Raw genomic sequence first — 57,191 nt, 5'->3', positions numbered from 1 at the left:
GTACCAAGCGATACCAGTCCGGGCCAGCGGAGCCCTCCACCGCCCCGGCACGACGCGCCCGCTTCCCGGACGCGGTGCCGCCCGGCCGGGCCCGGCGGTCTCCTCCCCGCGGGCCCCTCGACCCGGGAGCGCGGCGCTGTCCGAGAGAGCTGAGTGCACGCCCGCCCCGGCACGGAAGGTTCCCCGATGGCCCCGCACACGCCCGAGACGATCGCGCCGCCAGGAGGCGACACGTCCGTCCCCGCCGCCGTGAGCGGCGCACCGCTCACCCCCCAGGACCTCGTGCCGCACCTGCGCGGCCTGGCCCGCGCCCTGCGCGACCGGGGCGCGGACCGGGCCGGGCGGGAGCGCGCCCCCTCACCGTGAGAGCACGCCGCCGGCTCCCGTCCCCGTCCACGGGATGGGAGCCGACGGCCGGGCCGGACACCGGTGCGGCACCGGCCCCGGTCAGCGGAATCAGTCGAACAGGGCGCCCCCGAACTCCTCGGTCTCGGCGACGGCGTGCGCCCGGGTCTCACCCACGCGCTGCGGGGCGCGCCGGGGCACCCGGTGCGGAGTCCGCCGGGGGCGCTGGGCGGGCACCTGGGCGGACAGCTGGCCGCTGGTCACCGTGTCCACCCGCACGGAGCCGAAGCCCTGGGCGGTGTACTTGCCCACACCGGTCAGCTCCAGCAGTTCCAGGAGGGTGGCGAAGGCGTCGGTGTGGCGGCGCTCGCCCCCGGCCAGGACCAGCCTCAGCCCGCCGCGCCAGCCGAGCACGGTGCGGTTGTCGGCGTGCTGGTGCTCGGCCAGCCGCACCTCCTCGCCGGGCAGGGGTTCGCGGCGCACCAGGGCCAGCCCGCCGAACACCAGCTCCAGCCAGGACTCGGCCAGGTCGGGCCGCGCGAACCGGGCCACCGCGCCCACGGCCCCGCTGCCGCCGACGATCCCGCCGCCCGAACGGTGCACGGCGCCGAAGAGGCGCCGCGGGGTGGGCCAGATGTGCGGAATGCGCTCACCGGCGGCGTCGCGGGTGGTCATGACGATGGGGGTCCGGCTGCGCACCGCGGCCGAGCGCACCGCGGACGGGCCGCGCGGCTCGGTGAGCATCTGGGTGTAGGTGCGGTCGAAGGTCCGGGTGGCCGAGAGGGGCACCAGCAGGTGGTCGCCGATCCTCTGGGGGTCGCCGACCAGTTCCTCCGGTACCAGTGGGGGCGGGGCGTCGTCGTCCAGCCAGGTGAGCGTCCAGTGGTGCAGCCGGTCGCCCAGGGGCGAGGGCCACCCGTTCATGGCCCACCGCTTGGCGGCCGTGTGCTCCTCCTGGGACTGGGGCCACCAGCGGTTGAGCAGTCCGTGGCAGTCCTCGGGCCGGATCGGCCGCGCCGTGTCCACCAGATCCCGCAGGATCACGGTCCACCGCATCGGCACGGGCACCACCCCTTCACTCGGTCACCGCGGCGGCGGGTGCGCGCCGCCGAGGACTCCTCTCGGACAGTGCCGAGCCCCCGGGACACGCGCGGCCCCGGTCCCGTGGCTCAGGCCTCGGCCATCTCCAGCAGGCGCAGTACGGTGCGCCAGTTGCGGCCCGTCACCGTCCCGTCGACGCGTCGGGCCACGAGGTCGGGGAGTCTGGCGTGTCTGAGCCCGAGTTCGTGGTGGGTGTAGACCTGGTCGCCCACCACCGCCATGCGCTCGCGCGGGTGGGCGGACAGGTCGAGCCCGGCCAGTCCCGCGGCGTCCACGGCGCCGGAGCAGAACAGGACGAGGAACCTGGCCGGGTCGGGGACGGGGAGGGGATTGGCCTCCACCGCGGCGCGCAACTGCCCGGCGGTGCGCACCACGGTCGGCACGTCGAGCCCGAGTCCGGAGCCGACGGCGCCGCGCACCCGCCGGGCCACGGCGTCGGGACTGGTCCCCTCGGCGGTGAACACCGCGTTGCCGCTCTGGAGGTGGGTGGCCACGTCGCCGTAGCCGAGCCCGGCGAGCAGGGCGCGCAGGTCGGCCATGGCGACGCGGCGGTGCGCGCCGAGATTGATTCCGCGCAGCAGCGCGACGTACCTGGTCATGCCCGCCATTGTGCCGAGGCGGCGATGAGCGCACAAGTGTTCGATCCCGGCTGTGGACAATCCGCCGCGGCGCTGCCGACGGCGGGCACGTCCGCGCCCGACCGCAGCGGGCACGTCGGCCCTCCGGACCGTCACCGCGGACACGTCGGCCCTCCGGTTCCCGGCGCGTCCCCGCGGATCCCGGCGGGCGCCGCGGGTGCGTACGCTGGCACCCGTAGGCGCGGCTCCCTGGCCGCCGCGCAGACGTGAACCGCACCACGACCCCGGAGACGCCGTGCCGCGCCTGAGCCACACCTTCGACATCACCGCAGTGGACAGGGAGGTGGTCGAGCGGATCGTCGCCGCCCTGCACGAGGTCGCCCGGAGCTGCCGTTTCGACGGCCGCGGCTGGCTGCTGACTCCTGACGCGCAGGCCCGGGCCCGCCTCGAACAGCGGGCCGACGAACTCGGGCTGCTCGACGGCGAGGAGGCCCGACGGCTGCGCGAGGAGCAGCGCCGCGCCGCCGAGGATCTGCGCGAGGGCGGCGCCGACACACCCGCCGAGGCCGACGAACTGGCCGTGGCGGCCAGCCAGCCCGCCCTCCAACTGCAACGGGGGCGCCACCTCGCGCCCCGCAGCCACTACCTCATCGCCGAGCTGTCCCCCGAGGGCGTCCCTCTCGACCCCGCCGACGACGAGGAGAAGGGCTGGAGCGGCACGGGCCTGACCCTCGTCTCCTGGGACGAGGCGGGCACCACCTCCGCCGAGTTCGCCATGCCCGACACCGTCGGCACGCAGGAGGCCCCCGTGACGTGGGGAACCGTCACCCACGACGCCCCCGCCGGGCTGCTCACCTGGAACGCACGGGTGCGGCTGCCCGGGCGCGGCGCCTGGCTGCGGTCGGCCGAGGGCACCCTGGAGGTGGACACGGGCGCCTGGTACGAGGCCGCCGCGCGGGGCCGGGACACTCCCCCCGCCCGGATACGGGCCACGCACTCCCTGGCCGAGATCACCGCCTGGCTGTCCCCCTCCGTCTCCGCCGACGGCCGCTGGGCGGTGGAGGCCGTGCTCGACGTGCGCGGCCGCGGCGTGTTCCGCCCGGTGGTGGCGGCGGCCTTCTGGGCGTTCACCGCCTCCTTCCGCAGGGAGGACAGGCGCAAAGTCCGGCAGGGGGGCGGTGAACCGACCACGCGGGAGCTCCTGGACCAGGCCGCCCGTGACTGGGACCGCGTCGCCCGCAACGCGCCCCGGATCCCGGAGCTGCTGCACGAGGCGGCCCGGGCCATGGCCGAGGCGCCCGACAGGGACTGACTCCCCGCCCGCCCCCTCATCCGGTGTCCTTCGCCCCGGCCCGTCCGCCCCGGACCCCTCTCCCCGGAACCGCCGCTCAGTCCCGCTCGGCGCCCCACCCGGTCAGGGAGCGCACCCGCAGCTCGGTGAAGCGCGCGGTGTCGCGCTCCGGCGAGAGCAGGCTGCCCACGACCGCGCACGCGAAGCCGAACGGCACCGCCAGCATCGCCGGGTTCTCCATCGGGAAGAGCTGGATGTCGATCCAGGCGGGCAGCACCGACAGGTTCTCCCCCGTGACGGGGTCGGTCCTGCCCGACATCACCGGGGACAGCAGCATGAGCAGCAGGGTGGCGGACAGTCCGCCGTAGACGCCCCACTCCACGCCCCTGGTGTTGAAGCGGCGCCAGAACATGGTGAGCACGATGACCGGCAGGTTGGCCGCGGCCGCGATGGCGAAGGCCAGCCCCACGAGGAAGGCCACGTTCATGTCCTGGGCCCGCACGGCCAGCGCGATGGCCACGACGCCGATCAGGCAGGCGGAGAGACGCGCCACACCCACCTCCTGCGACTCCCGGGGCCTGCCCCACATGAGGACGTGGCCGAACAGGTCGTGCGCGATCGAGGATGACGAGGCCAGGGTGAGACTGGCGATGACGGCGAGGATGGTGGCCAGCGCGACCGCAGAGATCAGCGCGAGCAGCACGGCCGCGCCCGCCGGTCCGGCGGTCAGCCGCCCCACCTCCTCGGCGAGCATCGGCACAGCGGTGTTCCCCGAGGGGTCCATGGCGGCGATGCGTTCGGAGCCGACCAGCGCCGCGGCGCCGAAGCCCAGGGCCAGCGTCATGAGGTAGAAGGCCCCGACCATGACGATCGTTCGGTTGACCGACGAGCGCGCCGCCCGGCCGTCGGGCACGGTGTAGAAGCGGATGAGGATGTGCGGCAGCGCTACCGTGCCCAGCACCAGGGCCAGTCCGAGACTGATGAGGTCGAGCTTGTTGAACAGGGTCCGGGCGGGGTCGCCCGGTACCTCCACCCCGAAGCGCAGCCCCGGTTCCAGGAAGGCCTGTCCGTGCCCGCTGGCCTCGGCGGCCCCGCCGAGCAGTGCGCGCGGGTCGAAGGAGAACAGGGCCAGCACCAGGGCGGTGAGCAGCCCGGTGGCGGCCAGCAGCGCGACCGCCTTGATGATCTGGAGCCAGGTGGCCGCCTTCATTCCGCCGTACATGACGTAGACGATCATGAGCACGCCCACGAGCACGATCGCGCCGGTGCGGGCCTGCTCTGCGCCCATCCCCAGGAAGGTCCCGCCGTCGTGCAGGCCGAGCAGGACCGCGACCAGGGCTCCGGCGCCGACCATCTGCGCGACCAGGTAGAACACGCACACGGTGACGGTGGAGACGGTGCAGGCCAGGCGCACCCGCATCCGGCGCATGCGGAAGGCGGGCAGGTCGGCCATGGTGAAGCGTCCGGTGTTGCGCACCAGCTGGGCCATCGGCAGCACCAGCAGCCAGGCCACCAGGAAGCCGATGGAGTAGAGGAAGCCGTCGTAACCCTGGAGGGAGATCATCCCGGCGATGCCCAGGAAGGAGGCCGCGGACAGGTAGTCGCCGGTCAGGGCGAGTCCGTTCTGGACGCTGGAGAAGCCGCGCCCGCCCGCGTAGAAGTCGACCGCTCCCCGGGTGGTGCGCCTGGCGCGGACCGTGATGGCGAGGGTGACCAGGACGAACAGGGCGCACAGGCCCACCGTCCAGGCGTGCGCGACGCCGAACTGGCCCCCCAGCGCACCGCCCAGGGCGTCCAGGGGGTCGGCGACCGCGGCCGGTCCGGCCGCCGGGGTCGGGCCGGCCCCGTGCGGTTCCGTGACCGCTGCCACCCCGGCGAGCACCGGGGCGGTGCCGTCCCCCGTGACGGCACCGCCCGCGGCCGCTGCGGCGGCGCTCATCGGTCCGCCGCCGTCCCGTCGGCGGCCTCCTCACCGCGGGCCTCCTCGCGGATCTCCCGCGCGAGGGGGTCCAGGGAGCGCTCGGAGAAACGGCCGAACGCCCAGGCGAGGGCGAACACCCACAGGAACTGCCCGATTCCCATGGCCAGAGCCACGTTCACCGAATCCGTGAGCGGCCTGCTCATGAAATCGCGGGCGTAGGCGGAGAGCAGAAGATAGGACAGGTAACTGACCAGGAATGCCGATACCAGCAGCCCCGACTGGAGCGCGAACCGCCTTCGGAGTTTCACGAAACGCGGGTCGACCGACACGCGCTCGCAGGCGCGCGTGCGTTCGGCCCGCGCCCGCCGGCGCTCCGCCGCGGACCGGGTTCCCCCCGGTCGCGGGCCCTCCCCCCGGTCGCCGACACGCCCTCTGTGGACACCCTCCATGTACTCGACCACGGTCCTCCCCCTGATCCCTCTCTCCGGACGCCGCTCCCCCACGGCGTCCGCCGTTCCCCGTGTGCGCGGCGCGGGCGCCGCCACGGGTCCGTCCGGATGGAACGGCCGAACGCGGCGCTTTCCCCCGGATGGGGCAATACCCTAGCGATGCGCCCGGCGCCGTGTTCGCCAAACGCACAAATCGGTTTTCGACAATGGCGCGGAAGCGATTCGGAAAACCGACAAAGAGCCGGAAGGCAAACACGCGGTGCCATAACGGCCACTCGGTCGCGGACCCCGCCCCGCCGCGCGCGCGGCGGGACGCACGCGCACCGACGCCCGCGGACGCGGACACCGCACCCGCGCGGACCCCCTGGTCACCCCGGGCACACCCGCCGGAGGCGGGCGCACGCGCCCCCGAATCTTCGCTAGGCTTCGGGGCGACCCCGAACCCGTGACGGCACATCCGGCATGCAGCCGGTTTGCGCTTTCGTACAGGTGTATGATTAATGGGTCCGCTCTGTTCACGCGATACCGAAGGGAAATCCCCGCCGTGGTCACCGAGGTCTTCACGCTCAAGTACTGCGATCCCCACGCCGTCAGCGAGGAGAAGGTCGAGGCGACTGAGGTCATCCAGTTCGCCTGGGAGGGTGTCGTCCGCGAGGTCGACGCGTGCGCCGACTGCTTCAAGGAGCACGAGGCCCGCCTGGAGCCCCTCGTCGACTACTCGCGTCCGGTGAAGAAGCGCCGCGTCACCAAGAAGGCCGCGCCCTCTTCGTCCTCCGCGCCCGCTGAGGGCTCCGACGACTCCGACGACTCCGCGGACGGCGAGTCGAACTAGCCCGCGTTCCCGGGAGCGGCCCCGCTCCCGGGAACGGCCTCATCGCGTCAACCGCGAGCGGGGGCCGACGACACCCCCCAGTGATCGTCGGCCCCCGCGTCTGTGTGCGGCTCCGGGCGGGAGCCGCGTGCTCAGTCCTGGCCCGTGAGCCGCGCGAGTCGGCCGCCGCGCCGGGCTCGGGCGCACCGGAGCGCCCCGGCCACCGGCAGCCGGGCGCGCACGTACGGCCCGCCCTGCCCCTGTAGGCGCACCGACGCCCCCATGCGCCCCATGACGCGCATCATTCCCGTGTTGGCCAGCGTGGTCTCCGCCCGTACCTCGGCCAGACCCCAGTCGACGGCCACGTCCGTCAGCACGCGGGCCAGGGCGGTGCCCACCCCGCGCCGCTGCCAGGCGTCCTCCACCAGGAAGGCGATCTCGCCCACACCCGGGTCGGGGGTGTACATCAGGTGCCCGAGGGCGACGGGGTCCTGCTCTCCCAGCGGGCGCACCGCCAGGGTCAGGCCGCGCCCGGGGTCGCAGAACACCCGGAGCACGCGCGGGCTCGGTTCGCTCATGCCGGTGAGGTAGCGGTTGCGCACGGTCTCGGCGGAGCAGCGCCGGTGCAGCTCGCCCAGCGCGGGCGCGTCGGCCTCGCGCACCTGGCGCAGGGAGAGGTCCGCTCCCCCGGCGGTGCGCACGGTCCGGTCCTCGACCGCCGTCCTGACACGCCGCAGGCTCACCGCGGACCTCCTCGGGGGAGTGGGAGTGGTGCCCCCGCCGCCGCGGAACGACGCTGTACCGCGGCGGCGGACACGCACCGACGTGACTCCAGGTTCGGTGCCGCGGGTTTCGGGGAGGTTAGCCGCTCGTTGAGTTCGCGAGGACATTGGTTGACCCGCTCCTCACACCGGGCCGTCCGCGCTCAGGGATGCCCCGAGACCAGCTCCCCGTCCTTCCAGACCGCCGCGACCTGGGGGACCCCGGGCCGGTAGGCGAGGTAGAGGTGGTTGGGCGCGTCCAGCAGGACCAGGTCGGCGCGCGCACCGGGGGCCAGGTGGCCGACGTCGGTGCGTCGCAGGGCCCGCGCTCCCCCCGCGGTGGCCGCCCACACCGCCTCGTCGGGGGTCATGCCCATGTCGCGGACCGCGACCGCGACGCAGAAGGCCAGGCTGGAGGTGAAGCAGGAACCCGGGTTGCAGTCGCTGGCCAGGGCGACCAGGGCCCCGGCGTCGATGAGCGCGCGGGCGTCCGGGTAGGGCTGGCGGGTGGAGAAGTCCACCCCGGGCAGCAGGGTGGCGACCGTGGGCTCGGGACGCGCGGCCGCCTGGGCCAGGGCGTCCACGTCCCCGGACTCCAGGTGCGTGCAGTGGTCGACCGAGGCGGCGCCCAGTTCGACCGCCAGTCGCACGCCCGGCCCCGGGCCCAGCTGGTTGCCGTGCACGCGGGGCAGCAGGCCGCGCGCCGCCCCGGCGGCCAGGATCCGGCGGGAGGCGTCCTCGTCGAAGGCGCCGCGCTCGCAGAAGACGTCGATCCACCGGGCGTGCGGCGCGCAGGCGTCCAGCATGGGGCCCGTGACCAGGTCGACGTAGCCCTGGGGGTCGTCGGCGTACTCGGGGGCGACCACGTGCGCGCCCAGGAAGGTGACCTCGTCGGTGACGCGGGCGGCCACGGCGAGGCAGCGCTCCTCGTCGGCGACGGTGAGCCCGTAACCGGACTTGACCTCCAGGGTGGTGGTGCCCTGGGCGCGGGCCTCGCGCGCCAGGCGCCGGGCGCCCGCGAGCAGGTCGGCGTCGGAGGCCTCGCGCGTGGCGGCCACGGTGGTGCGGATCCCGCCCGCCGAGTAGGGCTGTCCGCTCATCCGGGCGGCGAACTCGCGGCTGCGGTCGCCCGCGAAGACGATGTGGGAGTGGCTGTCGACGAACCCGGGCAGGACGCAGCGCCCGGCGGCGTCGATCCGGGCGTCGGCGGCGGGAGCCTGGGACCGCGGCCCCGACCAGGCCACCCGGCCGTCCTCGACGACCAGGGCGGCGTCGAGGACCTCCCCCACGGCCCCCCTGCCGCGGGAGGGGTCGTTGGTGACCAGGGCGGCGATGTCGTCGATGACGATGCTCCGGGGCACGTCGCTCACGTGAGGACCTCCTTGATGGCCGTGTCGAGTTCGCGCGCGGTGTCGGGAACCAGGGTGTGGACGCCGTCGCGGACGATCCAGCGCCCGTCGGCCATCACGTGCCGCACGTCGGCGGCGGTGGCGGCGAAGACGACGGCGTCGGCGGCCCGGGCGGGGTCGGCCCCGGCCAGGCGGATTCCGTCCAGGGGGACGTTGACCAGGTCGGCCCGTGCGCCGGGAACCAGGACACCGGCGTCGGGCGCCTCGCGCGGGGGTTCCTGTGGTCGGCCCCCGCGGGGTACGGGATCCTCGGAAACGCCGGGGGGCACCGAACCGGGAATCATGGACGGGACGACGGCCCCGAGTTCCCGGGTCCAGCCCAGGCTGGCGTGCCCGTGCGCGGTGGCGGCGCGCAGCAGCTCCCCGGAGCCCAGGGTACCGCGCCGGTGGGTGCGCAGGCGCTCGTGGAGTTCGACCGCCCTGGCCTCCTCGAACATGTCGGTCTGGGCGTGCTGGTCGGTGCCCAGGCTGAGCGGGGCGGGCAGCAGGTCGCCGGTGCGCGGCAGGCCGTCCGCCAGGTCGCGCTCGGTCGTGGGGCACAGGCACACGGTCGCGCCGGACGAGCGCACGGCCGCGACGTCGGCGTCGCTCAGGTGGGTGGCGTGCACCAGGCTCGTGCGCGCGGTGAGCGCGCCCGCGTCGGCGAGCACGGCCGCGGGGGTGCGGCCGTACGCGGCCAGGCAGGCGGCGTTCTCGGCGGGCTGTTCGGAGACGTGCACGTGCAGCACGGCGTCGCGTCCGGCGGCGAACGCGGCGACCTCGGGCAGCTGCGCGGCGGGGACGGCGCGCACCGAGTGGGCGGCCGCTCCCGTGCGCGCGTGGCCGCCGTCGGGGGTGAAGGTGGCGGCGCGCTCGGCCCAGGCGGCCGCGTCCCCGTCACCGAAGCGCAGTTGGGGGCCGGTGAGCGGCTGGTGGACGCCGCGGGCGTCCAGTCCGCCGGACAGGTAGCACACGTCCAGCAGGGTGATCCGGATCCCCGCGTCGGCCGCCGCGGCCGCCAGGGCGTGGCCCATGGCGTTGGGGTCGTCGTAGCGGGCTCCGCCGGGGGCGTGGTGCAGGTAGTGGAACTCGCCCACGCAGGTGATCCCGGCCAGGGCCATCTCGGCGTAGACCGCCCTGGCGAGGCGGTGGTAGGTGTCGGGGTCCAGGTGTGCGGCCACCCGGTACATCGTCTCGCGCCAGGTCCAGAAGGATCCGCCGCCGCTGTGGGTACGCCCCCGCAGCGCCCGGTGGAAGGCGTGCGAGTGGGCGTTGGCGAGCCCGGGCAGGGTGAGTCCGGGCAGGGTCTCGGCGTCCGCGGGCGCCCGCGTGTCCGGCGTCACCGACGTGATCCGGCCGTCGGCCACCTCCACGAGCACGCCGTGCCCGGGGGTGCCGCCCCCGGTGCCGGTCCACGCCCACTCGCACCACAGGCGGCGCACGTCCGGCGGCGCCGCGCGCCCGCGCGCCCGGACCTGCGAGCGTGGCGGGGCGCCCTCCGCGCGCGTGCCGGAGGCGGGCCCGCCCGAGGCGGACCCGGCGGGAACGGACCCGGCGGAGGCGGACCCGGCGGGAGCGTCGCCGCCCGTGCGCGGGCCGCTCACCTCGGATGCGGCGGTCACCGGCCCCCCTCCCGGACGGGGCGGGCGAGCAGGTCCTGGAGCACGTCGGCCAGGGCGAGCACCCCGGCGTGGCAGTCCTCGGGGCGGGCCCACTCCTCGGGGGAGTGCGACACCCCGGTCGGGTTGCGCACGTACAGCATCGCGGTGGGCACGTGCGCGGCGAGCACCCCGGCGTCGTGTCCGGCCCCGGTCGGCAGCACCGGTACCCGGGGGTCGGGGGCGCGGTCGGCGACCACGGCGGCCAGGCGGTCGCGCAGACCGTGCGCGAACGACACGAGCGGGGTCAGGGACTCGTTGGCCGTCGCGCAGTCCACCCCGTGCTCGCGCGAGGCCCTCTCGGCGGCCTCGCGCACCCCGGCCACGACCGCGCCGAGCACGGCCTCGTCAGCGGCGCGGGCGTCCAGCCAGGCACTGACCAGGGAGGGGATCGCGTTCGTGCCGTTGGGGCTGACCAGGGCCCTGGCGACGGTGGCGCGGGCACCGTGCTCCTCGGCCAGCGCGCGGGCCGCCAGGATCGTGTGCGCGAACGGCAGCATGGGGTCGCTGCGGTCGTCAAGGCGGGTGGTCCCCGCGTGGTCGGCGCGGCCGGTGAAGTCCATCCGCCAGCGCCCGTGCGGCCAGATCGCGCTGGCCGCGCCCACCGGATGGGCCGTCTCCTCCAGGGCGCGTCCCTGCTCCACGTGCAGTTCCACGAACACGTCCAGGTCCGCCAGCGCCGCGGGGTCGGCGCCGATCGCGTCGGGGTCGTGCCCGGCGGCCTCCATGGCCCGGGCCCAGGTGGTTCCAGAGGCGTCGGTGAGGCCGCGCGCCCGCTCGGGGGAGATCTCCCCGGCGCTCAGGCGGCTGCCCAGGCAGGGGACGCCGAACCGGCCGCCCTCCTCCTCGGCGAACACCGTGACGGCCAGCGGCCGGGCGGGGGTCAGCCCGCGCCGCCGCAGCTCGTCCACGGCGGCCAGGGCGCTGGCCACGCCGAGGGGTCCGTCGAAGGCCCCGCCGTCGGGGACCGAGTCCAGGTGGGATCCGGTGGCCACCGCGCCCGGCCCGGGAGCGCCCCACCAGGCCCACAGGTTGCCGTTGCGGTCGGCGCGCACGTCCAGGCCCCGGGCGGCGGCGGCCTCGGTGAACCAGGCGCGGGCGTCGGTGTCGGCGCCGTTCCAGGCGTGGCGGCGGTAGCCGCCGCTGCCCGGATCGCGGCCCACGGGTGCCAGGTCGGCCCACAGGCGGTCGAAGGCCCCGGAGTCGGGGACGGTGCGGTGGTCGCTCACAGAGTGCTTCCCCACGTCGGAACGGATGGTCGTGCGCGCTGCCGGGGTCCGCCGGGGCGCCCTCGGCGGGCGCCCCGGCGCGGTTCAGTCCCCCTCGCGCATCGGGACGCGGATACCGTGCTCGCGCGCGACGCGCTCGGCCTCGTCGTACCCGGCGTCCACGTGGCGGATGACGCCCGTGGCGGGGTCGTTGGTGAGCACCCGCTCCAGCTTGGCGGCGGCCAGTTCGGTGCCGTCGGCGACGCTGACCTGCCCGGCGTGCAGCGAGCGGCCCATGCCCACTCCCCCGCCGTGGTGGATGGACACCCACGAGGCACCGGAGGAGGTGTTGACCAGGGCGTTGAGCAGCGGCCAGTCGGCGATGGCGTCGGAGCCGTCCCTCATCCCCTCGGTCTCGCGGTAGGGGGAGGCCACCGAGCCGGTGTCCAGGTGGTCGCGGCCGATGGCCAGCGGCGCGGAGACCTCGCCGGAGGCCACCAGTTCGTTGAAGCGCGCCCCGGCCGCGGCCCGCTCGCCCTGGCCGAGCCAGCAGATGCGGGCGGGCAGTCCCTGAAAGGCGACCCGCTCCCCCGCCATGCGGATCCACCGGGCCAGGTGCTCGTTGTCGGGGAACAGGTCCAGGACCGCCCGGTCGGTGCGGGCGATGTCGGCGGGGTCGCCGGACAGCGCCGCCCACCGGAACGGCCCCTTCCCCTCGCAGAACAGGGGCCGGATGTAGGCGGGGACGAACCCGGGGAAGTCGAAGGCGCGGGCGAAGCCCCCGCTGCGGGCCTCGTCGCGGATGGAGTTGCCGTAGTCGAAGACCTCGGCGCCCGCGTCCTGGAAGCCCACCATGGCCTCCACGTGCGCGGCCATGGACTCCCGGGCCCGGTCGGTGAACTCCTCGGGCCTGGCCGCGGCCAGGTCCCGCCACTCCTCGAAGGCCACCCCCGCGGGCAGGTAGGAGAGGGGGTCGTGGGCGGAGGTCTGGTCGGTGACCACGTCGATCGGTGCGCCGCGCGAGAGCAGCTCGGGCAGGACCTCGGCGGCGTTGCCGAGCACACCGACCGACAGCGGCCGGCGCTCGTCGCGCGCCCGCACGGCCAGTTCCAGGGCGTGGTCGAGGCTGTCGGCGCGCACGTCCAGGTAGCGGTGCTCGATGCGGCGTTCGATGCGGCTGGGGTCGCACTCGACCACGATCGCGACGCCGTCGTTCATGGTCACGGCCAGCGGCTGGGCGCCGCCCATGCCGCCGAGCCCGGCGGTGAGGGTGATGGTCCCGGCCAGGGTCCCGCCGCCGTGCCCGCCTGAACCGCTCAGTTTCTCCGCCACGGCGGCGAAGGTCTCGTAGGTGCCCTGGAGGATGCCCTGGGTGCCGATGTAGATCCACGAACCGGCGGTCATCTGCCCGTACATGGTCAGGCCCCGGGCCTCCAGGCGGCGGAACTCGGGCCAGTTCGCCCAGTCCCCCACCAGGTTGCTGTTGGCGATGAGCACGCGGGGCGCCCACTCGTGGGTGCGCATGACGCCGACCGGGCGGCCCGACTGCACGAGCAGGGTCTCGTCGCCCTCCAGCCCGCGCAGGGCCGCGGTGATGCGGTCGAAGCTGCGCCAGTCGCGCGCCGCCTTGCCCGTGCCGCCGTAGACCACCAGCTCCTCGGGGCGTTCGGCGACCTCGGGGTCGAGGTTGTTGTGGAACATGCGCAAGGCGGCCTCCTGCTGCCACCCCTTCGCGGACAGGGTGGTGCCGCGCGCGGCGCGGACGGTACGTGGACTGCTCACACGGTCTCCTCGCGGTGTTCGGGTCGGTTCAGGCCAGGGGAACGACGGACTCGGCGGCCCCGACCACGGAGCCGTCGGTGATCAGGTCGGCGACGGCGGCGATCTCGGGGGCCAGGTGGCGGTCGGGGCCGGGGCCGGAGACCCTCTCCCGGACGGTGCGCAGCACGGCGCCGGTGGCGGGGCCGGGCTCCAGGGGCGAGCGCAGGTCCAGGGCACGGGCGGCGGTGAGCAGCTCCACCGCCAGCACGCTGGTCAGCCCGTCCACGGCGCGGCGCAGCTTGCGGGCGGCCGACCAGCCCATGGACACGTGGTCCTCCTGCATGGCGGAGCTGGGGATGGAGTCGACGCTGGCGGGCACGGCCAGGCGCTTGAGCTCGGAGACGACGGCGGCCTGCGTGTACTGGGCGATCATGTGCCCGGAGTCCACGCCGGGGTCGTCGGCCAGGAAGGCGGGCAGGCCGTGGGAGCGGGACACGTCGAGCATGCGGTCGGTGCGCCGCTCGGCGATGGAGGCGGTGTCGGCGACGGCGATGGCCAGGAAGTCGAGCACGTAGGCCACGGGCGCGCCGTGGAAGTTGCCGTTGGACTCCACCCGGCCGTCGTCCAGGACCACGGGGTTGTCGATGACGCTGTCGAGTTCGCGCCCGGCCACCAGCAGCGCGTGGGCGAGGGTGTCGCGGGCGGCGCCGGCCACCTGCGGGGCGCAGCGCAGCGAGTAGGCGTCCTGGACACGGTTGCAGTCGGGGCCGCGGTGGGAGGCGACGATGGGCGAGGAGTCGAGCAGGGCGCGCAGGTTGGCCGCGGAGGCGGCCTGGCCGGGGTGGGGGCGCAGTCGCTGGAGTTCCTCGGCGAAGACGCGGTCGGTGCCCAGCAGCGCCTCGACGCTCATGGCGGCGGTGATGTCGGCGACCTTGAGCAGGCGTTCCAGGTCCATGCAGGCCAGCACGAGCATGCCGAGCATGCCGTCGGTGCCGTTGATCAGCGCCAGGCCCTCCTTGGCGCCCAGCTCCACCGGTCGGATCCCGGCCTCGTGCAGGGCGGTGTAGGCGGGCACGTCCCGCCCCGCGGCGTCGCGGACCCGGCCCTCGCCCATCAGGGCCAGCGCCACGTGCGACAGCGGCGCCAGGTCACCGGAGCAGCCCAGGCTGCCGTACTCGTGCACGACCGGGGTGATCCGGGCGTTGAGCAGCGCGGCGAGGGTCTCGGCGGTGGCGACCTCCACGCCGGTGTTGCCCGAGGCCAGGGTGCGCAGGCGCAGCAGCATCAGGGCGCGGACGACCTCGTCCTCCACCTCGGGTCCGGTCCCGGCGGCGTGCGAGCGGATGAGCGAACGCTGGAGGCGGGCCCGCAGGTCGGGGGCGATGTGGCGGGTGGCCAGAGCGCCGAAGCCGGTGCTGACCCCGTAGGCGGGAACCTCGCCGCGGGCGAGCGACTCGACCCGTTCGCGGCCGTGGTGGAGGGCCTTGCGGGCCTGTTCGGACAGGGTGACACGGGCGCCGTGGCGGGCCACGTCGAGGATCTGGGCCGGGGTGAGCGGCGCATCGCCGACGACGACGGAAGGGACTGCTGTGGACATGTCTTCCATTTGACCCCCCGCGTGTCCCCTGGTGAAGAGCTGACACGAGGGTTCCGTCTGGGATCTCAGACAGCATGCCCCTGTCTTCCGAACCCTCCGTCTGGTTAACGGATGACCCGCACTTCACACCGCAGCCCCGGAGCGGAAACCAGCCGGACATCCCCTGTCACAAGGGCACAGTCCAACGCCTCCGCCACAGCAACGTAAGCCGCGTCATACGCGGTGAGGTTGGAACGGAGTTCCCAGATCCTGTCCGCCACACCTCCGACGGGCTCCACGTGCGCGATGGCCTGCAAGCTGTAGAGCTTGCGCGCTGCTTCGGCGTCACTGACCGACACCTTCTTCCCGAGCACGAGTCCTCGCAGGGCGTTGAGGAACTCCACCCGTTGGTGGTTGGGGGCGTACCACTCGCTGTCAGCACCCAGAACACGTCGCGCCATGGCCGTGGAACGCCCCGGCGCTCCAAGGTAGAGATCGATCAGGACGGACGTGTCGACAACGATCACACGGCACCGCTCTCACCATGAGCGTCCAACGCCTCGTCTCCACGAGCGGCTCGTACCGCCATGACGATCTCATCCATGCTCAGGTTGGCCCCTGGCAAAGGGGTCTGCTCGACGATCTCCCGGTTACGGACGAAACGCGCCTCGCGCTCCAGGAGGGTCAGCAGATAGGCCTGGAGCGACTTGCCCGACCGCTTGGCCTCAACGGTCAGAATCTCTCTGACCTCATCCGGAACGTCCTTGACCTGAATAGCTCCCATGGAGCCATAGTAGCGCCAAAAACCACCCAATGAGCGAAGAAATATCGCCTCTTTGGCGCCAAGCAGTCGTCTTATTGGAGTTTTCCGGTCAACACGTCATGCGAGACAATCAGGGCATGAGCCTCGTTCCGGCGGCCACCCGCGCGCTGCGGCTGCTGCGCTTCCTGGCGACCCGCCCCGGGCCGGTGTCGGCCTCGGCGATCGCCGCCGAGCTGGGCGTGCCCCGCTCCAGCGTGTACCAGCTGCTGGAGGCCATGGCGCGGGAGGGCTTCGTGACCCACCTGCCCGAGGAGCGCCGCTGGGGCCTGGGCGTGGCGGCCTTCGAGATCGGCTCGGCCTACCTGCGCCACGACGGCGTCGAGCGCCTGGCCCGCCCGCTGCTGCACCAGCTCACCGAGGCCACCGGCGCCACCGCCCACCTGGGGGTGCTGCACGCGGCCGACACCCTGTACCTGCTCAAGGAGCAGCCACCGCACGCCCCGTCCCTGATCACCGGCGTGGGGGTGCGTCTGCCCGCGCACCTGACCGCGTCGGGGCGGGCCATGCTGGCCCGGCTGCCGCGCGCCCAGGTGCGCGCCCTGTACCCCGACGCGGCGGCCTTCACCACCCGCACCGGCCGGGGCCCGGCCTCGCCGGGCGAACTGCGCCGGGTCCTGGCCGAGGAGCGGCGCCAGGGCTGGTCGATCGAGCAGGGGCAGGTCACCGAGGGCTTCGTGTCGGTGGCGGCGGCGGCCTGCGACCACAACGGCCGCCCCGCCGCGGCGATCAGCCTGACGGTACCCAGCGCGCGGCCGGTCACCCCGCAGGCGCTGGCCGGGCGGGTGCGCGACGCCGCGGCCGACCTGACCCGGCGCCTGGACGGCCGCGCCTCACCGTAGCGGCGGGGTCCGCTCCACGACCGAGGGCAGCGGGGCCGTGCGCTCCACCATCCGCAGGATCTTCTCCTTGAGGTCTGCGGGCACCTGCACGTAGAACTGCGTGGGCGCGTCCACCGCCTCCAGGTCCAGGCTCTCCGCGGTCTCGGCCCAGCTGGGCAGCTCGGCGTCGGTGCGGTGGGTGTCCAGCACGAACTCGATGAAGTAGGTGAGCCTGCGCCCGCCGGTGTGCACCTCGCGGATGCGCCGGATCTCCGTCCAGGCGATGAACGTCCCCTCGCCGGGGAACCACCACTTGCGCTCCTGGAGGACCGTGACGCCGTCGCTGTCGGCGCTGATGCCCTGCCGGGTGATGCGCTGGGGCAGCCCGCGCAGCACGAACACGTTGCTCCCCGGGCCGACGAAGAGCATGGCCAGGCCGGCGAAGGCCCACAGCGCCACCGAGCCGACCGTGGTCTCCTCGCGCAGCACGTGCCAGAGCATCGACCCCAGGACCACCAGGAACCCCACCGTCAGGGCGGCGGAGAAGTAGGCCGCGGCCATCCACATCCGCGTGTTGGGGCCGCGCAGGCTGACGTACCTGCGCAGGTGGGAGACGCTTTCGGGTGTTCGGGTCAGGTCCGAGGGAACGCCTCGGGGGGCGGCGGGGGCGTCCGCGGGTTCGGGGGAGGCCATACCCACCATTGTCCCCACTCCGGCGGGTGCTCCGTGCGCCGGATCCTCCGTGGCCGCGGGGATGTCGGCCAAAGCACGGGCGGGAGCGGCCGGGGAGCGCTAGAGTCCGGTCCATGAGGCCGAACACGAGCGAGTACGACACCGAGCTGAGGTTGAACGGCGAGGTGATCGTCCTGGACGGGATGCCCTACCAGGGGCGCACCGTGCTTCCGGAGGGGCCGGACAGGTTCGCCTGCCTGGAGCGCTGGGCCAAGGGGGTGGCCGAGACCCTGGGGGAACCGGTGACCTGGCGTGCCGCGGAGAACGGGCGGCTGGCCGGGCGCGGGACGGTACAGCCCGGTCCCGGGGCTCAGAACCGCCGGGCGCTCTGAGCTCCGCACTTGGCGCACTGGAACTTGCGGTCGTCGCCGAGTATCCAGTCGTGGTCGCCGCCGGTGGGGCACGTAGACATCGACACCATCTCCTCACAGGGGCTGTCGGGGTGCGTGCCGATCACTCTATTTCCCAAGAACCACACCAGTCCCGAGAATGAGAAGTTCGCTCTCGTATTCACGTACAGCTGGGGTTTCGGCTCCGGACACAGGACCCGGACACACACGTGGGGCCCGCCGCGGTCGCGACGGGCCCCACGGAAACCTGTGGGGGAAGGCCGACTAGTTCTGCCTGGCCCTCATGTGGGCCTCGACGGCGGCGCGGTCGGCGCGCAGCTTGGCCAGGGCCTCGTCGAGGATGAGCTTGCCCTCCTCCTCGCTGCGGCGCTCCTTCACGTACGCCAGGTGGGTCTTGTACGGCTCGGTGCGCGGCGGCGACGGGGGGTTCGCCTTGTCCTTGCCCGCGGGGAAGCCGCAGCGCGGGCAGTCCCACTCGTCGGGGACCAGCGCCTCGCTCGCGAAGCTGGGCACGACCTCGTGCAGGTTCGCGCAGTAGAACGGAACCCGGACGCGCGGAGCGGCCTCGCCCCGCTCGGCCTCGCCCATGGGACCGGCTCCGACACGGCTGCCACGAATGGCACTGCCACTACCCACGAAAAACTCCTTCGGCGAACTCGCTCACCGGTTCTCGGGCGAGCTTGACGGTGGACGGGGTGTGCCCGCGGGGCGCGGGCTACATGCCCCGGTTGATCAGCAGGCCGAGGATGACGATGGCGAGGATCCACACGACCCCGATCACGATGGTCATCCGGTCGAGGTTGCGCTCGACCACCGACGATCCGCCGAGCGAGGACGTGACGCCACCGCCGAACATGTCGGAGAGACCGCCGCCCTTGCCCTTGTGCATGAGCACCAGGAGGACCAGCAGCACGCTGAGAAGCATCACGAGGATGGACAGACCGAGGATCACACGCTCACCCGTAGCTCGACCCCGAAGCGGGGGGTATGGACCGACCCCCGTTTCCCGTGCGCACCAGCGGTGACGCCGGGCCGGTGCGGACACCTGGGAAGCAGGGGACCGGGGACAATTTCGGATTTTACCGTGCCCTTGGCAGCACGGGCGGGGAAACCGCGAGGCACGGAGAACCCCACAGCGAAGTCTAGCCCGACCCGGCGACCTGTCGGGCACCCCGCCCGTCACCATCGGGCATCGAAGCGTGACGGGCGGGGGCCGTGCGGCGGTTAGCGGTCGCCGAAGCGGATGATCTTCACGAACTCGTCCGCCTTGAGGCAGGCGCCGCCGACCAGGGCGCCGTCGACGTCCTCCTTGGCCATGATGCCGGGGGCGTTGTCGCCCTTGACCGAGCCGCCGTAGAGAACGCGCACCGCGCCCGCGACCTCCGGCGAGTACAGCTCGGCCAGGCGCGCGCGGACCGCCGAGCACACCTCCTGGGCGTCCTCGGGGGTGGCGACCTCACCGGTGCCGATGGCCCACACCGGCTCGTAGGCGACGACGATCCTCTCGGCCTGCTCGGCCGGGACCTCCTTGAGGGCGCCGTCCAGCTGGGCCAGGACGTGCTCGACCTGCTGGCCCGCCTTGCGGACCTCCAGGCCCTCCCCCACGCACAGGATCGGGACGATGCCGTTGGCGAACGCCGCCTTGACCTTGGCGTTGACCAGGGCGTCGTCCTCGCGGTGGTACTCGCGGCGCTCGGAGTGGCCCACCAGCACGTAGGAGCAGTCCAGCTTGGCCAGCATGGAACCGGAGATCTCGCCGGTGTAGGCGCCCTTCTCGTGCGCGGAGATGTCCTGGGCGCCGTAGACGATCTTGAGCTTGTCGCCGTCGACCAGCGTCTGGACGCTGCGCAGGTCCGTGAACGGCGGCAGGACGACGACCTCGGCCTTGTCGTAGTCCTTGTCGTTGAGCGCGAACGCCAGCTTCTGGACGAGCGCGATCGCCTCCAGGTGGTTGTTGTTCATCTTCCAGTTGCCCGCGATGAGCGGCAGGCGCTGGGACATGTCGGCACTTCCTCGTGTGTGAAGGGGAACTTCGGACTTGGAGTGCCCGCCAGTAGGTACCGGATGTGGGCTGGCCGGAATCGTTGCCGGTGTGACGCATGGTCCTTGACCTGCGGTGATCTTGTACTTATAGCCGATGTCGACGCCCGAACCTGGCCACGAGTACGAGATCACGGCGAAGAGCCCCGGCCACCGCATGAGAACACGTCCGGTGTGGACACCTGCTGGCGGACGCTCCTACTTCAGGGCGTCGATACCGGGCAGGTCCTTGCCCTCCAGGTACTCCAGGCTGGCGCCGCCGCCGGTGGAGATGTGGCCGAAGGCCGCCTCGTCGAAGCCCAGCGCGCGCACGGCCGCGGCGGAGTCGCCGCCGCCGACCACGGTGAAGGCGTCGGAGTCGACCAGGGCCTGGGCCAGCGCGCGGGTCCCCCCGGCGTAGGGCGCCATCTCGAACACGCCCATCGGGCCGTTCCAGAACACGGTCCGGGCGTCGGCCAGCTTCTCGGCGAAGAGCTCCTGGCTGCGGGGGCCGATGTCCAGGCCCATCCGGTCGGCCGGGATGGCCTCGACGTCGGCCACGTCGTGCGCGGCGTCGGGGGCGAACTTCTCGGCGGCCACGACGTCCACCGGCAGGACGATCTCCACGCCCTCGCGCTCGGCCCGCTCCAGGTAGCCCTTGACGGTGTCGATCTGGTCGGCCTCCAGCAGGCTGGATCCGACCTCGTAGCCCTGGGCCTTGAGGAAGGTGAAGACCATGCCGCCGCCGATGAGCAGGCGGTCGGCGGTGCCCAGCAGGTTGTCGATGACACCCAGCTTGTCGGAGACCTTGGACCCGCCCAGGACCACGGCGTAGGGGCGCTGGGGGTCGCCGGTGAGCCTGCGGAGCACCTCGACCTCGTTCAGCACCAGGCCGCCGACGGCGTGCGGCAGCCTGCCGGGCAGGTCGTAGACGCTGGCGTGCCTGCGGTGCACGGCGCCGAAGGCGTCGCCCACGTACAGGTCGGCGAGCTGGGCGAAGCGGTCGGCGAGCTCCCCGCGCTCGGCGTCGTCCTTGCTGGTCTCCCCCGGCTCGAAGCGCACGTTCTCCAGCAGGGCGACCTGGCCGTCCGCCAGGGCGGCGGAGGTGGCGCGGGCCGACTCCCCGGCGGTGTCGGAGGCGAAGGCCACCTCGGTGCCGAGCAGTTCGCCCAGGCGGGCGGCCACCGGGCGCAGCGAGTAGCGGGGGTCGGGGGCGCCCTTGGGGCGGCCCAGGTGGGCGGCGACGATCACGCGGGCACCGCGCTCGCGCAGCGCGGAGATGGTGGGCACGGCCGCGCGGATGCGCCCGTCGTCGGTGATCCGGTCGCCGTCCAGGGGCACGTTCAGGTCGGCCCGGACGAACACGCGCCTGCCGGAGACGTCGAGGTCGTCGATCGTCCGCATGCTGGTTCTCCTCTTGGAATGTGGGATGTGGCGGTCCCGGGCGGTGGGGCCGGGAGGAGCGCGTACGACGGCACCCCTCCGCGCGCACTGCGGGCGAAGGGGTGCCGTCTCACGCGCCGGTGGCCATGAGGGCCGTGGACGCTACAGGCCGGAGCCGACCAGCTTGGCCAGGTCGACCAGGCGGTTGGAGTAGCCCCACTCGTTGTCGTACCAGCCGACGATCTTGACCTGGTTGCCGAAGGCCATGGTCAGCTTGGAGTCGAAGGTGCACGAGGGCGAGGTGCCGACGATGTCGGAGGAGACGATCTCGTCCTCGGTGTAGACGAGCACGTCCTTGAGCGGACCCTCGGCGGCGGCCTTGAACGCGGCGTTGACCTCGTCCTTGGTGACCTCGCGCTCCAGGGTGACGACCAGGTCGGTCACGGAGCCGTCGGGCACGGGGACGCGCATGGCCATGCCGTCCAGCTTGCCCTGGAGCTCCGGGATGACCAGCGCGGTGGCCTTGGCGGCACCGGTGGTGGTCGGGATGATGTTCTGCGCGGCGGCGCGGGCGCGACGCAGGTCCTTGTGCGGGAAGTCCAGGATGACCTGGTCGTTGGTGTAGGCGTGGACCGTGGTCATCAGGCCCTGCTTGACGCCGAAGCTGTCCAGGAGGACCTTGGCCATCGGCGCGACGCAGTTGGTGGTGCAGGAGGCGTTGGAGATGATGTCGTGGGCGGCCGCGTCGTACTTGTCGTCGTTGACGCCCATGACGACGGTGATGTCCTCGCCCTTGGCCGGGGCGGAGATGATGACCTTCTTGGCGCCGGCCTCGATGTGCTTCCTGGCGTCCTCGGCCTTGGTGAAGATGCCGGTGGACTCGATGACCACGTCCACGTTCAGGTCCGACCAGGGCAGCTGGGCCGGGTCGCGCTGGGCCAGCACCTTGATGCTCTTGTCGCCCACGCGGATGAAGTCGTCGCCGACCTCGACGTCGCCCTCCAGGGTGCCGAGCACGGTGTCGTACTTGAGCAGGTGCGCGAGCGTCTTGGTGTCGGTGAGGTCGTTGACCGCGACGATTTCGATGTCGCTACCACCAGCGGCGACCGCGCGCCAGAAATTGCGGCCGATCCTGCCGAAGCCGTTGACGCCTACACGGATGGTCACGGAACCAATCTCCTCATATATCGCACATCATTTCCACCCGGGCATTACCCCCGCCCCGAACGCCGTACTCCGGGGTCAACCGGTCGACTGCCATGAGCAGGTTCAACGCACACAGGGTGTTCACCACGAGCCTAGCGGAGCACCGGCGGGGAGCCGCTGCTGGGCCACGGCCGGGCCTGCGGGCCCGGTGGATTCGCGACCATCCTGACACTGCGAGCCGGAGAGGTCTATACCATTTTCCGAAGTTATCCCCGAGTTTTCGCAGTTAACAAAGCCGAACATCGGTGTTACGGCGGCATGCCCGAAGGCCGCGGGGGGACTCCGGGTCAGGGGACCAGCATGTCCGGGGTCAGGTTGGCCTCGGTGCCCTCGATGCCCAGGTCGCTCGCGCGCTTGTCGGCCATGGCCAGCAGCCTGCGGATACGCCCGGCGATGGCGTCCTTGGTCAGCGGCGGGACGGACAGCTGCCCCAGCTCCTCCAGGGAGGCCTGCTTGTGCGCCAGGCGCAGTTGGCCCGCGGCCACCAGGTGCTTGGGGGCGTCCTCCCCCAGGATCTCCAGGGCCCGCTCCACGCGCGCGCCAGCGGCCACCGCCGCCCGCGCGCTGCGCCGCAGGTTCGCGTCGTCGAAGTTGGCCAGCCGGTTGGCGGTCGCGCGCACCTCCCTGCGCATCCGCCGCTCCTCCCAGGCCAGCACGCTCTGGTGCGCGCCCAGCAGGGTCAGCAGCGCGCCGATGGAGTCGCCGTCGCGGACCACCACCCGGTCCACGCCGCGCACCTCGCGCGCCTTGGCGTGCACCTTCAGCCGGCGCGCGGAGCCCACCAGCGCCAGCGCGGCCTCCGGCCCGGGGCAGGTCACCTCCAGCGACATCGACCGGCCCGGCTCGGTCAGGGAGCCGTGCGCGATGAACGCGCCCCGCCAGGCCGACTCGGCGTCGCAGGCGCCGCCGGCCACCACGTGCCGGGGCAGGCCGCGCACCGGGCGGCCGTTGTTGTCCACCAGCCCCGTCTGCCGGGCCAGGGACTCGCCGTCCTTGATCACCCGGACCACGTACCGGTTGCCCTTGCGCAGGCCGCTCGGGGAGAGCACGACCACCTCGGACTCGTGGCCGAAGACCTCGGAGATGTCCTTGCGCAGGCGGCGCGCGGCCGCGCCCGTGTCGAGCTCGGCCTCGATCACGATGCGCCCGCCCACCAGGTGCAGGCCTCCGGTGAACCGCAGGATGGTGGACACCTCCGCCTTGCGGCAGCATGGCTTGAGAATGGTCAGCCGGCTCAACTCATCCTTCACCACGCCGGTCATCGCCATCGCTGAGGTCCTCCCCGTCACACAACCTGGCCCGGCACCACGCACTCGGCACCGGGTATGAGCCGCCGCGGCCCCGCCACGAGCGGCTTACTCCGTGGCAGACTACGTGACCAGGCGCTGGCTGCCGACCCCCGCACGGCGTGTTGCCCATCCGCCGACCAGCCGCGCGGCGCACCCTGGGAGCCTTCGTGCCGGTGTGCGGCCAATTGCTCCCCACCTGTGAGGACGGCGCCCGGAGCGGGTGCTCGCGCGAGGCGTGGCCGTGCCCGGTGTCCCGGGGCCCGTACGGCGGGGTGACGGTCCCCTCACCCGCGGAGCGGGACTCCCGGCCCGTGCACCAGCCCGTCGGGCCCTCAGTCCTCCAGGATCCTCTCGAAGGCCGCCGCGAGCCGGTCGGGGTCGTGGCGCGGCGTGCCGTCGTCACGGGACAGCTCCGCCAGCTCCAGGCGCCCGCCCAGCTCGCCGACCACCCGCACCAGGGGCTCGGGCTCGTCCACGGTCCCCCGGTCGGCGAGCACCACGTCCACCCCCAGCTTGGGCGCGTGCTCGCGCAGCACCTCCAGGTAGGTCTCGGGGCGGAAGCCGTCGGTCTCGCCCTGCTGCGGGGACAGGTTCAGGGCCACCATGCGCTTGGCCCGGGTGGTGACCAGGGCGTGCGCCAGGTCGGGGACCAGCAGGTGGGGCAGCACGCTGGTGAACCACGACCCGGGGCCGAACACCACCCAGTCGGCCTCGCGGACCGCCTTGACCGCCTGCGGGCTGGCGGGCGGGTCCTCGGGGATCAGCGAGATGGAGCGCACCTTGCCGCTGGTGCTGGCGCACGCCACCTGGCCGCGCACCGTGGTCAGCTCCTCGGGCCGCTCCGGGTCGATCCCCGACACCTCGGCGGCGATGTCCAGCGGCACCGACGACATCGGCAGCACCCTGCCGTGCGCGCCCAACAGCTGGCCCACCCAGTCCAGGCCCGCCACGGAGTCGCCGAGCAGCTCCCACAGGGCCACGATCAGCAGGTTGCCGACCGCGTGGCCGTGCAGTTCGCCCTCGGAGCGGAAACGGTGCTGGATCACCTCGCTCCAGGTGTGCCCCCACTCGTCGTCGCCGCACAGCGCGGCCAGCGCCATGCGCAGGTCGCCGGGGGGCAGGACGCCCAGCTCCCGGCGCAGGCGGCCGCTGGAGCCGCCGTCGTCGGCGACGGTGACGACCGCCGTCACGTCGGTGGTCACCCTGCGCAGGGCCGACAGGGAGGCGTGCAGGCCGTGCCCGCCCCCCAGCGCGACCACCCGGGGCGGGCGCCGCCCGTCACCGTCGGGTGCTGTGCTCTTCGCCATGGCTGTGGTCTGCCCCTCGTCCCATGTCCACTGGACGAATCGGACCGTACCACCGAGAACGGTGCACTGCGGGCAGGGCGCGTGTCGGGCGCCCGCGGGTCACTCCCGTCCGACGTCCCGGTGGACCACGTGCACGTCCACACCCTGGCCGCGCAGCCGGTCGGCGAACTGCTCGGCCATGGCCACGCTGCGGTGCTTGCCCCCGGTACAGCCCACCGCCAGTGTCATGTAGTGCTTGCCCTCGCGCTGGTACCCGGCGATGGTCAGCTTGAGGACGTCGGAGTAGGCCTCCAGCATCTCCTTGGCCCCGTCCTGGGCCAGGACGTAGTCGCGCACCGCGTCGTCACGGCCGTTCATCGGCCGCAGCTCGGGCACCCAGTGGGGGTTGGGCAGGAAGCGGCAGTCCAGCACCAGGTCCGCGTCCACGGGCAGGCCGTGCTTGAACCCGAAGGAGACCACGTTGGCGCGGGGGCGCGCCTCGTCGCTCTCCCCGAAGAAGCCGATCACCCGGGCCTTGAGCTGGTGCACGTTGAGCTGGGAGGTGTCGATGACCAGGTCGGCCTCGCCGCGCACCGCCCGCAGGGTCTCGCGCTCGCGGTCGATGCCGTCGGTCAGGCGCCCGTCGCCCTGGAGGGGGTGGGGCCTGCGCACGCCCTCGAACCGGCGGACCAGGGCGTCGTCTCCGGCCTCCAGGTAGAGCACGCGCGCGGTGATGTCGCGCTTGCGCAGCTCCTCCACCGTGGACAGCAGGTCCTCGGTGAAGGCCAGCGAGCGCACGTCGACGACCACGGCGACCCGCGGCACCGCCCCGTGCGTGCGTCCGGCCAGCTCGATCATCGTCGGCAGCAGGCCGGGCGGCAGGTTGTCCACCACGAACCAGTCCAGGTCCTCCAGGGCCCTGGCCGCCGTGCTGCGGCCCGCACCGGACATGCCGGTGACGATGACCACCTCGGGTGGCAGTTCCCCGCCCAGTTCGACCGTCATGCGTCTCCTCCCCCGTCAGTGATGTGCTGTGCTGGTGCCCCGTCGCCCTGGCCGCCCGTTCCGGCGGGGCCGCCGGACAGGTGCGCGTGCACGGCCTCGGCCAGCTTGGGACCGATCCCGGGCACCGCCGCGATCTCCTCGGCCGTGGCCGAGGAGAGCCTGCGCACCGAGCCGAACGCCTTGATCAGGGCCGTCCTGCGGGACGGCCCCAGACCGGGCAGCTCGTCCAGGCTGCTGCCGGTCAGCGCCTTGGCGCGCTTGTGCCGGTGGTACTGGATGGCGAAGCGGTGGGCCTCGTCGCGCACCCGTTGGAGCAGGTAGAGCCCCTCGCCCGCGCGGGGCAGGATCACCGGGTCCTCGTCGCCGGGCAACCACACCTCCTCCAGGCGCTTGGCCAGACCGCACACGGCGACGTCCTCGATCCCGAGTTCGTCCAGGGCGCGGCGCGCCGCCTCGGCCTGGGGCCGGGCGCCGTCCACCACCACAAGGTTAGGCGGATAGGCGAACTTCCCGGGTGACGGCTCGTCGTCGCTTTGGTGACCACCGTGGTCGCCGGTCTCGCCCATGCGGGCGACCTCACCGCTCCTGGCGCTCTCCTCCAGGTAGCGGCGGAAGCGCCGGTGGACGACCTCGTACATGGCCGCGACGTCGTGCTGCTCGCGGCCGCCCTCGCCGCTGCCGCGGACGGAGAAGCGGCGGTACTCGGACTTGCGGGCCAGGCCGTCCTCGAAGACGACCATGGACGCCACCACGTGCTCGCCCTGGAGGTTGGAGATGTCGAAGCACTCGATGCGCAGCGGCGCCTCGGACAGCTCCAGGGCCTCCTGGATCTCCTGGAGGGCGCGGCCGCGGGTGCTCAGGTCCCCGGCCCGGTGGGTCTTGTGCCGGGCCAGCGACTCGGCCGCGTTCTTGGCGACGGTCTCCATCAGGGACTTCTTGTCGCCCCGCTGGGGCACCCGCAGGTCCACCGAGGAGCCGCGGTGCTCGGACAGCCAGGCGGCCATGGCGGCGGGGTCGGCGGGCTCGTGGGAGACCAGGACCTCGCGGGGGACGGCGGTGCCGGTGCCCCCGCTCTCGTCCTCGCCCTGGGCGGGGCCGTAGATCTGGCCGAGGAAGGTCGCGATCAGTTCGCCGGGTCCGGCGTCGGTCATCTTGTCCACCACGTAGCCGCGCTGGCCGCGGATGCGCCCGCCGCGCACGTGGAAGATCTGCACGGCCGCCTCCAGCGGGTCGTCGGCCATGGCGATGACGTCGCAGTCGGTGGAGTCGGGCAGGACGACGGCCTGCTTCTCCAGGGCGGCGCGCAGGGCCTCGATGTCGTCGCGGATGCGGGCGGCGCGCTCGTACTCCATCTCCCCGGCGGCCTCGCGCATCCGCCCCTCCAGTTCGCGCAGGAACCGGCCGGTGTCGCCCGCCAGGAAGGAGCAGAAGTCCTCGGCCAGGGCCCGGTGGTCCTCGGGCGAGGCCCTGCCGACGCAGGGGGCCACGCACTTGCCGATGTAGCCGAGCAGGCAGGGGCGGCCGCTGTTGCGGGCGCCGCGGAACACCCCCGGCGAGCAGGTGCGCACGGGGAAGACCCGCAGCAGCAGGTCCACGGTCTCGCGGATGGCCCAGGCGTGGGAGTAGGGGCCGAAGTAGCGCACCCCCCTGCGCTTGGCGCCGCGCATGACCTGCACCCGGGGGAACTCCTCGTTGAGGGTGACCGCCAGGTAGGGGTAGCTCTTGTCGTCGCGGTACTTGACGTTGAACCGGGGGTCGTACTGCTTGATCCAGGAGTACTCCAGCTGGAGGGCCTCCACCTCGGTGCCGACGATCGTCCAGTCGACGTCGGCGGCGGTGGAGACCATCTGCTGCGTGCGCGGGTGCAGTCCGGCGAAATCGCGGAAGTAGGAGGAGAGCCGGGACCGCAGGTTCTTGGCCTTGCCCACGTAGATCACGCGTCCCGAGGAGTCCCGGAACCGGTACACGCCCGGGTCGGTGGGGATCGATCCGGGCGCGGGGCGCAGGTGAGGAGTCGCAGCCATGGTCCCATTGTGGTAGGTCGGGGGGACATACGGCCAACCGGGCCGCGTGCGCCCCGTGCGTGGCGCGTCTCACCCCGCGGGCCCCCGCGCGCCGGACCCGTTCTCCGGCGCACAGCGCGCGCCCGCGCGTCTCCGGTGCGGGTAAGCCAAACGTCACGATTGGGTATCCGCATGCTCTAGGTTGGGCGGGTACACAGGAACTTCCCGACATCGACGACAAGAGGGGGCCCTTCGTCGTGAGCCTGTCCCAATGGATCACGATCGGCGTCACCGTCACGGTCGCGGTGCTGCTGGTCTTCGCCCTGCGCTGGGTGCTCAAGCACAAGCTGGGCAAGGTCTGGCGGATGTCCCAGCACGTGGTCGACCGCACCACCTACACCAGTTACGGCGCGGCGGCGGTGGTCGGCGCGAACCTGTCACTGCCCAGCCGCGACAACGTGGACTGGAGCACCTACCAGACTATCCAGCACGCGATGAGCATCCTCATGATCGCGACGCTGACGGGCCTGGGCGTCAGCCTGGCCTACGCCGTCACGGACATGGTGCTGGCCCGGCTGTCGGTCGCCAACGGCGACGCCGACCGCAAGGCGCGGCGCATCCAGACCCAGGTGCGGCTGCTGCGCCGGGTGATCACCTCGATCATCGTGGTGCTGGCGGTCGCCGCCATCCTGTTCACCTTCGACGAGGTCCGCGCGCTCGGCGCCGGGCTGCTGGCCTCCGCGGGCATCATCGGCATCGTCGCCGGTGTGGCCGCCCAGTCCACGCTGTCCAACCTGTTCGCCGGGCTCCAGCTGGCCTTCAGCGACGCCCTGCGCATCGGCGACGTGGTCGTGGTCGAGGGCGAGTGGGGCCGGGTCGAGGAGCTGAGCCTGGTCAACGTCACCATCAAGATCTGGGACGAGCGCCGCCTGGTGGTCCCGGTCGCCAACTTCACCACGACCAGCTTCGAGAACTGGACCAAGCAGGGCACGGCGATCACCGCCAAGGTGGTGTTCCCGCTGGACTGGGAGGTGCCGATCGAGGAGATGCGCGAGGAGACCGGGCGCCTGATCACCCGCAGCGACCACTGGGACGGGCGCAGCTGGTCCTGCCAGGTCGTGGACATCGCCCCGAGCGGCGAGGTGCTGGTGCGGGTGGTGGCCACGGCCGCCGACACAGGGCACCAGTGGGACATCGCCTGCGAGATCCGCGAGCACCTGATCCGCTGGCTGGTCGAGAACTACCCCGAGTCCCTGCCGCGCCACCGCGCCCAGTTCATGGCCTCCGAGGACGCGGACGAGGCGACCTACGCCGCCCAGTTCCCCACCTCGGCGTTCCGGCGCCACGAGCCCAACGGCGTCAGCGGCCCGCCCGGGGGCGACCCCGGCGAGGCCTGACCCCGCCTGAGCCGCACACACCACGGCGCCCGGAGCGGATCCGCTCCGGGCGCCGTGGTGTGTGCGGCGGGGAGGCCTGCGGGCCTCCGTTCCGGCCCGCCCGCCGGTCCCCTCAGGAGGAGGGGCCCTGGAGGATGATGTCGGTGCCCTCGACCGTGACCTCGAACGGCTCCAGCGGCTCCTGCGCCGGACCCACCAGCGCCTCCCCGGTGGAGATGTCGAACTCGCTGCCGTGGCACAGGCACCGGATGACCTCGTCCACCTCCTGGACGGTGCAGCCCGCGTGCGTGCACGAGGCGCCGAAGGCCCGGTACCGGCCCGCCTCGGGCTGGGTCACGACCAGTTTGCTGTTGCTGAAGACCGCCCCCGCCCCCTCGGGGACGTCGGTGGTCTGGCCGACCACCTGGCCGTAACGGACCTCCTGGGGCTTGGGCTCCTGTCCGCCGCAGGCGCTCACGGCGGTGACGGCCGCGGCCGTCCCCGCCGTCCCGAGCAGTCGGCGCCTGCTCATCCCGCACCCGCACGTCCTCTTACCGGCCACGACGAAACGCTCCTCACCTGCGCCGAAATATCACTACACAATGTAGTAGGTACGGCGGGGTGCCCGGGATCCGGGGTGAGCGCGAGAACCCTCAGCCCTGCGGCCGGTACGGGGGTGGCATCGGGGAGCGCGGGTCCGCCGCGCCCACGTCGAGCACCACGGTCCCGGCGATCCGGTCGTGCAGTCCCTGCCGGTTGGGCCGGTTCCAGGCCGCCATCCCGCCGGTGAGCAGCGCCGTCACGGCCACCAGAACCCACCAGAACCAGCCGATGGTGAAGAGCAGGAAGAACAGCAGGAAGGGCAGGGCCAGCAGCGCGGCGCGCACCGTCAGGGCCGCGAGGGGCAGTGCGCCCAGGCTGCCGCTCCCGGCCTGGGGGGCGACCCTCAGACCGACGCGGCGCTTGCCCAGCGTCTGCTGCCAGCGGGAGAGGGCGAAGGTCTCGTAGCCGGCGTAGAGCAGGAAGAAGGTCACCGACAGGAAGAGCGGGTAGCGGTCGTCGATACCGTCGGTGCTGCCGGAGCCGACCGCCTGGACGCCCACCCAGGCCAGGGAGAGCACGAGCGCCAGCAGCAGCGCGGGCAGGGCGACCAGGAGCAGGTCGACGCCGCGCGCGTACACCCGCGACCGCCAGGCGGCCAGGGGGTAGAGCCGCTCCACGGGCTCGGGGCCCTGCGCGCCGGAGGGTGCGTCCGCGTGGAAGCCGGTGTGAGCGCTGGAGGACTCCTGGTGTCCCGGGCGGGGCGGGGGCTGTGGGCCCCCCGGAGGCGTTGGCCCGCTGTGGTCCGGCTGGGGAGGGACGTTCATCTGAATCCTTCCGAAGGAACTCTGGCCTCCAGGCCAGGGAGGAATCGGACTCCCGCGGAGCAGGACGGGAAACGCTGGTTCGCCCCGGAGGACCACCGCCCGCCGGAAACACCGGACCCGCGAACCAACGCTCGAACCGCTGCCGGCCTGACCCGCGTCGACCCAGACGGGGGCCACGTCCGGGTCGGCCTGGCGCCGGACTGGCGGCAAGTCAGGTCGGGTCCCGCTGTGTGATCCTGGCGAAGTCCACACCCCAGGGGCGGGAGCTGATCCAAGACCGATGGGCGGCACCCCGTCCCCCGCCGTTGGCTCGGGCCGGCGACCGGCTGCGAAGCAGAGAACCCGACTCACGAGGGAAGGGACTCCCGGCTTCAGCCGGAAGGGAAGTCACGGGCTGGCCAACCTCCAGGGCGGTTCGTCGGAGTCGCGCGGGCGCCGGACGCGGGGAGCCACCGGGCGGGGCGCGGACACGTCCGACTCTACTCAGATGGGACACGCGTCGCGAATCCGCCAACCCGATGTGGTCTCAGACGGCCCCGCGCCCCGTCCGGAGACCGGGACGGGGCGCGGGGCGGCGGAGTCGCCGGGCGCGACTCAGAGCATCTTGGCCAGGAACCGCCCGGTGTAGGACTCGGCCACCGCGGCGACCTCCTCCGGGGTTCCCTGCGCGACCACGCTGCCGCCGCCGGAGCCGCCCTCGGGCCCCATGTCGATGACGTGGTCGGCCGTCTTGATGACGTCGAGGTTGTGCTCGATGACGATCACCGTGTTGCCGGTGTCGGTCAGCCGGTTGAGCACGCCCAGCAGCTTGCGGATGTCCTCGAAGTGCAGGCCGGTCGTGGGCTCGTCGAGCACGTACACCGTCCGCCCGGTGGAGCGGCGCTGGAGCTCGGCGGCGAGCTTGACCCGCTGCGCCTCACCACCCGACAGCGTGGTGGCGGGCTGGCCCAGCCGCACGTAGCCCAGGCCGACGTCGGCCAGGGTCTGGAGGTGGCGGCGGATGGCGTTGATCGGCTCGAAGAACTCCAGGGCCTCCGAGATCGGCATGTTGAGGACCTCGGAGATGTTCTTGCCCTTGTAGCGGACCTGGAGGGTCTCCCGGTTGTACCGGGCGCCGTGGCACACCTCGCAGGGCACGTAGACGTCGGGCAGGAACTGCATCTCGATCTTGAGCGTGCCGTCGCCGGAGCAGGCCTCGCAGCGGCCGCCCTTGACGTTGAAGGAGAACCGGCCCGGCTGGTAGCCGCGCGTCTTGGCGTCGGTGGTCTGCGCGAACAGCTTGCGAATGTGGTCGAAGACCCCCGAGTAGGTGGCCGGGTTGGAGCGCGGGGTCCGCCCGATGGGGCTCTGGTCCACGTGCACGACCTTGTCGACCTTGTTCGTGCCGTTGACCCGCAGGTGGCGGCCGGGCACGTCGCGCGCCCCGTTGAGCTCCTTGGCCAGCGCCTTGTAGAGGATCTCGTTGACCAGGGTGGACTTGCCCGAGCCGGACACGCCGGTGACGGCGGTGAACACGCCCAGCGGGAAGGCGACGTCGATCCCGTCGAGGTTGTTCTCGCGCGCTCCCCGGACCACCAGCTCGTGACCCCGGGTGAGGGGGCGGCGCTCGACGGGCACCTCGATGCCGCGCTTGCCGGACAGGTACTCGCCGGTGAGCGAGTCCTCGGAGGTGAGCAGCTCGTCCACGATCCCCGAGACCACGACGTGGCCGCCGTGCTCGCCCGCGCCGGGGCCGATGTCCACGACCCAGTCGGCGGCGCGGATGGTGTCCTCGTCGTGTTCGACGACGATGAGCGTGTTGCCGATGTCGCGCAGCCGCTGGAGGGTCTCCAGCAGGCGCGCGTTGTCGCGCTGGTGCAGGCCGATGGAGGGCTCGTCCAGCACGTACAGCACGCCCACCAGACCGGAGCCGATCTGGGTGGCCAGGCGGATGCGCTGGGCCTCCCCGCCCGAGAGCGAGCCCGAGGAGCGCGCCAGGCTCAGGTAGTCCAGGCCGACGTCGAGCAGGAAGCCGAGCCGGGCGTTGATCTCCTTGAGCACCTGGGCGGCGATGACCGCGTCGCGGTCGGAGAGCCTGAGCTCGGCCAGGAAGGCCGCGCTGTCGCTGAGCGGCATCTGGGCGACCTCGGCGATGGACCTGCCGCCCACGGTCACCGCGAGCACGACCGGCTTGAGGCGCGTGCCCTCGCAGGTCGGGCAGGGCACGGTGCGCATGTACCCCTCCAGCCGTTCGCGGCCGTAGTCGCTCTCGGTCTCGGAGTGGCGGCGCTTGACCCAGGGGATGACGCCCTCGAACTCGGTGTAGTAGGAGCGGTTGCGCCCGTACCGGTTGCGGTAGCTGACGTGGACCTGGGTGTCGTGCCCCTCCAGCAGGGCCTTGCGCGCGCGGCGCGGCAGCCGCTCCCAGGGGGTGTCCAGGTCGAAGCCGATCGCCTCGCCCACCGCCTTGAGGATGCGCTCCCAGTAGCCGCTGTTGGGCCCGCCGGACCAGGGGCCGATGGCGCCCTCGGCCAGTGTCCTCTCGGGGTCGGGGACCAGCAGCTCCGGGTCGACCTCCATACGCGTGCCCAGGCCGGAGCACTCGGCGCAGGCCCCGTAGGGGGCGTTGAAGGAGAAGGAGCGCGGTTCGAGCTGCTCGAAGGACAGGTCGTCGTAGGGGCAGTACAGGTGCTCGGAGAAGACCTTCTCGCGGTCGGGGTCCCCGGCCTCCACGTCCACGAAGTCCAGGACGATGGTGCCCCCGGCGAGTTTGAGCGCCGTCTCCACCGAGTCGGTCAGGCGCCCGCGGGAGGAGGGCTTGACGCTGAGGCGGTCCACGACCACGGCGATGTCGTGCTTGTCGTAGCGGCCCAGCTTGGGCGCCTCGTCCAGGCGCACGGCCTGCCCGTCCACGACGGCGCGGGTGTAGCCCTTGGACTGGAGGTCCTTGAACAGCTCGACGTACTCGCCCTTGCGCCCGCGCACGACGGGGGCGAGCACCTGGAAGCGGGTGCCCTCCTCCATCTCCAGGACGCGGTCCACGATCTGCTGCGGGGTCTGGCGCGCGATCTCGCGGCGGCACTCGGGACAGTGCGGGACGCCGATGCGCGCCCACAGCAGCCGCAGGTAGTCGTAGACCTCGGTGATGGTGCCGACGGTCGAGCGGGGGTTGCGGCTGGTGGACTTCTGGTCGATGGACACCGCCGGGGACAGGCCCTCGATGAAGTCCACGTCCGGCTTGTCCATCTGCCCCAGGAACTGGCGGGCGTAGGCCGACAGGGACTCCACGTAGCGCCGCTGGCCCTCGGCGAAGATCGTGTCGAAGGCCAGCGATGACTTGCCCGAACCGGACAGGCCGGTGAACACGATCATGGAGTCGCGCGGCAGGTCCAGCGAGACGTCCTTGAGGTTGTGCTCCCGGGCTCCCCGGACTACCAGTTGTTCGACCATCGAGTGAGACATCCTTCGGCTCTGGCGCACAGGACGCGGACCCCGTCGCATGACGTCGGCTGACCCGTGTGGAACTTCGCGTGCGGCGGTCGGGGGCCTCCCGGAGACCGCCCGGGCCCCGGAGGCGGGCCGCTGAGGAGAGGGGGGAGGACGCGTTCGCCTCCCGCCCGTCCAGCCTAACGACCACCGACGACGGTTTCTTCCACCTCGGAAAACGAGATGGCACCCCGGCGCCGGAGCGCTCAGGGTGCCACCACTATAGACGAACGGCTGTTCGAATCCGGCCGTTTCCCGGAATGTCCTCGACGGGCGTGCGGGCCCGCCGTCGGCTCAGGAGCGGTCCGCCGGGGAGTCGACCGAGGGGTCGCGCTCGGTCTTGAGCTCGGGGTTCTTGCGCTCGTCGACGCGGGACTTGATCAGGCTGCCGACGATGGTGATGGTCATGATGCCGAGGATGACGGTCAGGGACAGGCCGATGCCGACCTCGGGCACGTGCACGCCGTTCTCGTGCAGGGCGTGCAGGATCATCTTCACGCCGATGAAGACCATGATCGCCGACAGGCCCCAGCTGATGTAGGCCAGGCGGTCCATCAGACCGGCCAGCAGGAAGTACAGCTGGCGCAGGCCCAGCAGGGCGAAGGCGTTGGCGGTGAAGACGATGTAGGCGTCCTGGGTCAGACCGAAGATCGCCGGGATGGAGTCGACGGCGAAGACCAGGTCGATCATGCCGATCGCGACGATGACCAGCAGCATCGGCGTGATGTGGCGCCTGCCGTCGAGCTTCACGGTGAGGTGGGCGCCGTGGTAGTCGTCGGTCACCGGCCAGAAGCGCTTGAGGAGGCGGACCACCGGGGTCTGGGTGAAGTCCTTCTCCTCCTCGTCGCCCTTCATGTGGTCGCGGACGATCTTGTAACCGGTGTAGATGAGGAAGGCGCCGAAGAGGTAGAAGACCTCGCTCCAGGCGTTGATGACCTGGGCGCCCAGGACGATGAAGATGCCGCGCATGACCAGCGCGATGACGATGCCGACGAGCAGGACCTCGTGCTGGTACTTCTTGGGCACCGCGAAGGAGCCCATCAGAAGGTAGAACACGAAGAGGTTGTCGATGCTCAGGCTCTTCTCGGTGACGAACCCGGCGAAGTACTCGGCGCCCGCGGCGCCTCCGCCGAAGTACCAGACACCGAAGCCGAAGATGATGGCGATGCCGATGTAGAAGGCCGCCCACCAGGCGGCCTGCTTCATGCCGAACTCCTGGGGCCCCTTCGTCTTGCTCCAGGGATGGTCGACGATGATGAGGTCGATCACCAGGATGGCGACCATGGCGCCAATGGTGGCAGCCCACACCCACAAGGGAACGTTCACGGACGGTCTCTCCTCCGGTCAGTGCGCGCGAGCGGTGTGCACGCACGTCGAACCACCGGAGGTCTCTCCCGTTCGCAGCACTGCGCTGCGAACCGGCGGCACCGGGAGGACGACATTGTCCGCCGTGATGACGACACCGCCGCGACAGGGATACTCCCCTCACGTGTCAGGCCAGGATACCGGTACCGCACTGTGGGCGGCACACACCGGACCGTAGTCCAGGATGACATCTTCACCCCCACGAGGTGAAGTCCCGGCGGGGGTAGCATCAGCCGCACTCCGAGGACAGGTCCACCGAACCCCGGGGCCATCCCTTCCCCGCGTCCCCGCACGCCACACGTCACCGCCGCAGCACCGCCTTGTACACGCCCGCGGCGGCCTCCACCGCGTCCTCCTCGCTCGGCAGCGCCTTGGCCGCCTCACGCGAGCGCGCCCGCAGGTCCTCGGCCAGCGCGGGGTCGTCCAGCACCCGGCCCACGGCCGCGGCGAACGCCGCCGGATCCCCCGGCGGCACCATCAGCACCGTCCCCGAGTACAGGTCCGGGATGCCGCCGACCCGGGTGGAGACCACCGGCAGCCCGGCGCGCAGCGCCTCCATGATCACCAACGAGGGCCCCTCCCACTGGCTGGTCAGGCAGAACACGTCCGCCGCCGCCAGCAGGTCGGCCACGTCCGCGCGGTGCCCCAGCATGCGCACGTCCGCGCGCATCTCCGCGGCCGTGTCGTGCAGCTCCCCCCACAGGGGCCCGTCCCCGGCGATCGCCACCACCGGTTCGGGCCGGCGGTCGGCGATGGCCGGCGCCGCCGCCAGGAGCATGTCCAGCCCCTTCTGCTCGGCCAGGCGGGCGACGGTCAGCAGCAGCGGCCGCTCGGGCCGCACCGCCAGGTCCGCACGGGTGGCCTCGCGCCCGTTCACCGGCGCACCGGTCTCGGGAGCGGCCACCACCGCCAGCCGCGCGTCGCGCGCACCGACCGAGCGCAGCCTGCGCACCAGGTCGCCCGACACCCCCAGCACCACGTCCGCGCGGTGCGCCACGACCCGCTCCAGCACCGGGTAGGCCGCCGCCAGCGCCCCCCGCACCAGCGGCGGCGCGTTGTGCGCGGTCACCACCAGCGGCGAGGTGCCGGCCAGCGCGCACAGGGCCCCGGCCCGCAGCCCGTGCGCGTGGACCACGTCCGCGCCCCGGGTCAGGGCGCGCAGGCGCAGCACGGCGCCGGGGTCGCCCGCGGAGGGCGCCGCGCCGATGCCGACCGGGGAGAAGCGCATGCCCTCCGAGGTGAAGCCGAACTCGCGCTCGGCGGAGGCCGGGCCCAGCACCGCCACCCGGTGGCCGCGCGCGACCAGGCCCGCGCCCAGCGAGCGCACGTGGCGGCCCACCCCTCCACTGCTGGTACCGATGACCAGCGCGATCCTGGCGTTCAACGCCTCCCCCTCCTGCGTTCGAGTACGGTCCTGACCCGGTCGGCGACGGCGCGCACCGCCGGACGGTCCACCACCGCCGCGACGGCCGCGTAGGCGGCCGACGCCGCCGTCGCCGACACCGCGGCCACCGCCACCGTCTGCCACACGCCGTCCGCGGGCAGGGAGGCGGCCACCGCTCGCCCCGCGCTCCACCCGACCACACCGCCCAGCGCCGCGGCCAGTACCGAGCGCGCCACACCCCCCAGGGCCCCGCGCCCGTGCGTGCGCGCCACCCCCGCGCACAGCAGGGCCGCAGCCAGGGACAGGCCGACCGTGCTGGCCGCGCCCAGCCCGGCGATGGACCAGCCCTGCGGCAACACCCACACCAACACCACAGCACACAACATCACCACCAGCCACCCCACCACCTGGGCCGTGGCGGCCAGGCGTCCGTGGTGCGAGGCGTACAGGGCCCGGCTGAGCAGGGCGACCAGCCCGAAGCCCACCACCCCGGGAGCGTAGGCGAGCAGGGCGCGCTCCAGGGTCAGCGGGTCGTGCTGGGCGAAGACCAGGGCCACGGGGGCCGCGGCGGCGGCCAGTGCGGTGCCCACCCCCGCGGTGACCACCACGCAGGCGCGGGCGCCGCCCGACACCAGGGAGGCGAACCCCCGCCGGTCGTGTTCGGCGTGCGCGACCGCCAGGGCAGTGAACGCGCTGGTGGCGATGGGCACCGCGATCACCCCGTAGGGCAGGGTGAACAGGGCCCAGGCGTAGGTGTGCAGCACGGCCGCCCCCGCGCCGCCGCCCCGGTTGGCCAGGGCGACGAACAGCAGCAGGCACAGCTGCATGGCCGCCAGCGGCAGCAGGGAGGCCAGCGCCAGGGAGCGCACGCGCCCGCCCACCCCGGGAGGGAAGGTCAGGCGCGGCCGGGGCCGCACCCGCAGCCGCCGGGCGGGTCCCACGACCGTGAGGAAGAGCGCGGCCGCCCCCGCGGTGGTGCCCAGGGACAGGGCGAGCTCGGCCGCCAGCGGCAGGCCCGCCACGTCCTGGCGGTGGTCGGCCCCCAGCGGGACGAAGGCCACGTAGGCAGCGATGACCACCAGGCTGGACACCAGCGGGGCCAGGGCCGGGGCCAGGAAGCGGCGGTGGGACTGCAGGACGCCGTAGAGCACCGAGGCCAGGCCGTAGAGGACGATCTGCGGGGCGAAGACCACGAGCATGCGGACGGCGAGCCCGAGCAGGGCGTCCCGGTCGCAGCCGGCGCCCTCGCCCAGCATGAGCGACATCGCCGGCAGCGAGACCAGGGCGAGCAGCGCCGACAGGGGCACGGCCAGCAGCAGGACCCACGTGATGAGCGCCGAGGCGGTGTGGCGCACCTGTTCGTGGTCGCCGCGCCGGGCGGCGGCGGCCAGGACGGGGACGACCACCGCGGTGAGCGCCCCGCCGATGACCACCTCGAACAGGACGGCGGGCAGCTGGTTGGCGGTGACGTAGGCGGTGCCCAGACAGGTGTCGCCGACGGTCTGGGAGAAGACCACGGTGCGCCCGAACCCCGCCAGCCTGGCCCCCACGGTGACCACCGCGATGAGCGCCGCCGCCGTGCCTACTCCGCGCGTCACCCCCTGGATGGTACGGGACACCGTGGCCGTCTCACTCGTGCCTGCCCCAGCGGTCGAGGCGGCGCAGGGCCGGAACGCGGTCGATGACGCGGGAGAAGCTGACGCGCTCGCTGGCCAGGGTCAGGGCGGCGACCCCCGCGAGCAGCGCGGCGCGCACCGGGCGGGTCGCCCGGGCCGCGGCGGCCGCGCCCAGCGCGGCGCCCAGGGCGTTGGCCCCGGCGTCACCGAGCATGGAGCGCTCGGCGAGCTCGTCGGGCAGCAACACGGCCGAGGCGCCCACGACGGGACCCAGCAGCGGCGCGGCCGGGGAGGCCAGGGCGGGGGCGGCGGCGATCAGCGCGACCTTGGCCGCGCGTCCGGGGCGCAGGTCGAACAGGTTGAGCAGGTTGGCGCTGGCGGCGATGAGCGCCCCGTCCAGCACGGTGTCCAGCGCGGAGCGGCGCAGCAGGCGGGCGGCGGCGACCCCGGTGGCCCCGATGCCCGCCATCTTGACCATGCCGGTGGTGACCCGGCCGCTCGCCAGGGCGCCCAGGTGCCCGCGCAGACCGCGGGCCCGGGACGAGCCCGCCAGGTCGTCGTAGACCCCGAAGGCGGCGGCGCCCGCCGCGGCCAGCGCGGAGGCGGCGCGCGCACGCGGCCCGGGGCCGGGCACGAGCAGGATCGCCGCGCACACGCCGCAGGCCAGGGCGGGGCCCTGGCGCAGGGTGACGCGGCGGCCGCGGAAGTTGGTGCGCAGCCAGACGTCCGCCGCTTCGGGTGTGCCGGGCGAGCCCGGTGCGCCATGTGCGTACGGTGTGCCGGGCGAGCCCGGTGTACACGGCGCACCGGATACGACCGACGCAGCAGGCGCACCGGCGGTGACCACCGTGCGCGGCGCCCCTGTGGTGACCGGCGCCGCAGAGACGTCGGACGAACTCGGCGCGCCGCATGCGTCGGGTGTGCCGGGTCCGGCGGCACGGACGGCTCCGGGCCGGGCGGAACGGCCCCGGGTGAGCAGGGAGTAGGCGGTGGAGGCCGCGGCGGCTCCGAGCAGGGCACCGGTCAGGCCCTGGGCCAGAAACCGCGCGGCGGCGGATCCGGGACCCGGGAGGGGGACGGGGGTGGTCACCGGTGTCACTCCCCGCCCCGCGCCGCGCGGCGGGCCTCGTCGGTACCGCCGCCTTCTCCGCCGCTCACGCCCCCGCTCCCGGTGGGCTCCGGCGAGGGGTCCGAGGACTCCTCGGAGGTCTCGCGCGGCTCGGGCAGCGGGTCGGGGAGGAAGCCTCCCACCCCCTCGCCGATGCCGTACGCTCCCCCGGCCTCCTCCAGGTTCTCCGCCAGGGCCAGGACCGTGATGACCTCGCCCATCGGGCGGCTGGCCACGTCCACGGTGGCGAAGGCCGCCTCCGCGGCGCGCGCCTGCGCGAGCATCCCCTCGCCGCGGGCGGAGGGTCCGTCACCGGCCACCACGGTGGCGCCGACCTCCTGGTGCAGGGCCGTGGTGATCGTGTTCAGCACCGCGTTGGCCGTCTGCGGATCCTGGCCCTCGGGCGAGGAACCGCCCGAGGGCGCGAGGACGACCACGGCGTCGGAGGACTCGGCGGGGTCCCCCTCGACCGTGATCAGCCCGCCCTCGGTGAAGGCCTCCAGGACGGCCGACGGGTCGTAGCCTCCGTCGTCGCCCTCCTCCGACTGCGCGGACGGGTCGTCGGACGGGGACGCCTCCTCCCCGTCACCGGAGCCCCCGTCACCGGAGGACTCCTCCTCCGGGGCGGCCAGGGCACGGCCGATCTCGGCGCCCGCCTTCTCGTGGGGACTGCCGGACAGGTCCTGGGGATCCCGGGTGATCTGCAGGGCCAGCTCGTCGACGAACGTGGCGTTGCCGGCGTCCAGGAACGCGTCGGTGACCTGGACCCGGCCGACGACCTCGCCGCCCGCCTGCTCCACGCGCCCGGCCAGGGCGTCGGCCGTCTCGGTGTCGGCTCCGGGCGCGGTCACGACCACCACGCCCAGGTCGGTGAGCAGACCGGCGAGCGTGTCGTCGGACACGGCCTCGGCCATACGGTCGGCCCCGGCGTTGAACTGGTCCGCTGCGTCGCGCTCGGCGCGCAGGTCCTCGCTCTGGCTGCGCAGGTCGGCGGTCTCGGACTGGAGCGTGTTGAGCAGCGGATCCTGGAGCATGGTGGTCCCCAGGACGAGCCCCACCGTGAGCGCGAGGAACACCGCGACGATGGACACCAGGTGGTAGCGGAAATCGATCACGTCAACAGCCCTGTCAACCAGTAGGAGAACGCGTCCCAGCGCGCCGCGAGAAAGGTGAGGTAGACCTGGCCCGCCGGTGAGCTGTAGGCGGCGACCACGATGGTGAGCAGGCAGGCCGCGACCAGCCCGAGCAGGGCCCAGGGGGAGATGCGCGAGCGGTACAGGCGGCTGACGCCCTTGGCGTCGACGAGTTTGCCGCCCACCCGCAACCGGGTCAGGAAGGTGCTGGCCATCCCCGCCCGGCCCTTGTCGAGGAACTCCTCCAGGGTGGCGTGGGTGCCCACCGCCACGATGAGCGCGGCGCCCGCGCCGTCGGCGAGCATCATCGCCACGTCCTCGCTGGTGCCCGTGGCGGGGAAGACCACCGCGCCGTGCCCCAGGTCGGTGAGCCGGGGCAGGCCCGGCGCCCTGCCGTCCCGGTAGGCGTGCACGACCAGTTCGGCCCCGCTGGCCAGCGCCCGGTCCGAGACCGAGTCGAAGTCGCCGACGATGATGTCGGGCCGGTACCCGGCCTCCATGACCGCGTCCGCCCCGCCGTCCACGGCGATGATGACCGGGCGGAACTCGCGGATGTAGGGCCGCAGCGCCGCGATGTCCTCCCGGTAGTGGTAGCCGCGGACCACGATGAGGACGTGGCGGCCCTCGATGTCGGTCTCGATGGTGGGGATGCCGATGCCGTCCAGGAGCAGGTCGCGCTCGTGCTGGAGGTAGGCCATGGTGTTGGCCGCGAAGGCCTCCAGCTGCGTGGCCAGCCCCGCGCGGGCCTCCTCCATCGCCGCGCTGACGGTCCCCGGGTCCTGGAGGGTGCCGCGCGCGACGACCTCGTCGCCGCGGTACAGGGTCGCGCCCTCCAGGCGGAGCCGCTCACCGTCGCGGACGCGGGTGAACACCTCGGGATCGACGTCGTCGACCAGGGGGATCCCCGCCTCCACGATCATCTCCGGCCCCTGGTTGGGATAGCGGCCGCTGATGCTCGTGGCGACGTTGAGGACCGCCGACACACCGCAGCCCACCAGGGCCTCGGCACTGACGCGGTCCAGGTCGACGTGGTCGACGACCGCGATGTCGCCCGGTCGCAGACGTTTGGTCAGGTTCTTGGTGCGCCGGTCCGAGCGGACGGGCGCGATCAGCCCTGTGGGAGCGTCCGCCCGGGTGCGGCGGAACCGCATGACTGTGGCGCTGAGCGCATCCGATACCTTCATCGCTGGCATACTGTCAGAACTCACCTACGGAGAGTAATCACAGCTGTGAGATCGGCGTGTTCTGGTCGAGACCGCCGACCTCACCCCGTTCCGGGACGACAACGGCGATCTGACCGCCCACTACCCAGAAACACCAGAAGGCCACACATCCGTTCTGAACGTGCGCACAACACCCGGGTCAGGCGGCCGGATAGGCGCGCTCCGGGTCGGCGTTGGTGAGCAGCTCCTCTGCGTGGGCACGCCCCAGCTCGGAGTCCTCCAGCCCAGCGAGCATCCGCGACAGCTCCCGGACCCGGCCCCCGCGGTCCAGCCGCACCACCCCGCTCTCGGTGACCAGCCCCTCGGTGGACTTCTCCACCACCAGATGGGCGTCGGCGAACGCCGCGACCTGCGGCAGGTGCGTGACGACGATGACCTGGGCGCGCCGGGCCAGCCGGGCCAGGCGACGGCCGATCTCCACCGCGGCCTTACCACCCACACCCGCGTCCACCTCGTCGAAGACGAACGTGGGCACCGGGTCGGCACCGGCGAAGACCACCTCGATGGCCAGCATCACGCGCGAGAGCTCACCGCCCGAGGCGCCCTTGTGCAGGGCCAGGGGCGGAGAACTGGGGTGCGGGGCCAGCAGGACCTCGACCTCGTCGCGGCCGTGCTGGCCGAACTCCTCGCCCGTGGTGATGCGCACGCTCACGCGGGCGTGCGGCATGGCCAGCGCGGTCAGCTCCTCGGTCACGGCCGCGCCGAACCGGTCGGCGGCCTCGGTGCGCACCCGGGTCAGCTCGGCGGCGGAGAGCTCCATGCGCTCGTACAGCTCGTCGGCCTCGGCGCGCAGCGCGTCGATGCGCTCGTCGTCGCCCTCCAGGTCGGCCAGCCGCTTGGCCGCGTTCTCGGCCCAGGCCAGCACCTCGTCCGTGGTCGCGCCGTACTTGCGCGAGAGTGAGGTGAGCAGCGCGCGGCGCTCCTGCACCAGGGCCAGACGGGCGGGGTCGGCGTCCACCGACTCGGCGTAGGAGGCCAACTCGGTGGCGGCGTCGGTGAGGATGTAGGAGGCCTCGTCCAGGCGCTCGCCGATCGCGGCCAGCTCGGCGTCGTGCTCACGCACCGCCGTCACGGCCTGCCGGGCCGCCGAGAGCAGCGCGGCCACGTCCACCTCCACGTCGGAGGCCGGGTCCCCGGCCAGCGCCTCGTGGGCCGTGGTGGCCGCCACGCGCAGGCTGTCGGCGTGCGCCAGCCGCGTCTCCTCCGCGAGCAGGTCGGCGTCCTCACCGGGCTGGGGCGCGGCGGCGGCGATCTCCTCCGCGCCGAAGCGGAGCATGTCGGCCTCCTGGGCGCGCTCGCGCGCCTGCTCCACCAGCTCCTCCAGCTCCGCCGACACCTCCCGGTGGCGCCGGTAGGCCACGGTGTACTGCTTGAGCGCCTTGGCCAGCGGCTCGCCCGCGAAGCGGTCCAGGGAGGAGCGCTGCCGGTCCGAGCGCAGCAGGCGCTGCTGGTCGGACTGGCCGTGCACGGCGACCAGGTCGTCGGCGAGGTAGGCGAGCAGGCTCACCGGGGCGGACCGGCCGCCCATGGTGGCGCGCGAACGGCCCTCGGCCGACACCGCGCGGGTGAGGATGAGGACGTCGTCGTCGATGTCGCCCCCCGCCTCCAGCACCCGGGCGGCCACCCGGCCCCCCGAGGGAACGGTCAGGCGCCCCTCCACCACGGCCCGGTCGGCACCGGGGCGTACGCGCTGGGGATCGGCCCGCCCGCCGAAGAGCAGTCCGAGCCCGGTGACGACCATGGTCTTTCCCGCGCCGGTCTCGCCTGTGACGACGGTCAGCCCCGGTGACAACTCCAAAACGGCGTCGTCAATGACCCCGAGTCCCTGGATACGGACTTCTTCGAGCACCGATCCCTCTCCTGATAGTTGACGCCACTGCCCACGCACGCGTGCACGACGCGGCCGGGCCGCGCGGCCCGGTCAGCGGCCGTGCTCGCCCCGGCCCCGCCATCCGGCGACCGACAGTCCGAACTTGGCCACCAGCCGGTCGGTGAACGGCGCCCGGTGCAGCCGGGCCAGCCGGACCGGCGTGTCGGCACGGGTGATCTCGATTCGTGCCCCTGCGGGCAATTCGACCATACGCCGTCCGTCGCACCAGAGCACGCCCGGCGCCGTGGCCGGGACCACCTCCAGGGCCACGGTCGCGTTCGGCCCCACCACCAGGGGCCGCGCGAACAGGGCGTGCGCGCTGAGCGGCACGACCAGCAGGGCGTCCACGTCCGGCCACACCACCGGGCCGCCCGCGGAGAAGGCGTGCGCCGTGGACCCCGTGGGGGTGGCGCACACCACACCGTCGCAGGCCCAGCGCGAGAGCGGACGGTCGTCGATCTCCAGCACGGTCTCCAGGATGCGGCGCGCCTCGCCCTTCTCCAGGGTCGCGTCGTTGAGCGCCCAGTTGCGCACGGGCGGGCTCCCGTCCCCCCTGCCCCCGTTGAAGACCGCCACGTCCAGGGTCATGCGCTCCTCGACGTCGTAGTCGCGGTTGACGACACTGCGCACGGTCGCGCCCAGGTCCTCGCGCTCGGCCTCGGCCAGGAACCCGACGTGGCCCAGGTTCACCCCCAGCAGGGGCGCCCCGGCCGGGCGCGCGATCTCCGCGGCGCGCAGCAGGGTGCCGTCGCCGCCGAGCACCATGACCAGCTCGACGCCCTGGGCCGCCTCACCCGGCTCGACGACCTCGACCGGGGAGAGCACGCAGTCCTCCACGGCCAGTTCCTCAAGCTCGTTCTTGAGCATGCGCACGGTCAGCCCGGCCCGGCTCAGGCTCTCGTGGACCAGTTGGGCGCTGCGTACCGCGGCGGGCCGACCGGTGTGGGCCAGCAGGAGAACACTGCGTCCGCTGGTCATCGCCGTCCCCTTACGTTCACTCCCCGGCGGGGAGTCTGAAGTGCTGGCCGGGGCGTTCGCCGACCCGGCCGGGTCACGTTACCGGACTCCTGAGACACGCTCACCACGGTCGCTAACGCGGCCCCTCCTCCACGGCCCGGGCCAACGCGTCCGGGTCCAGGGGCGCGGCCCCCGCGCGCATCCACAGGAAGTACTCGACGTTGCCGGAGGGGCCCGGCAGGGGGCTGGCGGTGACACCGACGGTGCCCAGCCCCAGGGTGAGGGCGTGCGCGGCGACGTCGGAGACGGCCTCGGCGCGCAACTCGGGCTCGCGGACCACTCCCCCGGCGCCGACCTTGTTCTTGCCGACCTCGAACTGGGGCTTGACCATGAGCACGAAGTCGGCGTCGGGAGCCACGCAGTCCCGCAGCGCCGGCAGTACCAGGCGCAGCGAGATGAACGACAGGTCGCCCACGACCAGGTCGGGACGGGGCTCACCGATCTGCTCGGGAGTGAGCTCGCGGACGTTGACCCGCTCCATCACGCGCACGCGGTCGTTGCTGCGCAGCGACCAGGCGAGCTGGCCGTAGCCGACGTCCACGGCGGTGACGTGGGCCGCCCTGCGGCGCAGCAGCACGTCGGTGAACCCGCCGGTGGAGGCGCCCGCGTCCAGGGCCCGCCGGTCGGTGACGTCGAACGCGAAGGCGTCGAGGGCACCGATGAGCTTGTGGGCGCCTCGGGAGACGTAGGGGGGCTCGTCGGAGGGCGGACGGACCACGATGGGCTGGTCCTGACCGACCTGGGTCGCGGCCTTGGAGGCCACGATCCCCGCGACCTTGACGAATCCGCCCTCGATGATCTCGGCTGCGTGTCCACGGGAGCGTGCGTGCCCGCGGCGGACCAGTTCCGCGTCGAGCCGGGTGCGTTTTGCCATGGTTACCGAGGATACCGGGGTTGTTCGGGGGCGCCGGCGCCCTGGTCGAGCGCGCCGAGCACCCCGGACAGCTCCTGGTGCAGGGTGTCGAAGACCGCGACGTGCTCGGCGGTGGGCAGGGCCTCCAGCGACTCCAGCCGCTCCCTGGTACTGCGCAGGGTCTGCTCGGCCAGTGCCTGGGCCTGCTCGTTGGGGTCCATGCCTCTCCCGGTGTTCGCGCTGGTCCGACTCTACTTCTTCGTGGTGCCCCTGCTCTTGGTGGTGCGCTTGGCGGCGGTGCGCGCGCGGGCCGTCTTGGCCGCGGTACGGGGCTTCCTGGCCGCGGGATTGCCGGTGTCCTGGGCGTCGGTCCCGGCGTCGGCCGCGGAACCGGTCCCGTCCCCAGAGGCGGAGCCGTCCGCGCCGTCGGCGACCGCGTCCCGCGTGTCCCCGGCCTCGGTGCCCTTCTCGGCCCCCTCGTCCCCGGCTCCGCCGGACCCGGCCTTCCCCGCCTTGGAGCCGTTCTCCGCGGACCCGGCCGCGGAAGCGCCCTCGGAACCCGCGGACGCGTCGGCTTCGGGGCCGTCGACCGCCGCGGCGGCCACGGGGCGCACCGGCGAGGACGCGCCCGCGTCGACGGGGGCCAGGGCGTACTCGACCGCGTGGCGGGCGGCCAGGCGGCGTTCGAGCTCGGCGACCCGGCGCACCAGCCGCTCGTGGTCGGCACGCGGCACGACGTCCATCCGCTCCAGCTGACGCCCGACCTCGGAGCGGATCAGGTCGGCGATGGCCGCACGGTTGGCCTGGCTGGTCTCGATGAGCTCTCCGGCCAGGTTCTGGATGCTCTGCCCCACCCGCGGCGGCAGGCTCTCCCCCTCCGCCGCGACCGGAGCGGCGGAGCCGTTGGCCCTGAGCAGGGCCTTGGCGGCGGCGACGGCCTGCTTGCGCGAGAGTTCGGTGAGGCCACTGGCGGCATCGAGGTAGGTGCGTACCGCGTCGACGACCATGATGACAAGTACTCCTTGATGGGACCGCGGAAGGGGAAGGGGCGCGGGCAGGGGAAGCCGCTGCGCGACGGGGGGCCGTGGCCAACGCTACCGGGACGGAACCGCCGTTGACACGCGAACTCCCAAGACCGCCCCATTCGTCCCGATAGCACCACAAGGACGCGAACGCCCGGCCCCTGGGGCATGATGTGGCCATGAGCAGCATCGACATGTGCCTCGCCGGCATCGAGAAGGTGAACCAGCGCATCCTCGCCCAATCCGACGAGAAGCGCCGCAAGTACATCCGTGAGCGCTCCCTCAGCGTGGAGGTCCCCGACCTGGAGACCGTCTTCGACATGCGGCTCACCCTCGACGGCCTGGTCGGCATCACCCACCGCCCCGCGGACCGGCCCGTACCCCGGGCACAGGTACGGATCACCGTGGGCAGCGACGACCTGGTCGCCCTGGCCGAGGACCGCCTGGACGCGGCCAAGGCCGTGTTCGGCCGCCGGGTGAAGGTCGACGCCAGCGTCGGCGACCTGCTGCGCGTACGCAAACTTCTTTGAACCAACCGCGCGGCAACCGAGCGGCGAACGGTGACGGGTACCGTGCTGGGATGCCACGCCAACCTCTCGAACTGGCGCCCTTCCGCGGCCTGCGCTACGCCGACCCGGACGCGGACCGCTTCATCGACGGAGAGTTCGACCTCGCACGACTCCTGGCCCCTCCCTACGACATCCCCGACGCGGACGAGGCACGTGAGCTACAGCGCTCCGACCCGCACAACGCGGCGCGGGTCACCCTGCCCTTCGAACTGAGCCGGCAGAGCCCCGCCGGGACGGGGACGACGGTGCCGCGCCGCTACCGCACGGCCGCCGAACTGCTGCGCAGCTGGATCGACGACGGGGTGCTCGCGTTGGACACGCAACCGGCACTGTACGTGTACGAGCAGGTCACGGCCGACGGGCGGCGCCAGCGCGGACTGGTGGGCAACCTGCGACTGCCCGAGGAGGGCGCCGAGTCCGCCGTACGCCCGCACGAGGACGTGGCCGACCCGCCGGTGCGCGACCGGTTCCACCTGATGGGCCTGGCCCGGGCCAACCTCGAACCGATCTTCCTCGTCTACCGTGGCGGCGACGGGGACGCCTCGGCCGCCACCGAGGCGGTCGCGGGCGCCCCGCTGACCCACGCGCGCACCCGCGACGGAGCCGAGCACCGGCTGTGGGCGGTCACCGACCCCACCGTGCTGCGACGGATCAGCGCGGACCTGGCGGGCCGGTCCGCGCTGATCGCCGACGGACACCACCGCTACGCCGCCTACCGGCGCCTGCGCGCCGCCCACGACGACCCGGGCTGGCGGTACGGGCTGGCCCTGCTGGTGGACAGCGACACCCACCCGCCCCGGCTGGGCGCCATCCATCGGGTGCTTCCCGGGCTGGACACCGACGCCGCGGTCACGGCCGCCCGGACGGTGGCCTCGGTGGAACGGGTCACGGGCCCCTCCGAACACGCCCTTGACCGGGTGGAGGCACCCGCCCTGCTGCTGGTCTCCGCCGAGGGCGACGCCCACCTGGTGCACGGCTTCGACGAACAGGAGCTGGAGAGGGCCATGCCCGGCCGCTCCCCGCAGTGGCGGCACCTGCCGACGGCCGCCCTGCACGAGATTCTGCTACCGCTGTGGGAGATGCCGGAGGAGCGGGTGCGGATGGTGCACGACGACGCGGCCGAGGCGATCGCGGCCGCCCGCGACGAGAAGGGCACGGCGGTCATCGTGCCCGCGCTGCGGGTGGAGCAGGTGTACGCGGTGGCCGACCGCGGGGAGCTGACCCCCCGCAAGTCCACCTCGTTCGGCCCCAAACCGCGCACGGGTCTGGTCATGCGCCTCCTGGGCTGAGGGAGCGTCCCCGGGCCGACCGCCGCGCCCCGGCCACCCGGAGCGCCCGGACCGCGTACACCGCCGCGAAGGCGAACGCGGCGGCCACCAGCAGGGTCATTGCGGTGGGGGCCAGGTAGAACGTCTGCCCCCAGGTCATGTCGCGGCCCTGGGCCAGCAGCGCCGCCAACCGGTTCGGGAACACGGCCGCGACGATGACGGCCAGCCCCGGCAGCAGGCGCGCGGCGCTGCGCCACCGGGGACGCACGCGGGCGGCCTCCGCCCAGGCACCGGCGCGCCGCACACCCCGCTGGGCGAGGTATCCGGTCAGCCCGACCAGGGCGACCAGGACCAGGTCGAGCGCCAACAGCACCGGAGCGGACGGCGCTGCGGGCTCCCCGCCGTCGGCCAGGGCCGCCAGCCCGTACAGCAGCGCGGAGGCGTCGGCGCTGCCCAGCCCGGTGTTGGCCATCACCGCGATCCCGTACCCGCTCTCGGGCAGCAGCGCCTGGTGGGCGGTGTAGGTGAACTGGATGCCCCCGTGCGAGACCATCCGGGTACCCGCCGGACTCTCCCCGGCGTTCCAGCCCAGCGCGGTGTCACCGCCCGCACCGCCGACCGGGGTGTGGGTGGCGGCGATGCCCTCCTCCGACAGGACGCGGGCACCGTCGGCTCCCCGCCCCCCGTTGTTCTGCGCGACCAGCCAGCGCGCCATGTCGTGCGCCGTGGTGACCATGCCGCCCGCGCCGTTGAAGTAGCTCTGCGGCTCGGGAACCGCGACGGCCGCGCCCAGGACGGCGATGTGCCCCCGGGCCGCCCCCGCCGCGAGGACCTCCTCGGCGGTGTCGACGGTCACGGTGTCGTCCATGCCCAACGGCGTGAACACGCGCTCGTCCATGTACTCGCCGAAGGTGCGGCCGCTGAGGACCTCCACCAGGCGGGCCGCGACGTGGTAGTTGGGGTTGTGGTAGTGCGACTCCGTGCCCGGATCGGCGGCCATCCCGGAGTCGGCCATCCGGGCGAGCGCCCCCTCCAGGTCGTCGGCCGCGGGAGCGCTCTTCTCCCGGAAGGCGGTGTCGGACATCCCTGAGGTGTGGGTGAGCAGTTGGCGGACGGTGACGCGGTCGGCGCGCGGGTCGTCGAGGGTGAACTCCGGCAGGTGTCGCGCCACCCGGTCGTCGAGAGCGAGTTCGCCCTCCTCCACGAGCTGCATGACGGCGAGCGCGGTGAAGGCCTTGCTGACCGAGGCCACACCCATGGGGGTGTCGGCGGTGAGCGCCCCGCCCCCGGAGTCGGCGCCGTAGCCCGCCGTGTGCACCACCTCGGCGCCCCGGGTCACGGCGACTGCGGCTCCGGGAAGGGGCGAGGCGTCCAGGTAGTCGGACACGTAGGCGTCCACGGCCTCGGGGGTCAGCGCGCCCGGGGCCGTGTCGGGGACCTCGGCCCGGGCGGGGGCGGCGGTGAGCAGCAGGAGACCGGTGGCCAGGCCGGCCGCCACGGTTCTGATCAGGGACATGGGAACCATCGTGGCCGGGCGCTGGTCCCGCGACCACGGTGCCGACCGTACGGACACCCTGGGGTTTTCCTCACCCCGACTCCCCCTGCGCGCCTCCTCCCGACACGACCACCCGATATCCGCTGGCCCGGTACCGGCCGTCTGCTGTACCCATGGTGATCTGCTCCGTTCCCTTCCAGCCGAGGAGTCCCCAGCGTGCCCGCCGCAGCGAAGAACCCCGGCCGCCCGCAGACCCGGGCGTCCCTGGCCCGCGACCTGACCGCACTGGGGGTCGCACCCGCCGACACCCTCCTGGTGCACTCCTCCCTCAGTGCGCTGGGCTGGGTGTGCGGCGGTGAACAGGCACTCGTGCAGGCCCTCATGGACGCCGTCGGCTCCGGGGGAACGCTCGTCGTGCCCACCCAGACCATGGACAACACCGACCCCGCGGGGTGGCGCGACCCGCCGGTCCCCGAGGACTGGTGGCCGGTCATCCGCGAGCAGGCACCCGGGTTCGACCCGCGCCTGACACCGAGCAGGTACATGGGCCGCGTCCCGGAGATGGTGCGCACCTGGCCGGGAGCGGTCCGCAGCGCGAACCCGCAGACCTCCTTCGCCGCCCTGGGCCCCCGCGCCCGCGACCTCATGGGGCACCACCCGGTCGGCTGCCGCCTGGGCGAGGACTCCCCGCTCGCCGCCCTGGAGCGCGTCCGGGCCAGGGTCCTGCTGCTGGGCACGGGATTCGACTCCTGCACCGCCTTCCACCTGGCCGAGTACCGGATCCCCCGGCCCCGCCTGGAGCGGTCCGGGTGCGCGGTCCTGACCCCGGACGGCGGCCGGGAGTGGATGGCCTTCACCGACGTGCTCCTGGACGAGGAGGACTTCGCGCGGCTGGGCGCCGACTTCGAGAACACCGGGGCCGTGGTCTCGGGCCCGGTGGGCGAGGCCACCGCGCGGCTGTTCTCCCTTCCGGGGGCGGTGGCCTTCGCGTCCAGCTGGCTGACCGTGAACCGGGACAGGTGACCCCCTCCCCCGCGCGCCCGACACCCGCCGCGGCGGCCCCGGGGCGGCGACGCAGCGCACACCCCGTCCCCGGGCGTGCGGGCCCGGACGGCGGAGGCCGCGTCATAGCCTGGTAGGCGACCACCACCATCGCACGAAACGGGTTCTCCACCATGTCCCTGCTCGCCGCAGACCGTCCCCTGAACGAGATCCACGACGCGATGCTCCTGGACCTGGACGGGGTCGTCTACATCGGCCCCCGGGCCGTACCGGCGGCGCCGGAGGCGGTGGGCAAGGCGCGGGCCGCGGGAGCGCGGGTGGCGTTCGTGACCAACAACGCCGGACGCACCCCGGCACGGATCGCCGAGCACCTGACCGAACTGGGTGTGGGCGCCGCCCCCGAGGACGTGGTGACCTCCGCCGAGGCGGCCGCCCGCCTGGTCGGCGAACACCACCCCGCGGGGTCGGACGTGCTGGTGGTGGGTGACACCGCGCTGCGCCAGGCGGTGCGCAGGATGGGACTGCGCCCGGTGTCGGTCGACAGCCCCTCGGTGGTGGCCGTGGTCCAGGGCTACTCCCGGCACATGACCCGCGACCTGCTCGACCAGGGCACGGTCGCGGTCCGGCGCGGCGCGTTCTACGTGGCCAGCAACAACGACGCCACCGCGCCCAGCGAGTGGGGGCTGACCCCCGGCAACGGGTCCTTCGTCCGGGTCATCGCCAACGCCACCGGGGTCGAACCGGTCGTCGCGGGGAAGCCGATGCGTCCGCTGCACGAGGAGGGCATCCTGCGCACCGGAGCGCGCAACCCCCTGATCGTGGGCGACCGGCTGGACACCGACATCGAGGGCGCGACCGCGCACGGCGCGGCCGGGATGCTGGTGCTGACGGGGGTGGCCACCCCGATGGACGTCCTCGCCGCACCCGAGCACCAGCGCCCCCGCTACCTGGCGTGGGATCTGTCGGGGATGAACCACACGCATCCGGCCGTCGTCCGCGAGGGCGACCGCGTCCGCTGCGCGGGGTGGACGGTGACCGTCACCGGCGGCGCACCGCGCGTGGAGGGGGCCGGGGACCGGCTGGACGGGCTGCGCGCACTGTGCGCCGCGGTCTGGGCCGACCGGGCGACGGACCCGTCCGGCCCGGCCGCACGTGAGGCGCTGTCCCGCCTGGGCTGGTGAGCCCGCGCGGCGGGGCCTCACCGCCGCACCGCCCCGGCCGCGGGGCCGTCGGCCGTCCGGACCAGGGTCGCGGTCCTGGCCTCCACCTCGCACACGCTGCGCACGCCCTCCCGGCCGCGCCAGGTGCGGCGGCGCAGCTCCCCGGTCATCCGGACCACGTCGCCCAGCCGCCAGGCGCGGATTCCCTCGTGCAGGGCGCGGTCGAAGCTGGTGCAGGTGATCGAGTCGGACTGGCGTCCGCGGTAGCGACTGTCGTGGGGGCGGGCCACACAGACCCGCCATGTGGCCAACCGGTCACCGCTGGGCAGTTCGCGGATGAGGGGTCGGGCGGTGATCCGCCCGGCCACGAGGATCTCGTTGCGGTGTTCGGACTCGTGCGTGTCCTGCCGCGGGGACGGGATGTCGGGGGCGGTGCGACTCGGGGCGACCGCGGACTCCTGCTGCATGTGGACGTCCTCCCATGGGTGAAGAGCGAGGAGACGGGCGCGACGCGGGGCAGGGGGCGGGGCCGGAAACCGAAGGTCCGGCCATCCGCGTGCGGTGGGGGCGTGCGCTCTCCCACCAGGATCCCCCCGCGAGGGTCCGGGCGAAAGGCCCGGCCCGAGGCTGTGGACAACCCGTCCCGGCACCGGACGCGCTCCGCGCACCCCTTCCGGCGAGGACCGGGCCGCCCCGCCCCGACCAGCCGTGACACCCTTGTCCTAGAGTCGGGTCCTGTCCGGTTCGGCTCCGCCGAACCCCACGACGACCGAGGAACAGGGGTGCTTGCAGTGCACGACGACGTGGACGTGAGCGGTCTGCCCGAGGGGATCACCCCGCTGGGCGACGACATCTTCGCCATCGACACGATGCTCGCCGGATACCCGGGGATCGTGTCGAGCTACCTCATCCGCTCCCAGCGGCCCTGCATCGTCGAGGTCGGCACCGCCGGTTCCGCGCGGGTCCTGCACGAGGCCGTCACCCGCCTCGGGCTGGCGCCCGCGGACCTGGCCACCATCGTGGTCACCCACATCCACCTGGACCACGCGGGCGGCACCGGCGACATGGCCGCCCTGTTCCCCAACGCCGAGATCGTCGTGCACGAGCGCGGCGCCCGCCACCTGGCCGATCCGAGCAGGCTGATGCGCAGCGCCGAGATGGTGTGGGGCGACCGGCTGGACAGCCTGTTCGGACGGATGAACCCCACCGAGGCGACCCGTATCCGGTCGGTGGCCGAGACCGGGGAGATCGACCTGGGCGGCGGACGCCGACTGGTGACGCACTACGCCCCCGGCCACGCCAAGCACCACATGGGCCTGGTCGACACCCTCACCGGCGACCTGTACGTCGGCGACGCGCTGGGCGTGTACAAGCCGCTCACCGGAGAGGTCAGCCCGGCCACGCCGCCGCCGGACTTCGACATGGAGGCGTGCCTGCGCACCCTGCGCCTGTTCGGGGACATCGACGCCCAGCGGCTGATGTTCTCCCACTTCGGCGCGGTCACCTCGGTCCCCGAGACCCTCGACCGGGCCGAGGCCGAGCTGCGGCTGTGGGTGGAGACGGTGCGCGAGTCCCACGGCAGCACCGGCGACCTGGACCACGCGATCGCCATGGTGCGCGACAAGGTGGTCTCGCGCTACGCGCCGATGCCGCCGGAGCTGCCCGCGGAGTCCGCCGCGATCCTGGACACCCTCAGCGGCGCGGAGGCCAACGTGTCCGGCATCGTGCACTGGCTGGACAGGCTCGCCCGGGAGCAGGCCGAGGCCCGGGCGGCGGAGGAGGAGCGCTCCTGACCGGTCCCGGACGGGGCACGGGGGTGCGGAGCGGCCCCGGCGGCCGCGCGACCGCCGGGTGCGGCGCGCGGCCCGCGGAAAAACCCGGTGCGCCCGCCCGGCCCCGGACCTAGTCTCACCCCCATGACGACTCAGATCCGCGCCATGGAGCGGTCCGACGTCCCCCGGGTCCTCCCCCTCCTGCGCGCCGTCCACCCCTGCCGCGTGCTGACCGAGGACGCGATGCTCTGGCGGAAGGGGAACCCCCCGCCCGGCAGCCGCGAGACCGCCCTGCTCGCCGTGGAGGACGGAAGGCCCGTGGGTTTCCTGCGCTCCGTGCTGCGGTGCGACCACGAGGGGCCCCGCAGCGGCCGGTCCTTCCTCGCCACGGTCGCCGTCTCCCACCGGGACACGGACGTGGGCGCGCGCCTGCTGGACGCCTCCGAGCGCGACCTCGTCGAGGGAGGTGCCGAGGTGCTGCGGGCCGAGGCCGCCGAGGAGGGCATCCAGGCCGGAGGCGAGGCCTTCCGGCGGACGGTGCTGGAGCGGGGGTACACCCCTGAGGACACCCACCGCGTCCTGGGCCTGGACCTGGCCGCGCTACCCGCCCTGCCGAAGGCTCCCGAGGGCGTCGAGCTGCGGCCCTTCAGCGACTACGCCGACGACCCGCGCGAGATCTACGAGGTCGACAGGCTGGCCAGCCTGGACGAGCCGGGCGCGGAGTCCTGGTTCCCCTCCTACGAGGGGTGGTACAAGGACGTGTGGCGGCACCCGATCTCCGCACCGGACCTGTCCCTGCTGGCGCTGGTCGAGGGCGTACCGGCCTCGATCACCTGCTACGTCAGCGACGGGGAGAGCCGGATGGAGTCGTCCATGACCGGAACCCTGCGCGAGTTCCGGGGGCGCGGTCTGGCCGGGTACGCCAAGGCCGCGGCACTGCACCGGGCGCGTGAACGGGGCATGCGGTACGCCTACACCGGCAACCACGAGGACAACGCGCCGATGCTGGCCGCGAACCGGCGGCTCGGCTACGCCCCGGTCGGTTCGGAGACCGTCTACGTCAGGCGGCTCAGGGGGTAGCGGCCGGTTCCGGTGGCGCCCCGGGCAGCCCCAGCTCCCGGAGCAGGTGGGCGTAGAGTCCGTCCGCCCAGGAGAGCTCGTCGTCGGAGGGCAGGACGTCGAAGGCCCGCACCTCCACGGTCTCGAACTCCCCGGTCAGCGGGACCAGCGCGGTCACCTGGGCGTGGGTGACCACTGTGACGTGCCCGCCGGAGAGCACGTAGTGGCCGACGGTCCGGATGTCGCCGAGGGTGGCGCCGGCCTCCTCCCGGGCCTCGCGACGCGCGGTGTCCTGGAGGGTCTCCCCCGGTTCGGCGTGCCCGCCGGGGAACTCCCAGGCCCGGTGCCGGTTGCGTACGAGCAGGGGTCGGTCACCGGTGTAGGTCAGACACACCACGGAGTCGTGGGCCTCGGGGAGGAGCCCCAGACGCACGACGGCACCGCCGAGCGGAGCCTCTCCGCCCGGCGGTGCGGTACCGCCGGTTCCGTGGAAGGAACTCAGCCCCGGTCCTCACGGCCGCGGTGCTGTTCGCCGCGGTCGCGGTCACGCGGGGACGTGCCCTCCCGCGGCTCCTCCAGGAACTCCTGCTCCTCAGCGTCGGTCCAGACGATGCCGTCCTCGGCGTCGTAGTCGACCAGCTCCATGCCCTCCAGGGCTGCCAGCCGCTCGTCGGCGTCGGTGACCCCGTCACTGTCCACGGCCGAGGCGCGCGAGAAGTACTCGCGGGCGTCGTCCTCGCGGCCCAGTTCCTCCAGGACGTCGGCGTAGGCGTAGAAGAGGCGGGCGACCCACGGACGGGCTCGCCGCTCCTTGAGCTCGGGAACCTGGAGTTCGGCCAGGGCGGCCTTGGTGTCACCCATGTCCCGGCGTGCCCCGGAGGCCACGATGCGCAGCTCGACACGGTCCGCGACGTCCAGGTCCTTGGCGGCCGGATCGTTGGTGATCTCCAGCGCCCGCTCGGGACGGCCCAGGCCGCGCTCGCTGTCGGCCATGAGGGCGAGGAAGTTGTCGCGTCCGCTCATCCGGCGGGCCGCACGCAGGTCGGACAGGGCCTCCTGCCACTTGCCGACGGTGTAGGCGGCCACGCCGGACGCCTCCCGGACCCCAGGAACGCGCGACGCCTTGCGGCGCGCGTAGGCCGCGTGGGCGTAGGCCCGCTCGGGGTCCTCGTCCAGGAGCATGCCCGCGGCGACGATGTGCTTGCCGATCAGTTCCGCCAGCGACTTGGGCAGGGAGTGGAGGTCACGCCTGGTCTCGGGGTCCAGCTGGGAGTAGCTGACCTCCTCCGGGAGCTGGGGTGCGATGTCGGCCGGGTCGCGGTCCTCACGTGGCGCACGACGGTCGTCACGCCGGTCGTCCCGGCCCCGGAAGCCTCCGCCCCTGTTGTCCTCGCGGCCGCGGAAGCCGCCGCCACGGCGGTCGTCACGGCGCTCTCCACCACGGAATCCGCCACGATCGTCACGGCGGTCGTCCCTGCGGTCGTCGCGGCCCCGGAATCCACCACGATCATCCCTGCGATCGTCACGGCCGCGATAACCACCACGGTCGTCACGGCGGTCATCGCGGCGCTCTCCACCGCGGAATCCGCCACGATCGCGATCGTCGCGGCGCCCTCCGCCTCCGCTGCGGAAGCCGCCGCGGTCATCGCGTCGTTCGTCACGGCCCCGGAAACCGCCACCGCCGCGACGCTCGTCGCGACCCTGGTAGCCCCCGCGGTCACGGTCGTCACGGCGGTATCCTCCGCGCCGGTCGTCACGACCTCTGTCATCTCTGGAACCGCTGTAGCCGGACCGGGCGCGGGGTCCGTCACCGCGTCCCCGACCACCAGGTCCACCGGAGCGATAACCGCCGCGCTCGTTGGCTCCGGAGTCCTCGCGGTCTCCCGATCGGCTGTCCTCAGTCATCCAACCCGTCCGTCAACACTCAAAAGCGCTGCCACCTTGAGCAGTAGCAGCGCGTCATAGTACTCGTGTCTTCCAGCTTACGACATGGTGTCGCCGCTCATCACCAGAGCGCAGGTGCCCAAGGTCCTACTTTCCCGTCAGCGTCTGCGCACACCGGGCAGAGGGATCCGTGTCCTGTCGTCCGCAGAACACACCACGCCCCGCCCCCCGTGTTCACAAACGCACAAACACCCACACAAAAAAAAGGGGGTGGGATCGCCCGACAAGACAACCCCACCCCCACCACACCAAAAAAAGAGGGGAGAAGCCGCCCCGCAAGGCAACCCCTCCCCCCTCAAGAAAAACCGTGGCAGCGACCTACTCTCCCACCCCACCACAGGGCAGTACCATCAGCGCAAAG

The 57,191-nt window shown here is 73.2% G+C and carries 53 protein-coding genes; 13 read left to right on the top strand and 40 right to left on the bottom strand.

Going from position 1 to position 57,191, the window contains the following annotated elements; all coding sequences use genetic code 11:
* Positions 1–186 precede the first annotated feature (186 nt).
* Complete coding sequence (locus tag HGB44_RS26460) at positions 187–366, top strand: hypothetical protein (protein WP_061080354.1); 180 nt, start codon at positions 187–189, stop codon at positions 364–366.
* A gap of 90 nt (positions 367–456) precedes the next feature.
* Here HGB44_RS26460 and cas6 read toward each other — a convergent pair whose 3' ends face one another.
* Together cas6 and HGB44_RS26450 are read right to left on the bottom strand one after the other, a co-directional pair.
* Positions 457–1,416, bottom strand: a complete 960-nt coding sequence (gene cas6 / locus HGB44_RS26455) for a CRISPR system precrRNA processing endoribonuclease RAMP protein Cas6 (RefSeq protein ID WP_082768339.1) — start codon at positions 1,414–1,416, stop codon at positions 457–459.
* A 98-nt stretch (positions 1,417–1,514) separates the two neighbouring features.
* A complete protein-coding gene (locus HGB44_RS26450; protein ID WP_061080353.1) occupies positions 1,515–2,054 on the bottom strand; it encodes a DUF1697 domain-containing protein in 540 nt (179 codons plus the stop codon).
* Between the two features lie 265 nt (positions 2,055–2,319).
* On the opposite strand from HGB44_RS26450, the gene HGB44_RS26445 reads away from it, so the two are divergent.
* A complete protein-coding gene (locus tag HGB44_RS26445; RefSeq protein WP_061080352.1) occupies positions 2,320–3,336 on the top strand; it encodes a hypothetical protein in 1,017 nt (338 codons plus the stop codon).
* 76 nt (positions 3,337–3,412) lie between these two features.
* On the opposite strand, the gene HGB44_RS26440 is transcribed toward HGB44_RS26445, so the two are convergent.
* Positions 3,413–5,254 carry a solute symporter family protein gene (locus HGB44_RS26440; RefSeq protein WP_231972409.1) on the bottom strand — a complete coding sequence of 614 codons (1,842 nt, stop codon included), beginning with the start codon at positions 5,252–5,254 and terminating at the stop codon, positions 3,413–3,415.
* Positions 5,251–5,697 carry a DUF485 domain-containing protein gene (locus HGB44_RS26435; RefSeq protein ID WP_061080369.1) on the bottom strand — a complete coding sequence of 149 codons (447 nt, stop codon included), beginning with the start codon at positions 5,695–5,697 and terminating at the stop codon, positions 5,251–5,253. Before HGB44_RS26435 ends, HGB44_RS26440 begins: the two co-directional genes overlap by 4 nt.
* Positions 5,698–6,229: 532 nt before the next feature.
* Here HGB44_RS26435 and HGB44_RS26430 point away from each other — a divergent pair.
* Complete coding sequence (locus tag HGB44_RS26430) at positions 6,230–6,517, top strand: hypothetical protein (RefSeq protein ID WP_061080351.1); 288 nt, start codon at positions 6,230–6,232, stop codon at positions 6,515–6,517.
* Between the two features lie 131 nt (positions 6,518–6,648).
* Here the strand turns inward: HGB44_RS26430 and HGB44_RS26425 are convergent, their stop codons facing one another.
* From HGB44_RS26425 to HGB44_RS26390, 8 genes are all read right to left on the bottom strand, one after another.
* Positions 6,649–7,239: a GNAT family N-acetyltransferase gene (locus tag HGB44_RS26425; RefSeq protein WP_325097001.1), complete on the bottom strand. Its 591-nt coding sequence runs from the start codon at positions 7,237–7,239 to the stop codon at positions 6,649–6,651.
* Positions 7,240–7,421: 182 nt separating this feature from the next.
* A complete protein-coding gene (hutI, locus tag HGB44_RS26420) occupies positions 7,422–8,627 on the bottom strand; it encodes an imidazolonepropionase (RefSeq protein WP_061080350.1) in 1,206 nt (401 codons plus the stop codon).
* On the bottom strand, positions 8,624–10,267 hold the full coding sequence (locus HGB44_RS26415) for a formimidoylglutamate deiminase (RefSeq protein WP_231972408.1): 1,644 nt from the start codon (positions 10,265–10,267) through the stop codon (positions 8,624–8,626). Before HGB44_RS26415 ends, hutI begins: the two co-directional genes overlap by 4 nt.
* Entirely contained in the window at positions 10,264–11,532 is a 1,269-nt protein-coding gene (locus HGB44_RS26410; protein ID WP_061080349.1) for an allantoate amidohydrolase, read from the bottom strand. Before HGB44_RS26410 ends, HGB44_RS26415 begins: the two co-directional genes overlap by 4 nt.
* Positions 11,533–11,616: 84 nt before the next feature.
* A complete protein-coding gene (gene hutU / locus HGB44_RS26405; protein WP_061080348.1) occupies positions 11,617–13,293 on the bottom strand; it encodes a urocanate hydratase in 1,677 nt (558 codons plus the stop codon).
* A 28-nt stretch (positions 13,294–13,321) separates the two neighbouring features.
* Positions 13,322–14,869: a histidine ammonia-lyase gene (gene hutH, locus HGB44_RS26400; RefSeq protein ID WP_061080347.1), complete on the bottom strand. Its 1,548-nt coding sequence runs from the start codon at positions 14,867–14,869 to the stop codon at positions 13,322–13,324.
* 104 nt (positions 14,870–14,973) lie between these two features.
* Positions 14,974–15,375, bottom strand: coding sequence for a type II toxin-antitoxin system VapC family toxin (locus HGB44_RS26395; RefSeq protein ID WP_061080346.1), 402 nt, complete (start codon positions 15,373–15,375; stop codon positions 14,974–14,976).
* On the bottom strand, positions 15,372–15,632 hold the full coding sequence (locus HGB44_RS26390) for a FitA-like ribbon-helix-helix domain-containing protein (protein WP_061080367.1): 261 nt from the start codon (positions 15,630–15,632) through the stop codon (positions 15,372–15,374). The genes HGB44_RS26395 and HGB44_RS26390 overlap by 4 nt, the downstream gene beginning before the upstream one ends.
* 116 nt (positions 15,633–15,748) lie before the next feature.
* On the opposite strand from HGB44_RS26390, the gene HGB44_RS26385 reads away from it, so the two are divergent.
* Positions 15,749–16,510: an IclR family transcriptional regulator gene (locus HGB44_RS26385; RefSeq protein WP_061080345.1), complete on the top strand. Its 762-nt coding sequence runs from the start codon at positions 15,749–15,751 to the stop codon at positions 16,508–16,510.
* On the opposite strand, the gene HGB44_RS26380 is transcribed toward HGB44_RS26385, so the two are convergent.
* Complete coding sequence (locus tag HGB44_RS26380; protein WP_061080344.1) at positions 16,502–17,182, bottom strand: hypothetical protein; 681 nt, start codon at positions 17,180–17,182, stop codon at positions 16,502–16,504. The genes HGB44_RS26385 and HGB44_RS26380 overlap by 9 nt on opposite strands.
* A 113-nt stretch (positions 17,183–17,295) precedes the next feature.
* Between HGB44_RS26380 and HGB44_RS26375 the strand changes: the two genes are divergently transcribed.
* Positions 17,296–17,553: a hypothetical protein gene (locus HGB44_RS26375; protein ID WP_017567636.1), complete on the top strand. Its 258-nt coding sequence runs from the start codon at positions 17,296–17,298 to the stop codon at positions 17,551–17,553.
* Between the two features lie 282 nt (positions 17,554–17,835).
* On the opposite strand, the gene HGB44_RS26370 is transcribed toward HGB44_RS26375, so the two are convergent.
* The 9 genes from HGB44_RS26370 to uvrC all read right to left on the bottom strand — a co-directional run bounded on the left by HGB44_RS26370 (position 17,836) and on the right by uvrC (position 27,783).
* Positions 17,836–18,207 (bottom strand): RNA polymerase-binding protein RbpA, encoded by a 372-nt coding sequence (locus HGB44_RS26370; RefSeq protein ID WP_013154023.1) that lies wholly within the window; start codon positions 18,205–18,207, stop codon positions 17,836–17,838.
* A gap of 79 nt (positions 18,208–18,286) precedes the next feature.
* Positions 18,287–18,523, bottom strand: a complete 237-nt coding sequence (secG, locus tag HGB44_RS26365) for a preprotein translocase subunit SecG (RefSeq protein ID WP_061080343.1) — start codon at positions 18,521–18,523, stop codon at positions 18,287–18,289.
* A 272-nt stretch (positions 18,524–18,795) separates the two neighbouring features.
* Positions 18,796–19,572, bottom strand: a complete 777-nt coding sequence (gene tpiA / locus HGB44_RS26360) for a triose-phosphate isomerase (RefSeq protein WP_061080342.1) — start codon at positions 19,570–19,572, stop codon at positions 18,796–18,798.
* Positions 19,573–19,809: 237 nt separating this feature from the next.
* Positions 19,810–20,994, bottom strand: coding sequence for a phosphoglycerate kinase (locus tag HGB44_RS26355; RefSeq protein WP_061080341.1), 1,185 nt, complete (start codon positions 20,992–20,994; stop codon positions 19,810–19,812).
* A 141-nt stretch (positions 20,995–21,135) separates the two neighbouring features.
* Complete coding sequence (gap, locus tag HGB44_RS26350; protein WP_061080340.1) at positions 21,136–22,140, bottom strand: type I glyceraldehyde-3-phosphate dehydrogenase; 1,005 nt, start codon at positions 22,138–22,140, stop codon at positions 21,136–21,138.
* Between the two features lie 326 nt (positions 22,141–22,466).
* A complete protein-coding gene (gene whiA, locus HGB44_RS26345; RefSeq protein WP_017567643.1) occupies positions 22,467–23,447 on the bottom strand; it encodes a DNA-binding protein WhiA in 981 nt (326 codons plus the stop codon).
* A gap of 353 nt (positions 23,448–23,800) precedes the next feature.
* The gene (locus HGB44_RS26340; protein ID WP_210752191.1) at positions 23,801–24,775 is read right to left on the bottom strand and encodes a gluconeogenesis factor YvcK family protein; all 975 of its coding nucleotides are present in this window, start codon (positions 24,773–24,775) and stop codon (positions 23,801–23,803) included.
* 99 nt (positions 24,776–24,874) lie between these two features.
* Positions 24,875–25,759: an RNase adapter RapZ gene (rapZ, locus tag HGB44_RS26335; RefSeq protein ID WP_013154030.1), complete on the bottom strand. Its 885-nt coding sequence runs from the start codon at positions 25,757–25,759 to the stop codon at positions 24,875–24,877.
* Entirely contained in the window at positions 25,756–27,783 is a 2,028-nt protein-coding gene (gene uvrC / locus HGB44_RS26330) for an excinuclease ABC subunit UvrC (protein ID WP_061080339.1), read from the bottom strand. Before uvrC ends, rapZ begins: the two co-directional genes overlap by 4 nt.
* Positions 27,784–28,019: 236 nt before the next feature.
* Between uvrC and HGB44_RS26325 the strand changes: the two genes are divergently transcribed.
* Positions 28,020–29,159 carry a mechanosensitive ion channel family protein gene (locus HGB44_RS26325; RefSeq protein WP_061080338.1) on the top strand — a complete coding sequence of 380 codons (1,140 nt, stop codon included), beginning with the start codon at positions 28,020–28,022 and terminating at the stop codon, positions 29,157–29,159.
* 112 nt (positions 29,160–29,271) lie between these two features.
* On the opposite strand, the gene HGB44_RS26320 is transcribed toward HGB44_RS26325, so the two are convergent.
* The 14 genes from HGB44_RS26320 to HGB44_RS26255 form a co-directional block, all read right to left on the bottom strand.
* On the bottom strand, positions 29,272–29,670 hold the full coding sequence (locus tag HGB44_RS26320) for a Rieske (2Fe-2S) protein (RefSeq protein ID WP_061080337.1): 399 nt from the start codon (positions 29,668–29,670) through the stop codon (positions 29,272–29,274).
* Positions 29,671–29,791: 121 nt separating this feature from the next.
* Positions 29,792–30,505, bottom strand: a complete 714-nt coding sequence (locus tag HGB44_RS26315) for an RDD family protein (protein ID WP_061080336.1) — start codon at positions 30,503–30,505, stop codon at positions 29,792–29,794.
* A gap of 594 nt (positions 30,506–31,099) precedes the next feature.
* Positions 31,100–33,934 (bottom strand): excinuclease ABC subunit UvrA, encoded by a 2,835-nt coding sequence (uvrA, locus tag HGB44_RS26310; RefSeq protein ID WP_061080335.1) that lies wholly within the window; start codon positions 33,932–33,934, stop codon positions 31,100–31,102.
* 330 nt (positions 33,935–34,264) lie between these two features.
* Complete coding sequence (locus tag HGB44_RS26305; RefSeq protein WP_061080334.1) at positions 34,265–35,296, bottom strand: TerC family protein; 1,032 nt, start codon at positions 35,294–35,296, stop codon at positions 34,265–34,267.
* A 340-nt stretch (positions 35,297–35,636) separates the two neighbouring features.
* Complete coding sequence (locus tag HGB44_RS26300) at positions 35,637–36,719, bottom strand: glycosyltransferase family 4 protein (RefSeq protein WP_061080333.1); 1,083 nt, start codon at positions 36,717–36,719, stop codon at positions 35,637–35,639.
* On the bottom strand, positions 36,716–38,338 hold the full coding sequence (gene murJ / locus HGB44_RS26295) for a murein biosynthesis integral membrane protein MurJ (RefSeq protein WP_061080332.1): 1,623 nt from the start codon (positions 38,336–38,338) through the stop codon (positions 36,716–36,718). The genes HGB44_RS26300 and murJ overlap by 4 nt, the downstream gene beginning before the upstream one ends.
* Positions 38,339–38,348: 10 nt before the next feature.
* Entirely contained in the window at positions 38,349–39,182 is an 834-nt protein-coding gene (locus HGB44_RS26290; protein ID WP_394327810.1) for a hypothetical protein, read from the bottom strand.
* Positions 39,183–39,430: 248 nt separating this feature from the next.
* The gene (locus HGB44_RS26285; protein WP_061080331.1) at positions 39,431–40,558 is read right to left on the bottom strand and encodes a copper transporter; all 1,128 of its coding nucleotides are present in this window, start codon (positions 40,556–40,558) and stop codon (positions 39,431–39,433) included.
* Positions 40,555–41,727, bottom strand: a complete 1,173-nt coding sequence (gene steA, locus HGB44_RS26280) for a putative cytokinetic ring protein SteA (protein WP_061080330.1) — start codon at positions 41,725–41,727, stop codon at positions 40,555–40,557. Before steA ends, HGB44_RS26285 begins: the two co-directional genes overlap by 4 nt.
* A 211-nt stretch (positions 41,728–41,938) precedes the next feature.
* Positions 41,939–43,648 (bottom strand): DNA repair protein RecN, encoded by a 1,710-nt coding sequence (recN, locus tag HGB44_RS26275; protein ID WP_061080329.1) that lies wholly within the window; start codon positions 43,646–43,648, stop codon positions 41,939–41,941.
* A 72-nt stretch (positions 43,649–43,720) separates the two neighbouring features.
* Positions 43,721–44,647, bottom strand: coding sequence for an NAD kinase (locus tag HGB44_RS26270; RefSeq protein ID WP_061080328.1), 927 nt, complete (start codon positions 44,645–44,647; stop codon positions 43,721–43,723).
* A 112-nt stretch (positions 44,648–44,759) separates the two neighbouring features.
* Positions 44,760–45,560: a TlyA family RNA methyltransferase gene (locus tag HGB44_RS26265; RefSeq protein WP_061080327.1), complete on the bottom strand. Its 801-nt coding sequence runs from the start codon at positions 45,558–45,560 to the stop codon at positions 44,760–44,762.
* Positions 45,561–45,562: 2 nt separating this feature from the next.
* Entirely contained in the window at positions 45,563–45,760 is a 198-nt protein-coding gene (locus HGB44_RS26260) for a hypothetical protein (protein ID WP_061080326.1), read from the bottom strand.
* Positions 45,761–45,790: 30 nt separating this feature from the next.
* On the bottom strand, positions 45,791–46,546 hold the full coding sequence (locus HGB44_RS26255; protein ID WP_061080325.1) for a hypothetical protein: 756 nt from the start codon (positions 46,544–46,546) through the stop codon (positions 45,791–45,793).
* Between the two features lie 194 nt (positions 46,547–46,740).
* Between HGB44_RS26255 and HGB44_RS26250 the strand changes: the two genes are divergently transcribed.
* Positions 46,741–47,091: an SCP2 sterol-binding domain-containing protein gene (locus tag HGB44_RS26250; RefSeq protein ID WP_061080324.1), complete on the top strand. Its 351-nt coding sequence runs from the start codon at positions 46,741–46,743 to the stop codon at positions 47,089–47,091.
* Between the two features lie 50 nt (positions 47,092–47,141).
* The gene (locus tag HGB44_RS26245; protein ID WP_061080323.1) at positions 47,142–48,419 is read left to right on the top strand and encodes a DUF1015 family protein; all 1,278 of its coding nucleotides are present in this window, start codon (positions 47,142–47,144) and stop codon (positions 48,417–48,419) included.
* Here HGB44_RS26245 and HGB44_RS26240 read toward each other — a convergent pair.
* On the bottom strand, positions 48,400–49,914 hold the full coding sequence (locus HGB44_RS26240) for a serine hydrolase domain-containing protein (protein WP_231972406.1): 1,515 nt from the start codon (positions 49,912–49,914) through the stop codon (positions 48,400–48,402). The two genes, HGB44_RS26245 and HGB44_RS26240, sit on opposite strands and share 20 nt — an antisense overlap.
* Before the next feature lie 195 nt (positions 49,915–50,109).
* On the opposite strand from HGB44_RS26240, the gene HGB44_RS26235 reads away from it, so the two are divergent.
* A complete protein-coding gene (locus HGB44_RS26235) occupies positions 50,110–50,916 on the top strand; it encodes an aminoglycoside N(3)-acetyltransferase (protein ID WP_061080322.1) in 807 nt (268 codons plus the stop codon).
* A 152-nt stretch (positions 50,917–51,068) separates the two neighbouring features.
* Positions 51,069–52,076, top strand: a complete 1,008-nt coding sequence (locus HGB44_RS26230; protein ID WP_061080321.1) for an HAD-IIA family hydrolase — start codon at positions 51,069–51,071, stop codon at positions 52,074–52,076.
* Positions 52,077–52,093: 17 nt separating this feature from the next.
* On the opposite strand, the gene HGB44_RS26225 is transcribed toward HGB44_RS26230, so the two are convergent.
* The gene (locus HGB44_RS26225) at positions 52,094–52,522 is read right to left on the bottom strand and encodes a single-stranded DNA-binding protein (protein WP_061080320.1); all 429 of its coding nucleotides are present in this window, start codon (positions 52,520–52,522) and stop codon (positions 52,094–52,096) included.
* Between the two features lie 324 nt (positions 52,523–52,846).
* On the opposite strand from HGB44_RS26225, the gene HGB44_RS26220 reads away from it, so the two are divergent.
* A complete protein-coding gene (locus HGB44_RS26220; RefSeq protein WP_231972410.1) occupies positions 52,847–53,848 on the top strand; it encodes an MBL fold metallo-hydrolase in 1,002 nt (333 codons plus the stop codon).
* Between the two features lie 123 nt (positions 53,849–53,971).
* Positions 53,972–54,907, top strand: a complete 936-nt coding sequence (locus tag HGB44_RS26215; protein ID WP_061080318.1) for a GNAT family N-acetyltransferase — start codon at positions 53,972–53,974, stop codon at positions 54,905–54,907.
* Here HGB44_RS26215 and HGB44_RS26210 read toward each other — a convergent pair.
* Positions 54,897–55,319, bottom strand: a complete 423-nt coding sequence (locus HGB44_RS26210; protein ID WP_061080317.1) for an NUDIX domain-containing protein — start codon at positions 55,317–55,319, stop codon at positions 54,897–54,899. The genes HGB44_RS26215 and HGB44_RS26210 overlap by 11 nt on opposite strands.
* A gap of 65 nt (positions 55,320–55,384) precedes the next feature.
* Positions 55,385–56,068, bottom strand: coding sequence for a tetratricopeptide repeat protein (locus tag HGB44_RS26205; RefSeq protein WP_061080316.1), 684 nt, complete (start codon positions 56,066–56,068; stop codon positions 55,385–55,387).
* Between HGB44_RS26205 and HGB44_RS26200 the strand changes: the two genes are divergently transcribed.
* Positions 56,030–56,851: a hypothetical protein gene (locus HGB44_RS26200; RefSeq protein WP_061080315.1), complete on the top strand. Its 822-nt coding sequence runs from the start codon at positions 56,030–56,032 to the stop codon at positions 56,849–56,851. The genes HGB44_RS26205 and HGB44_RS26200 overlap by 39 nt on opposite strands.
* Positions 56,852–57,191 lie beyond the last annotated feature (340 nt).

This window comes from Nocardiopsis alborubida (assembly GCF_012396365.1).
Lineage (GTDB): Bacteria > Actinomycetota > Actinomycetes > Streptosporangiales > Streptosporangiaceae > Nocardiopsis > Nocardiopsis alborubida.
This window is presented reverse-complemented; position numbering and strand designations above follow the sequence as displayed.

Bases quoted from the DNA above. Each gene is read 5' to 3' on its own strand.
- HGB44_RS26460 (WP_061080354.1), top strand. From the start codon at position 187: ATGGCCCCGCACACGCCCGAGACGATCGCGCCGCCAGGAGGCGACACG.
- HGB44_RS26450 (WP_061080353.1), bottom strand. From the start codon at position 2,054: ATGGCGGGCATGACCAGGTACGTCGCGCTGCTGCGCGGAATCAATCTC.
- HGB44_RS26440 (WP_231972409.1), bottom strand. From the start codon at position 5,254: ATGAGCGCCGCCGCAGCGGCCGCGGGCGGTGCCGTCACGGGGGACGGC.
- hutH (WP_061080347.1), bottom strand. From the start codon at position 14,869: ATGTCCACAGCAGTCCCTTCCGTCGTCGTCGGCGATGCGCCGCTCACC.
- HGB44_RS26390 (WP_061080367.1), bottom strand. From the start codon at position 15,632: ATGGGAGCTATTCAGGTCAAGGACGTTCCGGATGAGGTCAGAGAGATT.
- HGB44_RS26385 (WP_061080345.1), top strand. From the start codon at position 15,749: ATGAGCCTCGTTCCGGCGGCCACCCGCGCGCTGCGGCTGCTGCGCTTC.
- HGB44_RS26380 (WP_061080344.1), bottom strand. From the start codon at position 17,182: ATGGCCTCCCCCGAACCCGCGGACGCCCCCGCCGCCCCCCGAGGCGTT.
- HGB44_RS26375 (WP_017567636.1), top strand. From the start codon at position 17,296: ATGAGGCCGAACACGAGCGAGTACGACACCGAGCTGAGGTTGAACGGC.
- tpiA (WP_061080342.1), bottom strand. From the start codon at position 19,572: ATGTCCCAGCGCCTGCCGCTCATCGCGGGCAACTGGAAGATGAACAAC.
- HGB44_RS26355 (WP_061080341.1), bottom strand. From the start codon at position 20,994: ATGCGGACGATCGACGACCTCGACGTCTCCGGCAGGCGCGTGTTCGTC.
- whiA (WP_017567643.1), bottom strand. From the start codon at position 23,447: ATGGCGATGACCGGCGTGGTGAAGGATGAGTTGAGCCGGCTGACCATT.
- HGB44_RS26340 (WP_210752191.1), bottom strand. From the start codon at position 24,775: ATGGCGAAGAGCACAGCACCCGACGGTGACGGGCGGCGCCCGCCCCGG.
- rapZ (WP_013154030.1), bottom strand. From the start codon at position 25,759: ATGACGGTCGAACTGGGCGGGGAACTGCCACCCGAGGTGGTCATCGTC.
- uvrC (WP_061080339.1), bottom strand. From the start codon at position 27,783: ATGGCTGCGACTCCTCACCTGCGCCCCGCGCCCGGATCGATCCCCACC.
- HGB44_RS26320 (WP_061080337.1), bottom strand. From the start codon at position 29,670: ATGAGCAGGCGCCGACTGCTCGGGACGGCGGGGACGGCCGCGGCCGTC.
- HGB44_RS26315 (WP_061080336.1), bottom strand. From the start codon at position 30,505: ATGAACGTCCCTCCCCAGCCGGACCACAGCGGGCCAACGCCTCCGGGG.
- uvrA (WP_061080335.1), bottom strand. From the start codon at position 33,934: ATGGTCGAACAACTGGTAGTCCGGGGAGCCCGGGAGCACAACCTCAAG.
- steA (WP_061080330.1), bottom strand. From the start codon at position 41,727: ATGCGGTTCCGCCGCACCCGGGCGGACGCTCCCACAGGGCTGATCGCG.
- HGB44_RS26270 (WP_061080328.1), bottom strand. From the start codon at position 44,647: ATGACCAGCGGACGCAGTGTTCTCCTGCTGGCCCACACCGGTCGGCCC.
- HGB44_RS26265 (WP_061080327.1), bottom strand. From the start codon at position 45,560: ATGGCAAAACGCACCCGGCTCGACGCGGAACTGGTCCGCCGCGGGCAC.
- HGB44_RS26260 (WP_061080326.1), bottom strand. From the start codon at position 45,760: ATGGACCCCAACGAGCAGGCCCAGGCACTGGCCGAGCAGACCCTGCGC.
- HGB44_RS26255 (WP_061080325.1), bottom strand. From the start codon at position 46,546: ATGGTCGTCGACGCGGTACGCACCTACCTCGATGCCGCCAGTGGCCTC.
- HGB44_RS26250 (WP_061080324.1), top strand. From the start codon at position 46,741: ATGAGCAGCATCGACATGTGCCTCGCCGGCATCGAGAAGGTGAACCAG.
- HGB44_RS26245 (WP_061080323.1), top strand. From the start codon at position 47,142: ATGCCACGCCAACCTCTCGAACTGGCGCCCTTCCGCGGCCTGCGCTAC.
- HGB44_RS26240 (WP_231972406.1), bottom strand. From the start codon at position 49,914: ATGTCCCTGATCAGAACCGTGGCGGCCGGCCTGGCCACCGGTCTCCTG.
- HGB44_RS26230 (WP_061080321.1), top strand. From the start codon at position 51,069: ATGTCCCTGCTCGCCGCAGACCGTCCCCTGAACGAGATCCACGACGCG.
- HGB44_RS26225 (WP_061080320.1), bottom strand. From the start codon at position 52,522: ATGCAGCAGGAGTCCGCGGTCGCCCCGAGTCGCACCGCCCCCGACATC.
- HGB44_RS26215 (WP_061080318.1), top strand. From the start codon at position 53,972: ATGACGACTCAGATCCGCGCCATGGAGCGGTCCGACGTCCCCCGGGTC.
- HGB44_RS26205 (WP_061080316.1), bottom strand. From the start codon at position 56,068: ATGCTCCTGGACGAGGACCCCGAGCGGGCCTACGCCCACGCGGCCTAC.